Here is a 57,166-nt window from a genome sequence, read left to right as displayed (position 1 = left end):
AGCACAACAGACTCTGACTCTGTTTGTCTTGGTTCGAATCCAGGTTCCCCAGCCAGATCCAATCGCCTGACTGACAGCTTCGACAGCCGCAAGCCCCGCCTCGGCGACCATAGGTCGGCGTGCTAGACCGCACGCGTGAACCGCGCCTCGATGCCCTCAAGCAGGCGATGCGGGCCTGTCGGCGCGACGAGCGCGCGTTGCTTCGGGCCTCTCACGCGTATCTTTCGGGATGCCTTGGCTTCGCCGGGCTCTTCAGACCGAGTCCGACCGGAAGGCCCGACCATGACGCGTCGCGTGAGCAGACTGAGCGATTTGCGCCGGCCACGATGTCATCGCAGATGCTTGTCCGGCCGCGGAGACCGCAAGCTCCGATATTGATCCTGCAATCGTTGTTGGGGAGCCGAAGTAGTCGGTCTCACCTCATTCGGCTCCGCGGGATCGCCTCGTTGAAAAGGACGCGCTGGCCTCGCCTCGATTCTTCAACCGCCGGTTCGTCCGTGGACGGATCGTTCGTTGCCAGCCACGCCATGCAAGAGTGGCCCGTGTCTGACGGGATGAGTTGCGATGCGATTTGTATCCGGGTTCATACCGCGGTGGCGTGATCACCGATCTTCATCGCTGCCGAAAAGCGGAAGATCGTTCCCGACTACACCGGTCTTCCGATGCCCGCCGATCCGGACATCAGCTTCGCCCCATTCTCTGCGCGACAGGCTCACGGGCAATTCTGAAAGTAGTTGTTGAGCATTGATCGATTAGTCGGAAAGGCGCTGGCTGGCGGCATCGTGCGCAGCGCCCGTTGGACGCCTCGATCGGAAGTCATTCTTGCTACCGTTTCCTCCGAACGGCTGAACGGATGCGTTCTGGCTTGTTGTCATCAAGCGACGCCTGATGTTGAATGTCCGTTCAACAGAAACCTGGCAGGTGCGTTTGTGAATCGGACCGAAGCGACAGTGAGAACAGATCATCAGCTCGGCGATATCGAGAGTGGTTCATTCGACGTCATCGTCATTGGGGCGGGCGCGGCAGGCTTGTCGGCCGCCTTGTTCGCCGCGATCGCCGGGCTGAAGCCCCTGCTGGTCGAGCATACCGACCGGGTCGGCGGCACGAGCGCCTATTCGGCCGGCAGCGCCTGGATCCCCAATACGCATCACGCGGCTCTGGTCGGTGCAGACGACAGCATCGACAAGGCGGCTTTGTATCTACGGCACTCCGTCGGCAACGAGTCTCCCGAATCGATGCGGCTGGCTTTCCTGGCCAATGGACCGAAGGCGGTCGCCGATCTGGAGCAGCATTCCCACGTGCGCTTTCGCGCCCGAAAGCTGCATCCCGACTACAACAGCGACCTGCCCGGCGCCACACTGAAGGGCCGCGTCCTCGAGGCGATGCCGTTCGACGGCCGCGAACTCGGCGATCTGTTCGATCTTGTTCGCGAGCCCATTCCTGAATTCACGGTGCTCGGAGGCATGATGGTCAATCAGGAGGACGTGCTGAACTTCCTTTCAGCCGGGCGCTCCTGGCGGGCTTTCCGGCATTCTGCCGGCCTGCTCGCCCGTCATGCGCTCGACCGACTGTCGCATCGTCGCGGCACTCGGCTGATGATGGGCAATGCGCTCACGGCGCGGCTGCTGCTGTCGCTGCGGGAGCGCGGCGTGCCGATGCTGTTGAATGCCTCGGTCAAGGCGATCGACTTGCGCGACGGCAGTCCTTCGCAGCTGACCATCGAACAAGACGGCGTTACGCGAACGCTCGTTTGTCGCGGCGGCCTCGTCAGCGCCACCGGCGGCTTCAATCGGCACCCACGCCTTCGCGCGGAACTGCTGCGGCAGCCCGTCGCACAGTACTGTCCCGGGGCGCAGGGCCACACCGGTCAGTTGCACGAATTGCTTTCGGGAATCGGCGCCCGTTACGGCGCGGACGGCCGCGACAGTGCGTTCTGGGCGCCGGTGTCTGTGCGCCGGCGCCGCAATGGCGAGACCGCGGTGTTCCCTCACTTCATCTTCGACCGCGGCCGGCCGGGGACGATCACCGTCAACCAGAGCGGTCGCCGCTTCGTCAACGAGGCGTTGTCTTATCATCCCTTCACCCAGGGGATGCTCGACGCCAACGCGATCTCACCATCCATTCCCGCCTATCTGATCGCCGACGAGACCGCGCTTCGCAAGTATGGTCTCGGCATGGCGCGGCCCGGCCGCTGGGGACGCGGGCCTTTCATCAGGGATGGCTATTTGACGCGTGCCGAATCTCTCGCCGAGCTTGCCGCCAAATTGGGCATTGCGCCCGCCGAACTCACCGCGACGGTTCAGCGCTTCAACGAATTTGCCCGCACCGGAATCGATCAGGACTTCGGCCGCGGCTCGACCGATTATCAACGTATCACCGCAGGTGATATGAGCCATGGACCGAACCCATGCCTCGGCGCAGTGGACACCGCGCCGTTCTATGCAGTGCGCCTGTTCCCTGGTGATATCGGCGCCGCGACGGGCTTTGTGACCGACGAAAGCGCCTGCGTCCTGCGTCACGATGGCAGCCGCATCGAACGGCTCTACGCCTGCGGCAACGACATGCATTCGGTGATGGGCGGAAACTATCCCGGCCCCGGCATCACCTTGGGACCGGCGATCGTGTTCGCCTACATCGCGGTGCAGGACATCGCGCGCAGGATGAACAACGGCACTGCGTCCGCGGCAGCGTGACAGCGCGGCGCAGCACGGCTCGCCGCTGGCACGATTGTTGCTGAGGGATTTCCTCATATGTTGACTAACTAGACAGTCAAGCCATAGGATGGAGACAAGGTGAACCGATGACAATCTCGAAGTCCGTGAAGTCACCAAGCAAAGCGATGGGGGAGCAAGCCGTGCCAGCCAAGATGGGATCAATCGCGCCGGGCCTGTCGCGCCGCGCCCTGCTGGGAGGCGCCCTCGCGGCTCCGTTCGTGCTGCGTAGTGGGCGGGCCTTGGCCGAAGAGCCTCTGTCGGTTCGGGTCGATTTCGCGCCATGGGGCGTTCACTCGGCGCTGCATTTGTCGAAAGCAAAAGGCTGGTTCAAGGACGACGGCCTGAATATCGACCTCCAGGACGGAACCGGCACGCTCAACACCATCAATCTGGTCGCCGCCGGCAATGTCGATGTCGGGCTGGTTCAGCTCGGGATGCTGGCGATCGCGCGGTCGCAGGGACTGCCGGTGACGTCGTTTGCCGGCTTCCTGCGCAAGGGCGATCTCGCCACGATGGTGGACGCCAAGACCGGGCCCAAGACACCGAAGGAACTCGCCGGCAAGAAGATCGTCTGCTTCGCCAACAGCCCCTGGGCGCCGTTCGTCGACGTGTACTTGAAGCGCATCGGGCTCGCGCGCGGCGAAGGGCCGGACAAGGTCAATGTGGTGATGGTGTCGCCGGCCGCGATGGTTTCCACCTATGCATCGGGCGCCGCGGATGGCTTCATGTCGCTCAAGGAGTTCGGCGAACCCTATGTCGAGCAGGCGCGGCCGGCCCGCTCCCTGCTGGCCGCCGATGTCGGCATCGCGTTCCCGAGCTACGGCCTGATCGCCACGGATGCCACGCTCGCAAAGCGCAAGGATCTGCTCGCCAAATTGGTCGCCAATCAGCGTCGCTCGTGGGAGTACATCTTCGCGGAGCCGTCCCACATCGACGAAGGCGCACGCGCCATCATGGCCAATCGCCCGGACAAGCAGCTGAATTTCGACATCCTCAAAGGCCAGACCGCGCTCTGCAAGGAATTCGTCGACACCGAGAACACCAAAGGCAAACCGCTCGGCTGGCAGTCTCCGGACGATTGGAAGGCCACCATCGCGATGATGGCGGAGGCTGGCCAGGCCAAGGCCGACGCCGACATCTCGGGCTTCTTCACCAACGATCTGGTCGGCGCATGACGGCACTGTCCGCCGGCGCCCGCTCGATCGAGCCGCAGGCCGCATCCCTCGGCTCCGCCTCGATCTCGATCAGCGGCGTCGACAAGAGCTACGGTGCCGAAAGTCCGATCGCAGCGCTGAAAGACATCAATCTCGACATCGCGCCCGGCGAGTTCATCAGCATCGTCGGTCCGTCGGGCTGCGGCAAGAGCACGCTGTTGAAATGCATCGCCGGCCTGCAGCCGATCAGCGCTGGTTCGATCAAGATCCGCAACCAGCCGGTCAATGCTCCGCCGGAGAACATGGCGATCGTGTTTCAGCGCGACGTCCTGTTCGATTGGCGCACCGTGCTCGATAACGTGCTGATGCTGGTGGAGTTCAAGGGACTTCGCCGCAAGGACTATCAGGAGCGCGCGCACAAGCTGCTCCGCGAATACGGTCTCGATGGCTACGCCAACCGTTTTCCCTGGGAGTTGTCGGGCGGCATGCGCCAGCGCGTCGCCATCTGCCGCGCGCTGATCGTCGATCCGGATCTGCTGCTGATGGACGAACCGTTCGGCGCGCTCGACGCCATGACACGCGACGACCTGAACGCGGAACTCGAACGGCTTTGGCACGAGACGCGGAAGACGGTCGTCTTCATCACCCACGGGATCGACGAAGCCGTGTATCTCGGCGACCGCGTCGTGGTGATGGCGCGCAATCCCGGCCGCATCGCCGAGATCGTCGACATCGATATCCCCCGGCCCCGCCCGCTCAGCATTCGTCAAACCGAGGACTTCGGCAAATATGTCCAGCACATCCGTCATCTCTTCGCGTCGATGGGGCTCGTCAAAGCTGAGTAACGCGGTGAGCTATTGGCGGAAAACCGAGCACGCGCGCACCATCATCGTAGTGCTGGCGGCGCTGACTGCGATCTGGGAGCTGTCGGTGCACCTGTTCGGCATCCGCGCCTTCCTGCTGCCCGCGCCGTCGATCGTGATCGCCGATATCTTCGCCAACCCGGCGTTCTTCGGGCGGCAGTCGCTCTACACGCTCTATGTCACCACCGCCGGCTTCATGATCGCGCTGGTCGGCGGCGTGCTGGCTGCGATCGCCATCGTGTCGTCGAGCTTCATTGATCGCACCTTTTACACTCTGCTGGTGGCGACCAACTCGATCCCGAAAGTCGCGCTGGCGCCGCTGTTTGTGATCTGGCTGGGCACCGGTGGAGCGCCGAAGATCGCGATTGCGGCGATCATCGCCATCTTCCCGATCGTGATCAACACCACCGTCGGCCTTCGGGCGATCGACAACGACATGATCGACCTGGCGCGATCGGCTCGGGCCTCGCGGCTCGACATCATGATGAAGGTCCGCTTCCCCAACGCGTTGCCGAGCCTGTTCGCGGGCGCCAAGATCGGCGTGTCCTTCGCCTTGATCGGCGCTATCGTCGGCGAATTCGTCGCCGGCGAGCAGGGCCTCGGCTACGTCATCCTCACCAGCCAGGCGACCTTCAATAGCACGCGGGCCTTCGCGGCGATTGTGGTGCTGGGCATTCTCGGCACCATCATGTTCTTCGCCATCGAATGGATCGAGCGTTGGATGCTGCCCTGGCACGTTTCGCAGCGCGCCAAGAAGGGACACTGATCCCGCAGCACACCGGGCCGCCGGAGCGCGCGTTGCTTCCATGTCAGCGCGCTTCGCCGCGCGCGACGATCTTCCTCCAATCTCGACAAGCTTTCTGGAACCTGCATGAAGCCTGCGGCCTTCGATTATCACGCCCCGACCACGATCGCCGACGCGCTCGCGCTGCTGGAGCGTCACGGCAGCGACGCGCGACTCCTCGCCGGAGGGCAGACGCTGCTGCCGATGATGAACTTCCGCCTGGTCGCGCCTGACGTCCTGATCGACCTCGGCCGGATACCCGAGCTTGCCTTCATCGAATCGGACGGCCGCCACGTGCGCATCGGCGCGATGACGCGGCAGCGTACGCTGGAATTTTCGTCTGTGATTGCGCGCGATCTGCCGCTGCTGCACGCCGCCATCAAGATGGTCGGCCATCTGCCCACCCGCTCCCGCGGAACGATCGGCGGCTCGCTTGCCAATGCCGATTCATCCGCCGAGATCCCGATGGTGCTGCAGGTGCTCGAAGCCGAGATGCGTGTGGCGGGGCCGCAGGGCGAACGAACTATCCCGGCGGCGGAGTTCGTTGTTGACGCGATGACCACCAGCCTGGCGGAAGACGAAATCCTCATCGACATCCGCGCGCCGGCGATGCCGCCGGATGCGCGGTTCGCCGTAGAGGAATTTTCGCGCCGCCGCGGCGATTTTGCTATCGCCGCCGTGGCTGCGATGGTGACCATGCAGGATGGCGTCTGCCACAGCGCACGACTGGCGACCGCCGGTGTGTCGCCCGCGTCGAGCCGCCTGCACGCCGCCGAGCAATCGCTTGAAGGACAAGCACTCGACGCGACCGTGATCGAGAGGGCTGCGCAGGCTGCCAGTGAGGCAGTCGAGCCGAGCGCCGACCGCAACGGCAGCGAGTCCTATCGCCGGCATCTCACCAAGGTGTTGACCCGGCGCGTGCTGCAACGCGTCGCGTCCGAACACGCCTGATCCAGGGCGGAAAGAGTTACGATGTCCAAATCAGTCGAAGTCCGCCTCAAGGTCAACGGCAAGGATCACGTGGGCCAGTGCGAGTCGCGCACGCTCATGGCCGACTTCCTGCGCGACCACCTGAACCTGACCGGCACCCATGTCGGATGCGAACACGGCGTGTGCGGCGTTTGCACGATCCTGGTCGACGGCGAAGCCGTTCGATCCTGCATCATGTTGGCTGCGCAGGCCCATGGCGCGGATGTGGTGACGATCGAAGGGCTGGCGCAGGCGGGCGTGTATCACCCGGTGCAGAAGGCGTTCCACGATCACCATGCCCTGCAGTGCGGCTTCTGCACGCCCGGCATGCTCGCCACTGCGATCGATTTTCTCAGCACCAACGCGTCGCCGACCGAGCCGGAAGTGCGCGAGGCGCTGTCGGCGGTGCTGTGCCGCTGCACCGGCTATCAGAACATCGTCACCGCAGTGATGGAAGCGGCCGCCGTGATGCGCGGCGAAATTGAAACGGGAGCGCGTGCGGATGGCTGAGACGAACGGGTTCATCGGCAAGTCGGTGCCGCGCCGTGAAGACAAGCGGCTGTTGACCGGCAAGGGACAGTTCATCGCCGATCTCAAGCTTCCGTCGATGCTGCATGCGGCGTTCGTCCGCAGCCAGGTGGCGCACGGCCGCATCAAGTCGGTCGATCTGTCGCGCGCCCAGAAGTCTCCGGGCGTGGTCTACGCGATCTCCGGGCCGGACCTCGCGAAGCTGCTGCCGCCAGTGCCCGACACGCAATTGTCTTTGCCGAAGAAGTGGACGACGCGGGTCCAGCACACGTTTCTCAACCCGCAGCAGCCGCTGCTTGCGTACGACAAGGTTCGGCACGTCGGCGAAGCCGTCGCCGTCATCCTTGCGGAGAGCCGATATCTCGCCGAAGACGCTGCCGAGCTGGTGACGATGGAGATCGAGCCGCTGCCGGCCGTCGTCGATCCGGAGGCGGGCCTGACTGCGGACAGCGCCGTCCTGCACGAGCAGTACGACACTAATCTGATCGGCGACTTCGCGATCGCCAAGGGCGACGTCACGACGGCGCTCGCGAAGGCTCCGCGCCGCATGACTCGCCGCTTCTATCATCATCGCTATGCCGCGATCCCGATGGAAGGCCGCGGCGTTGCCGCGACCTACGACGAGCGCACCGATTCGATCAGCATCTGGTCGGCCTGCCAGGTCATCCATTGGCTCCGCCGCGAAGCCTCGACCGTGCTCGACATGCCCGAAGCCCGCATCCGCTGCGTTGCGCTCGACGTCGGCGGCGGCTTCGGCGTCAAGGGCCACGTCTATCCGGAGGAACTGCTGATCCCCTATTTGGCACGCGAAGTCGGCCGCCCGGTGAAATGGATCGAGGATCGGCACGAGCACTTCATGAGTGCCTGCCATTCCCGCGACCAGGTCCACGATGTCGAGTTCGGCTTCGACGATGACGGCCGCCTCTTGGCGTTCCAGGACACATTCGTGGTCGATTGCGGCGCATGGAATCCGATCGGCTCCGGCATCGCTTACAACACCGCGGTGCATCTGCCCGGCCCCTACAAGTTCGATCACTTCGCGGTCCGCTCCAAGATCGCCGTCACCAACAAGGTGCCGAACGCACCCTATCGCGGCGCCGGCCGTCCCGAAGCGACCTTCGCGATGGAGCGGGCGATGGATCTGATCGCCGCCGAACTCGGCCTCGATCCAGCCGAGGTTCGCATGCGCAACATGATCCCGGCGTCCGAGATGCCATATCACCTCGGCCTGCCCTATCGGGACGGCGAGCCGATCGTCTACGACAGCGGCGACTATCCGGAATCCCTGCGACAGGCGCTGGCCGCGATCGGCGGCGTCGAAGCCTTCCGTGCGCGGCAGCGCGATGCGCTGGCGCAAGGTCGTTATCTCGGCCTCGGGCTCGGCTGCTACGTCGAGGGCACCGGCGTCGGCCCATTCGAGAGTGCCACCGTGCGGATCGACCCGTCAGGAAAGCTCTATCTCGCCGGCGGCGCCTGCCCACAGGGCCAGGGGATGGAGACGATCTTCTCACAGGTCGTCGCCGATGCCTGGCAGGTCAAACCCGAGGACGTCGTCGTCGCATTGGCCGACACCAGCGTGATATCGATCGGCTTCGGCACCATCGCGAGCCGCAGCACGGTGAATTTGTCGGGTGCCATCCACAAAGCCAGCGAAACGCTGCAGAAGAAGGTGTTCGCGATCGCCGCCGACATGCTCGAATGCTCGCCGAGCGATCTCGAGCTGCGCAATGGCGCCGTAGGCCTTCTCGGCGTGCCCGGCAAGGAAATTCCGCTGGCGCGTATCGCCAAGGCGGCGATGCCCGGCTGGGACAACAGGCGTCCCGACGGCGTTTCGGCCGGCCTGGAGGAGACTGCTTACTTCGAGCCGCCGACCGTCACCTGGGCCTATGCGACCCATGCCGCGATCGTCGAGGTCGACGCCGAGCTCGGGCGCGTCGAGATCGAGAAATACGTCATCGTCCACGATTGCGGCGTGGTGGTAAATCCAATGCTGGTCGATGGCCAGATCCAGGGCGGCGCCGTGCAGGGCCTCGGCGGCGCGCTTCTCGAGGAACTGAGCTACGACTCCGAAGGCCAGTTGCTGGTCGGTTCGTTCATGGACTATCTGGTGCCGGGCGCCAGCGACGTGCCGAATTTCGAGCTGAAGCACATGCACTACCCGTCACCGCTGAATCCGTACGGCGTCAAGGGAGTGGGCGAAGGCAGCGCCATCGCGCCGCCGGTGGTGATCGCCAACGCGGTGTCGGATGCGCTGTCTCACCTCAAGGCCGAGTTCAACGCGACGCCGATCAGGCCGGAGCAGATCGTCACTGCCTTCGGATAAGTACACCGCAATCAGTCCGCCGGATCTCGCAATCCGGCGCCAATTGGCTGGATCGAAAGACGCGTGAGCATAACGTCGCAGGTGCTCTCGAAACGCCAAGCCTGGTCAAGGCGCGCCTTGACCGATGGCGCGGCGCGTCGACGCGTCAGTCGAGCTTCGACGCGTCTGTCTTCTTGGCGTCCGCAATCACCGCCTGACGATCGTAACTGTTGGCGTCCTTGACGAACTGGTTGGTGATAACCCGGTCGACCGGCACCGCCGCCGGCAGCACCTTCTGTTCGACGAAGAAATCGACCAGGCGCTTCCAGTCGGCGTCGATCAGCCGGCCATGCTGATCCTCGGTCTTGGGCGAATTCCAGATGCCGAGGCGGGCCTGATTGACGGCGACGCCCTCCTCCAGCGCCGCTGCGGCGTCCGGATTCTTCGACTTCGCCTCCGGATACGCCTTCCAGGTGATCAGCACCGCCGCCTTGGGATTGGCCATCGAAAAATCATATCCCTTGGCAACCGCGCGGGCGACGCCGGTCAGCATCTTGGGCTTCTTGGCGATCGTATCGCTGGTGGCGAGCAGGCCGACATCCGGCAGCGAGCGAATGCCCTCCGGTGCCGGCACCTCGCGCAGGTCGAGCCCCGAGAACCTGAACTTGGCGAGCGCGGCGTCCCAATACACCACTGCGTCGACGAACTTCTGACGAACCGAGGTGACCGCCTGCGCGCCGACGCCGATCGGCAGGAAGGTGACGTCCGCCTGTGGATCGAGCCCCGCCTGCTGCACGAAGGCCTTGCCGAAGGTGGTGCCGGCGCTGCCGAGCGACTGCACGCCGAGCTTCTTGCCCTTGAGATCGGTGAGCGCCTTGATCGGACTGTCGGGCAGCACCGCGACGTGCCAGATGTTCTCGTAATAGAGGCTGTAGAAGTAGCGCACATCGAGCTTGCCGCTCTGTATGCCCACCAGCGCTTCGCCGGGCGAGGCCGCGCCGACGTCGCCATTGCCGGCGGAGACCTGGATCGCGGATTCGTTGGAACCGCCGACCGCGATCAGCGTGACGTCCAGCCCCTCCTCGGCGAAGTAGCCCTTCTCCTTGGCGACCACGAAGGGCGAGAACGCCTCGTCGATATTCCTCACCGGGATCAGGACCCGGACCTTGTCGAGAGCCGCGGCGGTGCCGGCGCCCCCCATGCAGACGGCGATGCCCGCGGCGGCGGCGATCAGGACGCGTGAGAAATTCAGGCCAGGCATGATGACTCTCCGATGCGGGATGACGGCACGATCAGGGGATCACCGGCGCGTCGCTGCGCCTGATCCAGAAGATGTAGCGGCGCGCGGCGTAGCGGGTGATCGCGTGCATCGCGAGGCCGATCGCCGACAGCACGATCAGCACCGCGAACACGCCAGCCACATCGAGGCTGAAATTCAACGTCACCACCAGATAGCCGAGGCCGACCTGCGCGCCGACGAACTCGCCGACGATCGCGCCGATGACGGCGAGCACAGCGGCGATTTCCAGCCCTGCGAAGATCAGCACCAGCGCCGACGGAATCCGCAGCCGCACCAGCGTCTGCCATTTCGTCGCGCCGAACGCCTTCATCATGTCGAGCTGGTCCTTGTCGGTGGAATGGAAGCCCGCAATCACGCTGACCAGCACCGGGAAGAAGCAGACCAGCGCGGTGATCACCACTTTGGACGTCAGCCCGTAGCCGAACCAGATGATGAACAGCGGCGCGATTGCGACCTTCGGCAGGGTCTGGAGCGCAACCAGATATGGATAGATCAACCGCTCCAGCACCGGGATCAGCGAGATCAGGGCGCCCACGACCAGGCCGGCAAGCACGCCGAGCATGAAGCCGCTCAATATCTCGAACAGCGTCGCCCAAAGGTGCGGCCAGATCATTCCCCCGAACACCAGCGACTGCAGCCGTACGGCAATCGCGCTCGGCGGCGGCAGAACTAATTGCGAGATGCCGAACAGTCGGCAGCAGCCCTCCCAAACCGAAACGACAATCACGGCGACAAGCAGCGACTGAAGCAGATGTGAGGTTTTGCGGCTGAGCTTCATAGCGAGGTCTGCGCCATCGATTGCGCGCCGAATATCCCGCGGATGCGGTCGCACAGTTCGCCGAACCGCGGGGTCGCCATGGTGTGCAGGCTGCGCGGACGGCCGAGATCGATGTCGATCACCTCCGAGATCCGCCCCGGCCGCGGCGACATCACCACCACTCGGTCGCCGAGCAGCACCGCTTCCGGGATGCTGTGGGTGATGAACACGACCGTCTTGCGCTCCTCCGCCCACACCCGCATCAGCTCCATGTTCATCGACTCCCGAGTCATCGCGTCCAGCGCGCCGAACGGCTCGTCCATCAGCAGGATGCGCGGATTACGCATCAGGGCGCGGCAGATCGCCACCCGCTGCTGCATGCCGCCCGACAATTCGAACGGGTACTTCCGGGCGAAATCCTGCAGCCCCATGAAAGCCAGCAGGCGCTCGGCTTGCGCCAGCGCCTCGGGCGATTTGTCGTGCTTGAGCTGCGCGGGCAGCATGACGTTCGACAGCACCGTGTTCCACGGTAGCAGCGTCGCCTGCTGAAACACCACGCCGACGTCCGGACGCGGCCCTGCGATCTCGGTGCCGTCGCAGCGCACGACGCCGGCCGAGGCGCGCTCGAGGCCGGCGAGGATCCGCAGCAACGTCGTCTTGCCGCAACCGCTCGGGCCGACGACCGAAACAAATTCGTTTTCGCGAATGTTCAGGTCGACGTTCGTGAGCGCGTTGACGATTTCGCCGGAGTGCGTCGCGAACCTCTTCTCAAGGCCGCCGATCTCGATGATCAGGCGCTGCTCTGGCAGCGCCGTAATTCCGCTTCGCACAGATTGGACAGCGGCCATCGTAGGTTCCTGCGACGTGCTGGAGCCGACCGAACCGAAACCGGCTCACTCTCGTGCTGCAGCTTCGTTGTTGACTATCCAGTTAACTGGCATTCTCATAGCTTGTCTAGTCAAAAGTCCTACATCGAAAGCACGTAGCATTCTTGCATTGAATCTGAGCAGCGGCTGCTAGTTCGCACGCCGTGCAGTCGCAGGGCGTCGCGAGCACGCCGTGGCGGCGCGCGCGTTGCAGAAGCTGTCTGTGCGCGAAAAGGACTAAGCGTCCGCGTCGAATGTTGCGCGCTGACGTGTCGCAGCGGCCTTCGGCGCAGCGGTGGCCGGCCTCTCGGTCGTGCAATACATCAACACGATGTCGCCGACGTGCTCGACCCAGGTTTTGCGCGAGGCCGCCGAGTCGAGGTCCTTGCCGAGCGCGATTTCGAGCGTGTAGCGGTTAGACAGATAGTGATAGCACAGCGACGACAGTGTCATGTAGACGACAGCCGAATCCAGTCCCGGCCTGAACACGCCTTCGGCCCGGCCGCGTTCGAGAATGAAGCTGATGGTCTCGACCAGCGGGTTGTAAAGGTCGCGGATCCGCTTGGATTTGCGCAGGAAGCGGCCGCGCTGCTTGTTCTCCTCGTTCATCAGCCGGATCGCGTTCGGATTGCTCTCCAAGGCCGAGAACGTGTGTTCGACGAGTTGCTTCATCGCCATGATCGGATCGTGGGCGCGCACCGACAGCTCGCGCTGCTGGTCGCGCACCTCCTCGTACATCCGCTCCAGCGCAGCGACGAACAGCCCCTCCTTCGACTTGAAGTAGTAGTAGAGCATGTTCTTGCTGACCTTGGACCGCTCAGCGATCCGGTCGACGCGCGCACCGTCGAAGCCGGTGCGGGCGAATTCCTCCATGGCAAGCTTGAGTATCTTCTCGCGAACGCGAGCCGGATCACTGCTTCTCCGCGCCAAGCCGTTATCCTCCATGGCCGGGCGACGGCCCAAATCGGCCGCTTCGCCCATGCGCGACTATGCTGCGCCTCGAGGAAAAATCAATCGGACTTAGGGCTTTACCCGGTTCAAGTCGTTGGCGTCCTGCACCATTTGCCAGATCCGCGGCGGCGACAGCGGCAGCTCCATCGGCTGCACGCCGAGATGCGACAGAGCATCCGCGACCGCATTGGCCATGATTCCGCCGACCGGGATCAGGCCGCCCTCGCCGGCGCCCTTGGCGCCGAGCGGATTGTTCGGGCACGGCTTCAGCTCCAGCGTGATCGAGCGAATGTTCGGAAAATCCGAGGCCGTCGGCATCAGATAGTCTGCGAACGAGCCGGTGAGCAACTGGCCTTCGTCGTCATAGACCAGATGCTCGAGAAACGCTCCGCCAAGGCCCTGCACGATCGAGCCGATCGCCTGCCCGTGCAGCGTCAACGGGTTGATCATCCGCCCGACGTCCTCCACGGACATGTAGTCGAGCACCTTGACGTGCCCGGTGCCGGGATCGACCGCGACGTGCGCGGCCTGGGTGCCATAAGCCCAGGTGTATTTCTTGTTGAGGAACTCGGCTTCGACTTCGAGCGGAACCTCTACCAGATCGGCGAACGACAAATGCTTGCCATCATGGCGCACGGTCTCGCCGTCGATCGCTACCTGTTCCGGCGCGCAGTCGAACCGGGCAGCGGCGGTCTGCCGGATCAGCAGCTTGAGCTTTTCGGCGGCGAGCAAAATCGCCGACCCGCCCATCACGGTCGAGCGCGAATGGTAGGCGCCGTAGCCATCCTTGACGTCGGTGGTCGAACCGTGGCGGATCGTGATCTTGTCGTAGGCGATCTCGGTCGCATCCGCAGCGATCTGCGCCATGATGGTCTCGAGGCCTTGGCCGACCGAGGACGAGCCCAGATAGGCGGTCAGCGTACCACCGGGCTCCAGCACCAGCCGCACCTCTTCCTTGGGCCCCGCGGCGCCGCCCTCGATGAAGCTGCCGACAGCGAGGCCGTGATAGTAGCCATCGATCAACTGACCGCTGAGCTGCTGCTTGTCGGCCCAGCCGAATTCGTCGAGGCAGCGATCGAACACCGCATGATAGTCGCCGCTGTCGAGTTCGGTGGAGCTGTCGAAGGGGGTGATCGACGCCAACGGGTAAGGCATCTGGGCGTCGGCCACGAGGTTGCGCCGGCGCAGCTCGACGCGATCGATCTTCAGATCGCGCGCCGCCAGATCGATCATGCGCTCGCGGATGAAATCGGTCTCGAAGCGCCCCGGCCCGCGATAGGTCCCGGACGGGGTCTTGTTGGTGGTCAGCATCGAGCTTTTCAGGTCGATGTGCTCGATCGCGTAGGGCCCTGACATGTACTGCGCGACATTGCGCGGACCGACCGAGCCGTTGGTGCGGACATAGGCGCCGATATCGGCCCAGATCTGCCCACGCAGGCCGATGAACCGTCCGTCCTTCGACATCGCGAACTCGACGTCGCATTCGATGTCGCGCGCGTGGTTGGCGCTCATCATATGTTCGCGGCGATCTTCGGTCCACTTGACCGGCCGGCCGACGATCTTGGCGGCCGCGGGGATCAGGTAGTCTTCCGGATAGAATTCGCCTCGTGATCCGAAGCCGCCGCCGACGTCGACCTCGATCAGATCCACCGCGTCAAGCGGCAGCCCGAGCGCTCCGGCGAGCACACGGCGGTTGTACCAAGCCGTCTTCGCCGCACCCCAAACCGTGAGCTTGCCCGCACCCGCGTCCCAGTCGGCGACGAAGCCGCGCGGCTCCATGAACATCGCCGCGTGACGCTGGATCTTGAAGCGGTCGCGGCGCACGTAGTCGGCCGTCTTGAACGCGTCGTCGGCGTCGCCGCGAAACGCCTTCCAGGTGATCGCGACGTTCGACTTGTGCTGTTCGAACAGCACCGCCTCCATCGCCTCGGCCTGCTGCCGGTTCGCGATCGCCGGCAACGGATCGATGTCCACAGCAATGCGCTCCAGCGCGTCTTCCGCGATCGCCGCGCTGTCGGCGATCACCACGGCCACCGGCTCGCCGACGTAGCGGACTTTGTCGGACGCGATCATCGGCTGATGAAACGGCTCGAGCTCCGGCAGCGGCTGCAGGCGCAACGGAATCACCGGCAACTCTGCGCCGAAGTCCGCGGCGGTCAGCACGCGATGCACGCCGTCGAGCGCCAATGCCTCGGACACGTCGATCGACCTGATCCGGCCGTGCGCCACCGAACTGCGCAGCACGACCGCGTAAAGCTGGTTCGGCCGGTTGACATCAGCCACGTAGGTGCCGCGCCCACGCACCATGCGCAGATCCTCGACACGCTCCATCGGCCGACCAATGTAGGAGTTCGCGACCTTCATCATGTTCATCGCCGCGTCTCCGCATAGGCGGCGCGCGCCTCCATCACCGCCTCGACGATCTGCACATAGCCGGTGCAGCGGCAGAGATTGCCGGACAGCACCTCGCGGACCCGCTCCTCGCTGGCATCCGGCTCGCTGCTCAGCAGCGCGTGAGCTGTGGTGATGAAGCCGGGCGTGCAGAAACCGCACTGCAGCGCGTGGTGCTTGCGGAAGGCCTTCTGCAAGGGCGTCAGTTCGTCGCCGGACAGCCCCTCGACGGTGGTGACGGTCTCCCCGTCCGCCTGCGCGGCGAGCATCAGGCAGGCGCGCACGGCTTCGCCGTTCACCAGAATGGTGCAGGCCCCGCAGACGCCGTGCTCGCAGGCGAGATGCGTGCCGGTCTGGCCGAAATCGTTGCGGATGCAGTCGGCGAGCGTGGTGCGCGGCTCCACCTCTGCGCTGACCCGCTCGCCGTTGAGCTCGAATTGGACCTGCATGCGGGACTCCCTAAGCGGCGGATTTGCCGAGCGCGCGCGTGAGCAGCGTAGCTGCCAGCGATGCACGATAGGCGCCGGGCGCGTGGATGTCGGTGGGCGGATCGATTGATTGGCTCAGTGCCGTCGACGCGGCAGCGATCAGCGCATCGTCGAGCACGCCGCCGTTCAGCACGCGCTCGACCGCGGACAGCCGCAGCGGCCGGTCAGCGACTCCGATCACGCCGACATGCGCGTCGACGATGCGCCCCTGGGCGTCGATGTCGTAATGCAACGCCACCCCAGCCATTGCAAAGTCGCCCTTGCGGCGCGCGAATTCCAGGAAACCCCAGCGTCGCCCGGCCGGCCACGGCGGAAGCCGCACCTCGGTGATAATCTCGTCGGGTGCAAGAGAGGTTTCCAGCGCACCCAGAAAGAACTCGCCGGCTGCGACCACGCGCGTTCCCGTGCCGCCAACGATCGTCAGTTCGGCGTCGCAGGTAACGGCGATGCCCGGCATTTCGGCCGATGGATCGGCGTGCGCCAGCGAGCCGCCCACAGTGCCGCGATTGCGGATCTGATAATGCGCGACGTGCTTGATCCCTTCACACAGCAACGGATGCGCAGTCGTCAGCCGCTGATCCGCCTCGATATCGCGCCACCGCACCCGGGCGCCGAGGCGAACCCCGTCGTCGCCGATCTCGATCCGATCGAGACCTTTTAGGCGTTTCAGATCGACCAGCAGCTCTGGAGCAGCGAGGCGAAAGGCCAACATCGGCATCAGGCTTTGGCCGCCCGCCAGCACCTTGGCATTGCCTTTGCGTGAACCGAGCAGCGCGACGGCTTCCGCGATCGTGTTGGGAGAGGCATAGTCGAATGCCGGTGGCTTCATGAGATCTCCGACCGGGATGAGCGACCGAACCCGGGTCCTACGCGTCTCGGGTTACTCGAGACGGGTAGTGTGTCGGATGTTGACTACCCGGTCAACACTTGAATACCTTGCGATGATCGAAGGCCGATGCCGTCAATCGACTTCGGTCCCCTCTTGTCAACGAAGACGCGAAGGCCCCCGATGCAGCATGAAACGCCAGTGATCGCCATCGAGGAGCACTATTGGGATCCGGAGATGGTGAGCCATTTCCCAACCGGCGAGAACGCGTCCCCACTCGCCAATCTGCTGACCGAACTCGGCGACGTGCGGCTGCGGGCGATGGACGAGGCCGGGATCGATCTTCAAGTGTTGTCGCACGGCGCGCCCGCCGCGCAAAAATTGTCTCCGGAGGTCGCGCCCGAGCTGACGCGACGCGTCAACGATCGGCTGGCGGAGGCCTGCGCGCGGTTTCCGAACCGGTTCGCCGCCTTCGCCGCCCTGCCGACGCCGACGCCGGAGGCGGCAGCGCTCGAACTCGAGCGCTGCGTCCGCGATCTCGGCTTCAAGGGCGCGATGATCCACGGCCTCACCAACGGCCTGTTCATTGACGATAAACGGTTCTGGCCGATCTTCGAGGTCGCCGAAAAGCTGGACGTTCCGATCTATTTGCATCCGTCGGTGCCGCATGCCGAAGTCACGCGGCACTATTACGACGACTACGCGCGTGAACTTCCAACGGTGATCCGGCCCGCCTGGGGGTTCACCGTCGAGACGGCGACCATGGCGATCCGTCTGATCCTCAGCCGCGCGCTGGAAAGCTATCCCCGGCTGCAGATCATCCTCGGTCATCTCGGTGAGACCCTGCCCTTTCTGCTGTGGCGGATCAACCAGGCGCTGGCGCGCCCCGGCCAGACGCCGCTCGACTTCCGCAAGCAGTTCTGTGAGCATTTCCACGTCACCACGAGCGGCTTCTTCTCGACGCCGGCGCTGATCTGCACGATGCTGGAACTCGGCATCGACCGCATCATGTTCGCGGTGGACTATCCCTATGTGCTCAATCGTGACGGCACGGATTGGATCGAGCAGCTGCAGATCGCCCCCGCCGACAAACGCAAGCTGATCGGCGGCAATGCGAGCCGCCTGCTCAAGCTGTGACAGCGGATTGACCATGCCGAACCTGACGCCACCCGAGATCCCCGCCGAGCTGCGCGCGCTCATGGCAGAGATCGGCCCCAAATGGGCGACGGATACCAAGGGCCATATCAAGCTGATGATCGACGAGTTCAGCAAGCTGCTGAAGCACGCGCCGAAGCACGGCGTCGACGTCGAGACCAACATCGCCTATGGGCCGCACGAGCGCCAGGCCTTCGACGTCTACCGCCCGCAGTCAGGGCCACAGACCGGACGACCGGGCCTGATCTTCGTGCACGGCGGGGCATTTACGGAAGGACGGCGGGACCGCACCAGCGAGATCTACGCCAACGTTCTGTATTACTTCGCGCGGCACGGCATCGTCGGCATCAATGCCGGCTATCGGCTGGCGCCCGAAGCACGCTATCCGGAGGCGACGCGCGACATCGCCAAAGTGCTGACCTGGATGCGCGCCAATGCCAAGGAGCTCGGCGTCGATGCCGACCGTATCTTCCTGATGGGCCATTCGGCAGGCGGCGCCCATGTCGGCAGCTATGCGTTCGACCGGCGCCACCAAGCCGATAACGGGCACGGCCTCGCGGGCGTGCTGATCATCAGCGGCCGCGTCCGCGCCGATGGCCATGCGCACAATCCGAACGCGCTGCGCGTCGCCGAATATTACGGCCACGATGCCACGGTCCACGAGGACGTATCGCCGGTCAGTCACGTCGATACCGACAGTCCGCCGACCTTCATCGCCTGCGCGGAATTCGAAAATCCACTGATCGACGTATATTGCTTCGAGCTCGCCTACAAACTCGCCGCGGCCAAGCGGAAGGCCCCGCCGTTCATGTGGCTGAAGGACCACAATCACACCTCGATCATCGGCCAGTTCAACACTGCCGACGACGCGCTCGGCCGAGCCTGCCTGGAGTTCATCCGCACCGCGGGCTGAACCGTCGGTGCGCCATCAGCGCGGACTACACACCACGCATGCCGGTGAATTTGAGCTGGGTGTATTCCTCCAGCGCATAAGGCAGGCCCTCGCGGCCGACGCCCGAGCGGCCCATGCCACCGAACGGATAGTTGTCGAGGCGAAAGCGACTGGCTTCGTTGATCCACAGCGATCCGACGCGCACTTCGTCCGAGACCCGCAACGCCGTCGCGAGGCTGGTCGTGAAGCACGACCCCTGCAGACCGAACTCGCAATCATTGGCGATGCGGATTGCGTCGTCGACATCGGCGGCGCGTAGCACCACAACCACCGGTCCGAACACCTCCTCGCGGATCAGCCGGGCCGCCGCGGGCGGCTCGACCACGATGGTCGGCGGGATGACGCAATCGCGGCGTTCGCCGCAACTGATGACACGGGCGCCGAGCGCGCGCGCATCGTCGATCATCGCCGCAATCCGGTCGGCGGATCTGCGCGACACCACGGGACCGAGGTCGGTCTCCGCCCCGGCAGGATCGCCGATCTTGAGTCGCTTGGTCGCCTCGACGAAAAGATCGAGGAAGCGGTCGAACACCGGTGCTTCGACGATGATCCGCTGCGTCGAGATGCATTGCTGGCCACTCGCCTCGAACGACGACGGCACGATGCGCTTCACCGCATCCTCGATGTCGGCATCGGCCGCGACGATGTTGGGCGAATTGCCGCCGAGTTCGCCGAGAAAGCGCTTGGCGCCGGCCGCACGCGCCAGCGCGTCGCCGGCCGCGGTTCCGCCGGTGAGCGTCACGAGATCCACGTCGCGATGCGCCGCCAGCGCCAGCGCTTCGGCGCGATCGCCCGTCACGACGCGGACCAGCCCCTCCGGCACGCCACCGGCAATGAACGCCTGCGCGATCATTTCGGCGATCCGCGTTCCCTCCAGCGAAGGCTTGATGAGCACCGCGTTGCCGGTGGCCAGCGCCGGCGCGAGTTTCTGCACCAGCAGGTTGGACGGCGCGTTGAAAGGCGTCACCGCAGCGACGACGCCGTACGGCACACGCCGCGCGAAGCCGATCGAGCCGGCGCCGGCCGGTACCATGTCGAGCGGAAGCAGCTGGCCACCCAGCGTATGCAGATGCTGCGCACAGGCGGTGATAAACGCAACACTGCGCTTAACCTCCATCTCAGCAGCTTTGCGCGGCTTGCCGATGTGCGCGATCATCGCCTCGACGATCTCGCCCCGGGCCCGCTCCAAAGCGGCGGCTGCGCCCTGAATCCACTCCGCCCGACGATGTCCCGGGGTCTTCAGGTACTGATAAAACGACGCTTTCGCTTCACGCGCGATCGCATCGACACGGGTTTCGCCGGTGGAGGTGACCTCGAACGCGACCTCGGCCGTCCAGGGATTGTGAACAACGAATTGACCGTCCGTGTCAGCTTGCATATGGCCCCGTTCGCCGAATGAAGTGTTGAAAGCCTGCGCCGCCGGCGTCGCCGGCGTCGCCTGGCCAGCGGCTTGGGAATATCCCTCGACTTGACATCATGTTGACCATTCAGTCAACATTCGTCGATCGACGAAAGTCGCAACATATTCATTGGATCGAGGTCGGCAGTGAAGATCGCCGTGATCGGCTACGGAGCCATCGGAAGGTTCTTGATCGAGCAGCTCGACGCCGTTCCGGACATCGAGATTACCGCGATCTATTCGGTGCCGGCGCCGGCCGATCGCAACGACCGCATCGTCGACGATCTCGATGCGCTGCTGGCAACCCGCCCTGAACTTGTGGTCGAATGCGCCGGCCATGGCGCTTTGTCTGAGAGTGGCGAGACGACTCTCCGCGCAGGCGCCGATCTGCTGGTGGTTTCGGTCGGTGCCCTCGCCGATCCTGCGCTCGAGCAACGATTGCGAACAGCCGCACGAGCCGGAGGTCGTCTGCTGATCGCAGCCGGGGCGCTGGGCGGCCTCGACGCGCTGAGCACGGCCCGCGAAGCAGGTCTGGAGTCGGTGTCTTATGTCGGCAGAAAATCCCCGGCGGCGTGGAGCCACACGCCCGCGGAGAACATGGTGGACCTGAAATCGATCACCTCGGCTACAACGTTTCTCGAATGCGACGCGCGCACCGCGGCGCTGCAGTTCCCGCAGAACGCCAACGTGGTCGCAGCACTCGCCCTCGCCGGTCTCGGCTTCGAGCGCACGCAGGTGAGCCTCGTTGTCGATCCCGCTGCGAACGGCAACACGCACTCCTTTGTCGCCCGCGGTGCATTCGGCGAGATCACGACGACGACGCGTTCGACTACGCTGCCGGCCAATCCAAAGACGTCGATGCTGGCGCCCTACAGCCTCGTCCACAGCATCAAGAAGCGCGCCGGCCTGATCGTGGTGTGAGCCGCTGCGCAGGTTTCACCGACGCATCTTGAATGAACCCGAGAGCGTGCAACGACGCGAAATTAATTGACTAGATAGTCAACACGAACTACCCATATTCAACTGCACTGCTGGTGGAACGGTTCTGGAGGAATTTGACATGGCCACGGCGAGACACGCACGCCCGAAGGAGCTCGAAGGCGTTTCGATCGACGAAATCATCGAGCGTTATGTGGCGCGCTACGCCGACCGCAGGGCCGATTGGGCTGCCTTCGAGGACGCCAAGATCGAGGGTTACAAGCGCGCCCAGCACCGTTTCATCGGTGCCGGCGGCTCCGGCAAGTACAACGACGCGACGGTGATTCCGGCAGGCAATTTCACGCTGTCGATCATGTTCGTTCCGCCCGGTCAGGGCAACGCGCCGCACACGCACGAGGCCGAGGAAGTCTTCTTCGTGCTGCAGGGTCACCTCGACGTGTTCGTCGAGGACGAGACCGGGCGCCGCATCACCCGCCGCCTCGGACCGTGGGAATGCATCTCCTGCCCGGCCGGCGTGATCCACGGCTATCAGAACGACAGCCTCGAGCCGGTGTACTTCCAGGTGATGATCGGCCGCGGCAAGCCCGAGACGATGGGTTATGCGGACGACGAGTTGTACAAGCGCCGCGATCAGCACCTGAAGGGCTGAGGCGCCCGGCGCTGGACGCCGCGGGATGGATCGTTCAGCCGGGTCGGTTCGCAACCGACCCGGCTTTCTTTATACGCAAGCCGCCGTCATCCAGTCGATGCCTCTTCAGGTGCTCTGCGGCGGCACGAACGCGGCGCCTTCCGGCACGTAGTCGTTGGTGTAGAGCGAGCCCGGCTCCAGTGGCGTAGTGACGCCTCCGCTGGCTTTCAACACGGCCACCGTCGAGGCCCAGTCCTCTGGAGGCATCCAGCCGAGCGGCTTGTTTGCGGAAGTCGGCGTCACCCAGGTGCTCCATGACAGTTGCGCTTCACGCAGCGTGATCGCCGGATCGGTCGCGTCGAGATATTTCTTCACGACCTGCGTCAGTTCGTTCGGGTTGGCGCGGCCCTGCAGGAAGCCCTTGACCGTGGCACGCGCCATGCCGCGCACGACGTCCGGCTCGGAGAGCATGTCCTCGTGCACGATGAGTCCGTTGCTCATGCAATTGACTCCGGCGTCGGAGTACCAAAATGGCCGCACGGTCTTCTTGCCGCGAATTTCGATCGACGGGATGTAGCCCTGGGCGAACCCGGCGATCGCCGCGACCTGTCCGTTGATCAGCGCAGGACCGGCGCCGGAGCCGTCGACATTGACCACGCGCACCGAAGCCGGATCGATACCGGAATTCCGCAGGAACGCCGGAAACTGCTGAAACTGCGCCGAGCCCGTGGTGATGCCGACCGTCTTGCCGGTGAGGTCCTTCGGCTGTCTGATATCGGATTCGTCGAGCACCAGCACCGCACATGGATTGCGCCGGTAGATGCCGGCGACCATTTTCAGCTTGGCGCCCTTCGACACCGTGTTGCCGACGACGTAACCGTCGGCAAAGCCGAACTGCGCGGCCTTGGAGGCGACGATCTGGGCCGTGTTGCCGGAGCCCTTGCCCTGATTGATCGTGACGTCGAAGCCTTCGTCGGCGAAGAAGCCTTTCTCCTTCGCCATCAGGAAGCCGGCATTCGGTCCGCCGTAGATCCAGTCGGTCTGCAGCGAGATGGCTCGCAACGACTTCAGCGATTGCGCCCGCACGATCGCCGGCAAAGACAAAACGGCCGCGGCCGCGGCTCCGGTCTTGAGCAAATCGCGCCGCGTGATCTTCCCTGCGAACATAGTGCGCTCCCGCGTTTGATTAGTTGATCGATTATTGTCCGGCGATCCTCAAAGTCAAATCTATTTGACTAACTGGTCTGTTCAACCTGGCGGCACTGTCGGGCACTTTGCGCATCATGCTGCGCACCGGCGAGGCATCGGCATCGACGGGTTTGACGCGGTCAGCAGACGCGCGTCATCCTGCCCGCGATACGTCATACTCGGGCCGTCGCGCATTGCGGCGGCGCTCCGTTACGCCGGATGCGCCGCAGCCTGGATCAATCGCCAGATCCGATCCGGCGACAGCGGCAGCGACTTGGGCTGAACGCTGAAATCGCGCAGCGCCGCCGCGACCGCATTCGCCAAGATGCCGCCGACCGGAATGGTGCCGCCCTCGCCAGCGCCCTTGGCGCCGAGCGGATGGTTCGGCGACGGGCATAGCTCTATCGATGAGGAGCGGATGTTGGGGAAGTCGGTCGCGAGCGGAACCAGATAGTCTGCCAGCGAGCCGGACAGCATCTGGCCGTCATCGTCGTAGACGAAGTGTTCGAGCAACGCGCCGCCGATCCCCTGCACGATCGAGCCGATCGCCTGGCCGTGCAGCGTCAGCGGATTGATGATGCGCCCGGCATCCTCGATCGCGACGTAGTCGACGATCTCGACATGCCCGGTTTCGGCATCGACCGCGACGTGCGCGACGTGGCTGCCATAAGTGTAGGTGTGCTTGCTGTTGTGGAACGTCGCCTCGAAGGCGATGCCCTTGCCGGCGAGCTCCTTCAGTCCGACCGAACCGCCGTGCTCCGCCGTAACGCGTCCGGCCCCATAACTCACTGCTTGTTCGGCGCATTGCAGCAGGCCGGCGCCGGCCGCCAGCATCTGCGCCTTGATCTGCCCGGCTGCCAACAGCACGGCGTTGCCGCCCATCACGGTGGAGCGCGAGTGATACGAACCCCAGCCCTCCTTCACGTAAGTTGTCGAGCCGTGGAACACCCGGATCGCGTCGAGCGGTAGCTCCATCGCATCGGCCGCGATCTGCATCAGGATGGTCTCGACGCCCTGACCGACGGCGGATGAGCGACATAGAGCGAGATCGTGCCGTCGGCTTCCAGCACCATGCGCGCGCTCTCGCGCGGGCCCGCGGCACCGCCCTCCACAAAACAGCCGACCGCGAGGCCGTGATATCGGCCGTCGATCAGCCGGCCCTGCAGATGCTGCTTGTCGGCCCAGCCCGCCTTGGCGAGGCAGAGATCCAGCACCTTTTCGTATGCTCCACTATCGAGCTCGGTGACGACCGGGTTTGGGCTGATCGCCGGAAATGCCAACGGCAATTCTTCCGGCTTCAGCAGATTGCGGCGGCGGAATTCGACACGGTCGATGCCGAGGTCGTCGGCGGCAAGGTCGAACATCCGCTCGCGAAAGAAGTCCGATTCGAACCGTCCAGGGCCTCGATACGTGCCGGCCGGCGACTTGTTGGAGGCCATCACCGACACGTCGGCGCGATAACGCGGCACGCGATAAGCGCCCGGCAGGAACTGCCCGACATTGCGCGGCGCGATCGTCGTCGAGGTGCGGAAATACGCCCCGATATTCATCTGCATCCGGGCGCGGATCGCGAGGATGCGACCGTCGAGCTCGCACGCGATCTCGACATCGGCGCCGACGTCGCGCGAATGCGTCACGGCCAGCAGATGCTCGCGGCGGTCCTCGATCCACTTCACCGGCCGGCCCAAACGGCGCGCGGCGAACGGGATGAGAAAGTCCTCGGGAAAGAATTCGCCGCGGACGCCGAAACTGCCGCCGGCATTGCCCTCGATCATCACCACCTGCTCTTCGGGCAGGCCGAGCATTTCGGCGAGAATCTTGCGGTTCGCGAACGGCACCTTGGTGGCGCCCCACGACGTCATCCGGCCGGCCGCGGCGTCCCACTCCGAGACCACGCCGCGGGTCTCCATGGTGATGCCGGTGTGGCGGTGCACGTAGAGCCGCTCGCGCCTGGTGTAGGGCGCGGTCTCGAACGTGTCGCCGATCTCGTCACGCGCGACCTCGTAGTCGAACACCTGGTTGGAGCCGTGCGCCTCGAACAGCACGGCTTGGTGCACTGCTTCATCTTCGAGCTTGGTGACGGCCGGCAGCGCGTCGATGTCCGTCTCGATCAGTTCGAGCGCGTCTTCGGCCAGCGCCGGACTGTCGGCGATCACGATCGCGATCGGTTCGCCGACAAAGCGGACTTTGCCGTCTGCGATCACCGGCTGACGAAACGGCTCCATCGCCTCGTTCGGGAACAGCCGCACCGGAATTCGCGGCACCACGCCGATGTCCTCGGCGGTGTAGACTGCGTGGACGCCGGGCATCGCGCGCGCGGCGGCGGCGTCGATCCGGCGGATCACGCCGTGTGCGACCGAACTTCGCAGGATCGCGGCGTGCAGCATGCCGTGGCGATGAATGTCGTCGACGAAGCTGCCGAGACCGCGCAGCAGCTTCGGATCCTCGACGCGCTGGATCGGCTGGCCGACGAGCGGCGCGCGCACGTTCACGACCGGCCTCCCTGACTACGCTGATACGCGGGGCGCGCGTCCATCACCGCCTTGATGATCGACAGATAGCCGGTGCAGCGACAGACATTGCCGGACAGCACCTCCCGGATGCGCTCTTCGTCGGCATCCGGCTCGCGCGTCAGCAGCGCGTGCGCCGTCATCAGAAAGCCCGGCGTGCAGAAGCCGCATTGCAGGCCGTGATGCTTCTGGAACGATGCCTGCAACGGCCCGAGTTTCTCGCCCTCCGCGAGGCCTTCGATCGTCATCACCGACTTGCCGGCGACCTGAACGCCGAGCGTCAGACACGACCGCACCGCTTCGCCGTCGATAATGATCGTACACGCCCCGCAGACGCCGTGCTCGCAGCCGATATGGGTCCCGGTCTTGCCGAGCTCGTGGCGGATGCAATCGCCGAGCGTCAGTCGCGGCTCGATCTCGGCCGCGACCGGCGCGCCGTTCAGTTCGAATTCAACCCGCGTTTTCAACGAAGCTCTCCTTACGCGCGCCGGCGTCGCGGAGCGCGCGCGCAGTCAGCGTCCCGATCAGGGATTTGCGATAGTCGGCCGATGCGTGGATGTCGGCGGAAGGCTCGACTGACTCCGACGCCAGCGTGCGCGCACGCGCAATCAGATCGTCGTCGAGGATGCGCCCAGCAAGCGCTTGTTCAACCCCGGTGAGCCGCAGCGGCGTGTCGCCCGCGCCGATCGCTCCGACGTGTGGATCGACGATCCGGCCGGCTGCGTCGACATCGAAGAACACCGCCACGCCGGCCATGGCGAAGTCGCCCTTGCGCCGCGCGAATTCGTGAAACGCCCAGCGCCGACCCGGGCGCCACGGCGGAAACCGAACCTCCGTGATGATCTCGTCCGGCGCCAGCGCGGTCTGAAGCGCGGCAACGAAGAAATCCGCGGCCTTGATGGCCCGCGGCCCGTCCTTGCCGACCGCGACGATCTCGCAGTCGCACACCCGGGCCAAGCCTGGCATTTCCGCCGACGGGTCGGCATGGGCGAGACTGCCACCGACGGTGCCGCGGTTGCGGATCTGGTAGTGCGCGACGTGATCGATCATCGCTTGGAACAGCGGATGCGCGGTCGACAGCCGCTGGTCCTGCTCGATCTGGCACCAGCGCACGCGCGCGCCGACGCGCAGGCCGTCCGCGGTCACCTCGATCGCGTCGATGCCGGGCAGCTTCTGGATGTCGACCAGCAACGGCGGGTACGCCATGCGGAACGCCAACAGCGGCAGCAGGCTCTGCCCGCCGGACAGCACCTTGGCGCCGTCGTTGGCGGCAAGCAGTTGCACCGCCTCGTCCAGCGTGGTCGGACAGGCGTAGTCGAACGGCGGCATCTTCATGGCGTGGCTCCGGGCTGCGACGGGATGTGCGGCAGCAGCAGATGGGACTCGTGGCCAGGGCCCGTGAAGATCGTGGTGCGGCCGTCGAATTCGGCGCGCGGCCGGTCGTGCTCGTGATTGTGCAGGATGCGCCCCGACACGCCGGCCGCCTCGTAATCGCGGCCCTGCAGCGTCAACGCCAGCCGATAGCCCGCCGGGCAGACGATGCTGGTCGGCCAGATCTCGACGTCGAGCAGATAAGGCTGGCCCGGCTCGAGCTTCTGGATCTCGTCGTGGCTGTGATATGGCCGCACCGTCGTCGACATCGCAGCATCGAGTTTGCGATGCGACGCGCGCAGCCAGCCGCGCGCCACCGGCTCGATGTCGCTGGCGCCGGCGAACACCACTTCGCTGCCATCCGGTGCGAACAACCGCAGCGTCGCGAAGATGTCGGCGTCTGTGGTCGACGATGCGATCCACAGCCTGGCGGTCACCGGACCGGTGAACTCGGTCGCCTCCGCGAACGGCGCTGTCAGGAAACTGAGACCGTCGCCCATCGCAATGAAGGTGGCGGATGCCGCCGCGATGGGCGCATCGGTCGACAAGCTCTGAGCGGCCGCGTCGAGATAGTGCCGCTGCCAATCGGTGCGGGCGAGCGGCCATTCCGTCTCGTCGCGCGCGACCGCGCCGTCCGGACTGCGGATCTCGAGCCGGATCGGCGGCTCGCGGTCCCACCCGTTCGCCTCGCCCTTGAGGAAATGCGCGAAAAACCGCTTCTGGCGCGCAATGTAGGCCGGCAGATAAAAGCTCTCGAAATGCGTACCGATGTGCATGTGGAGCCATTTGTCCTTGGCGCCGGCGCGGCAGAAGCCTTCGATGTTGCCGCGCAAATGCAGCCCGCAGCCGCCCCAATTGCCAGCTGAGAACAGCGGCACCTCGATGCGGCCAAGCTCAGGCGAGCGCTGCCGGTACCACGCATCGTCGAGCGGGTGTTGTAACAGATCGCCGACGTGGTCGGCCCGATTGGCGTGCAGCAGATCGTCGCTCAGCGCCGGCCCCGTGGTCGTTTGGCCGGTCTCGCGATCGCGATGATGCGTCTGCGCGTTGCCGTGCTGATTGGGCAGCACCTGCCGCGGCAGCCACGCCGTCGGAAACGAGTTACTCAAGATGCCGCCGTGGTGGCTCCAGTCGCGATACAGATCGCTGCCGCCCTCCCATGGGCAGATCGCGGCGAGATGCGGCGGCCGCAGTGCGGCGACCTGCCACTGTTTGATCGACAGATAGGAAATGCCGATCAGCCCGACCTTGCCGCTCGACCACGGCTGCGCCGCGGCCCATTCGATCGCGTCGTAGTAATCCTGCGTCTCGCGCGGTGAGAACGGATCGAGATAGCCCGGTGACTGCCCGCTGCCGCGACCGTCGACCGCGATCACCACGTAGCCGTCCGGCACCCAGCGCTCGGGGTCGATCTTCTCCCATCGCAGATAGCGTCCGCTCGACCCCTCGTCGATGATCGCAGGATTGAGCGTCTGCAACTTCTTCCAGGGCAGCTCATAGCCATCGGCGAAATGGATATCCTTGCCGTAGATGCCAAGCGACATCAGCACCGGATGCGGCCCGCCCTCCGCGGGACGAAAAACATTGGCACGCAGGCCGTGTCCATCGCTCACCGGGATGATGACGTTGGTCTCGACGATCATGCCATGCTCTGGAGCTGCGATCCGAAGGCCGGCGCCGCGGTCGACGTCGTAGCGGCCCAGACCGGCGCCAGTTCGCGGTTGATATCGCGCGCGATGGTCCAGCCGCGGAACACGAAGGCCGAATAAAGGTCGACGCAGGTCGCGCCCGCGCTCCGCATCGCCAGCACGTCGGCGGCGGAACTGATGCCGCCATTGCCCTTGATCGACAGGCGGCCGCGCGCGAACTCCGCGGCGCGCTCGACATTCATCAGTGCCGCGTCGAAGATTTCGCGGCCATGCAGGGTGCCGGCACCTGTTCCAAGTCCCGGCTCTGGGATGCGTCGGCCACCGCCGACCTTGATGCCGCCGACGCCGGCCTCGATACACAATTCGATCAGTTCGGCGAACCGGTCGGGCAGTCTCTTGGTGTCGTTCGGCACGCGTACCACGATCGATCCTGCGCGGCCCTCGATGCGCGCGAGCACGCCGCGCAGCATGCCGATCTCGTCGAACACCTCGCCTTCGCGCAGCACGTTCGGGCACATCAGGCTGAGTTCGACCAGGTCGACATAAGGAGCGACTTCGTTCACGCCCGCTGCGATCGCGTCCGCCGAGAAGCCCCCGACATTCGCAATGACCGGTACAGCGCGCGCGCCAAGACGGCGCAGCTGCTCGACCGCGTAGGCCCTGCCCTTGCTCGGCACCCCCATCGAGTCGACGATCGACTCGGTGCCGCGACGGCGCATCAATCGCGGAAATGGATTTCCGATACGCGGCTCCGGCATGATCGAGCCGACACAGACGAATCCGAAGCCGAGGCAGGACAGCGCCGGGACCAGGTCGGCATCCTTGTCGAAGCCAGCCGCCAGGCCAACCGGATTGGGCAGATCGACGCCCGCAAAGCGCGTGACAAGCCGTGGATCGTCGACGCGCAGATCGGCAGCCGCTGCGAGCAGCCGCCAGGGGGCGGCGCGACGCAGCGCGGTGTGCGCAAACGCGTGGCTCCGATCGGCCGACATCCGGAACAGGCCGTGAGCAAAAAGGTCGCGATACAGGTCCATCAGGCGGACTTCGCCGCCGCGGCGACCGTCGATCGCCAGGCCGAGATCACCTCGTCGGCGTCGACCACCGGTCCGTAGTCGCGATGGAAGCGCTTCAGCGCGCCGCGATGATCCTCATCAGTGGCAGCCCCGCAGCAATCGCCGACCAGCGTCACGTAGTAATCGCGAAAATACGCGTCGCGACCGGCGGACTCGACGCAAGTGTCGGTGGCGATGCCGGTGAGCAGCAGGCTGCGGATGCCGCGCTCGCGCAACAGCTCCGGCAGTTCCGGCCCGACCATGGCGCTGTAGCGATGTTTGATCACCACGGGCTCGCCGGGCTCCGGCGCGACGCGGTAGAATTCGGCGCCCCACGAGCCGCTGCGGCAGCGGGGCAACTCGCTGCCGATCCGCGCGTTGCGCTCGCGCATCGCGTCCGACAGATGCTCGGGATCGTAAATCGCCTGGACGAAGATCACCAGCACCCCCGCGTCGCGAGCGGCCCCGATCAGCCGCATCAGATTGGGAACGCGCTCCTGCTGGACCACTTTCAGGTCGGCGCCGATCTGATCGAAGAAACCGCCGGGTGCGGCGAAATCGTTCTGCACGTCGATCACCAGCAGCGCGCAATGCTGCGGATCGACTTTGTCGGCGACGGTGCGAAGCAGCGCGGTGGTGGACGCCAAGCAGGACTCCCGATTGCGAAGACCATCGGCCAGCACGATAGCCGGTGCTCACCCGCTGCAAAACATTCAGGATACTGACCAGTTAGTCAAGACGTTTTCCGAAGCGGCAGGCCATGTTGTTACTTGTTGGCGGCCGAATTGGGGGCTCCAAAGCGCAGGTAGCCGAGGATCAGATCCTCGATATGCGCGGTGCGCGCCTTCATGTCCTCTTCGGTCGACAGCTTGCGGTCGAGCAGATAAGCGAGCGTGTAACGGTTGGACAGGAAGTGATAGGCCAGCGCCGAGATCGAAATGTAGAGCTCGACCGGATCCACGTCGCGACGGAAATCGCCGGAGCGCTCGCCCTGCTTCAACAGTTCGCTGATATTCGCCAGCAATCCCGAATAGCCGGCCTTGGTCACCTTCGATTTCCGCAGATGACGCCCCTTGTGGAAGTTCTCGGAGTTCAAGAGGCCGATGAACTCGGGCGAATCGTGCCAGTATTTGAAGGTGGATTGGACCAGCTTGCGAACGCCGTCCACCGGCGAGGCGACCTCCAGCGGCCATGCGGTCTGGTAGGCATGCATGCCCTCATAGGCCGACTCGAGCACCGCGATGAACAGCCCCTCCTTGCTACCGAAGTAATGGTAGATCAGGTTCTTGCTGACCTTCGCGAGGCGCATGATGTCGTCGACCCGAGCTCCGTCGTAGCCCTTCGCGGAAAATTCCTTGGTGGCGATGTTCAGAATGCGCTGCCGTGTGGCGATCTGGCCGTTGCCGGCGCTGTTAACCGCCTTCGCGCGCCCGCCGGCCACCTTGCGCGGGGCCTTTGCCTTGGCGGTTGCCGGCGCGGACTTGCGGGGCTTGGTCGTCCGGGCGGACGTGGAGATATCGGCCATGCAATGACTTTCAGATGCGGAGCAATGACCGGGTAGCATTAGCGCCGGACGCGGCTTGGAACCAGAGCCGATCTGCCGGCGCTGACTGGAACAGGTCGACGAACCGACAAGCGATTCCGATCGCTCGCGCCCGGCCGCCGACTTGTCACCTGCCCTCGCCGTCGCCTGCACGCGGACCGGTCACACCGTCGGCGGCGAGATCTTCTCCTGATGCGGCATGCACAGCCGCTCGACGACCTCGACGATCCAGAAGAAGAACACGCCGAGCACCGTTAACGCCACCAGACCTGCGAACAGCAGCGGCGTGTTCATACTGCCATTGGCGACCATCAACTGATAGCCGAGCCCGCCGTCGCCGCCGACGAATTCGCCGACCACCGCGCCGACGACCGCCAGCGTGATGGAGATCTTCAGCCCCGCGAAGATCGACGGCAAAGCGTTCGGCAGCCGGATCAGCCTGAAAGTATCGAACGACGACAGCCCCATCGACTGCGCCAGATAGATCTTCTCGCGTTCGATCGCGGCGAGCCCCATCACCGTGTTGATCACGATCGGAAAAAACGCGATCAGGAAGGCGATCAACACCTTCGGAACCAGCCCGAAGCCGAACCAGATCACGAACAGCGGCGCCACCGCCACCTTCGGCATCGCCTGCGACGAGATCAGCAGCGGGTAGATCGACTTTGAGAACACCGGCCATCGGAAGATGGCGAAGGCGAGCGGAATGCCGACGATGATGCTGACGGCGTAGCCTGCGAGAATCTCGACGGAGGTGATCCAGCTCTCACGCAGCAGCAGATCCCAGTTCTCGATGGTGGCCTGCAGCACGACGCTCGGCGGCGGAAACAAATAGACCGGCACGCGAAACCCTCGGGTCGCGACCTCCCAGATCACCAGCAGCAGGATGCCGGTCAGGACCGGGTAGATCAGCTCGGCGCGGCGGTCGCGCTTACGCTTCGCCCGGGTCTGTTCCTGAACCCGCTGCTCGATCTGCTCGATGGAGAGCGCAGCGCCCGTCGCGATGTCGGCCATGTCCCCTACTCCTTGATCACGCCGCGCGCGAGAAACACCTCGAGGATCTCGTGGCTGTAGCGTGCGAACTCCGGGGACTCCCGCATCGCCAGCGTTCGCGGCCGCGGCAGGTCGATGTCGATGATGCGATCGATCTTTCCCGGCCGCGGCGTCATTACCACGACCCGGTCGGACAGGAAGACGGCCTCGGCGATACTGTGAGTGATGAACAGCACCGCGGTCGAACGCTCGGCGCGGATCCGCTGCAGGTCGAGCACCAGCTGGTCCCGCGTCAGCGAGTCCAGCGCGCCGAACGGCTCGTCCATCAGCAGATGCGGCGGATCGTGGATCAGCGCCCGGCAAATCGAGACGCGCTGTTTCATGCCGCCCGACAGCGAGCCTGGATACTTGTTCTCGAAGCCGCCGAGCCCCACGGCGGCGAGCAGTTCGCGCGCGCGCTTCTCGGCGACCTTCATGTCCATCTTGCGGGCCACCGCCTGCAGCATCACGTTTTGCAGCGCCGTGCGCCATTCCAAAAGCACGTGGTTCTGGAACACGATGCCGAGATCGGTGCGCGGCGCTTCGATCAACCTGTCCTCGACCAACACCCGCCCTTCCGACCGCGACGCCAGGCCGGCCGCGATCATCAGCAACGTGCTCTTGCCGCAGCCGCTCGGCCCGACGATCGACACGAACTCGCCGCGGCGCTGCTGCAACGAGACGCGGTCGAGCGCGCGGACCGGGCCGTCGACGCTCGCATAGACCTTGCTGAGATTGTCGACCTCTAGATAGGGCGTGGTCGTCGGCGGCGCGACAGCGATGTTCACGAGACCCGTCTCCGTCAGGCGATTTGCGGCTCAATCAACTCGGATTCCGCCGGTACCAACTTGCTGATGTCGATCGGCGCGGCGATCACTTCACCCGATGTTCTCCGTTCACGTTGCTGACGGATTGGCCGCATCAGCGACACCGAGCGGCCGAGCATTGCGTCGCGTTCGACGAACCGGCATCGGCTCTCCCTCCAACTATTACCGCAAGCCTCTCCTGATCACGAACGAATGTCAATACTAACTAACTAGTCCGTGCACAGATGCCGATCATGGCTTGCGCAATTGTACAGCACGCTGCCGAGCCATGATGCAGGAGAACGACAGTTCGGATCACCAGATGAATATTTCGCACAACGGGCGCCGCGCGAGCCGGGGTCCAACGAGCCATCGCGGCCCGCGATCACACGCCCGCTCGGGGGCCACCTCGACGCGTTGACTGTCCCGCCGTTAGGAACGGAGCGTAGGTCGCTCCGGGGTCCACGTACTTCAGCGCTGCAAGCAACGCGTCGTCGACAGTGGAGGCGGAGACTTGATTGCAACAGCGGGGAGCTATCCGGGATCTATCCCGACAGATCGCGCAGCAGCGACTTGCGCGGCGGTCTCGTCCGACGCTTCTCTCACCTGCACGAACACATCATACCGCACCGTCTTCCCGGCGATCTGATACGACGCCTTCCGCACGCCCTGCAGCGGCTCCGCCCGCAATGGCCACTTCAGCACCACGCGACCGCAGCGTGCCGCCAGCGCCGCCTGCATCAACTCGGTGACGTCCGGATCGGTGCCGACGATGTCGCGCAGCAGCCGCATCTCCTGTTTCACCAGAGCGGTCTTGGTGCGTTCGGGGTGCATCGGGTCGACGGTGACGACGTCGGCTTGCAGGGTGGGAAGCAGTTCGCGGGCGTCGCCGTGCAGCAGGGTCATGCGGGCGGTGATGGCGGCGAGGTCGGGGCTTTCCGCCCGCGCGGCCGTGAGGGCTTCGGCGAGCAGCGCGTGGACCTGCGGCGAGCGCTCGATCAGCGTGACCGTGGCGCCCATCGCGGCGAGCAGGAAGGCGTCGCGGCCAAGGCCGGCGGTGGCGTCGATGACCGTCAGCGAACGGCCCGGCGCCATGCCGGTGGCCTTGAGCAGGGCATGGCTGCGCGCGGCGCCGGTGCGCAGCTTGTAGCCGGTCGCGCCGCCGACGAAATCGACGGCGAGCGCGGGCCGGGCAGCCTTGGCCATCGCCCTATTGCAGGCTCAGCGCCACGAAGCGCAGCTCGCCCTCGGCGTTGGAGACCAGCAGCAGCACCGACTTCTTGCCGTCCTTCTTGAGCTGGTCGACGCGCTTCTTGATGTCGGCGGCATTCGTCACCGCTTCCTGCGCGACCTCGACGATGACGTCGCCCGCACCCAGCCGCTTCTCGGCGGCGTCGGAGCCGTTGTCGACGCCGACCACGACCACGCCCTTGACGCTGTCCTTGATCTTGTATCGGCCGCGCAGGTCCTTCGACAGCGCGGCGAGATCGAGGCCGAGCGCCTTCTGGGTCGCCGGCTTGTCGGCTTCGGGCTGCGACTTGGCCGAGACCGGCTGCGGCTTGGCGCCGTCGTCGAGGCGGCCGAGCGTGACCTGCTTGGTCTCTTCCTTGCCCTTGCGGATGATCACCACGTCGACGGTCTTGCCGACCGCGGTGTCGGCGACGACGCGCGATAGATCCTTCGGCTCCTTGACGTCCTTGCCGTCGAACTTGACGACGACGTCGCCCGGCTCGATGCCGGCCGGCTTGGCCGGGCCTTTGTCGTCGATGCCGGCAACCAGCGCGCCGCGCGCCGGCTTGATGTTGAGGCTCTCGGCGATTTCGTCGGTGACCTGCTGGATGCGGACGCCGAGCCAGCCGCGGCGCAGCTCGCCGAACTGACGCAGCTGATCGACCACACCGACCACCGTCTTCGACGGCACCGCGAAGCCGATGCCGATCGAGCCGCCTGACGGCGAGATGATCAGCGTGTTGACCCCGATCACTTCGCCATTGAGGTTGAACAGCGGTCCACCGGAATTGCCGCGATTGATCGCGGCGTCGGTCTGGATGTAGCTGTCGTAGGGCCCGGAATTGATGTCGCGGTTGCGCGCCGAGACGATGCCGGCGGTCACCGTGCCACCGAGCGAGAACGGGTTGCCGATCGCCACCACCCACTCGCCGAGCCGCAGCTTGTCGCTGTCGCCGAATTGAACCGCGGTCAGCGTCTTGCCGGCCGGCGGCGTGAACTTCAGCACCGCCAGATCGGTCTTCTTGTCGACGCCGACCAGCTCCGCCTTGATCTTGGTGCCGTCGTTGAGGATCACGTTGATCTCGTCGGAATCGGCGATGACGTGATTGTTGGTGACCGCGACGCCGGACGGATCGATGATGAAGCCGGAGCCGAGCGAATTGGTCTTGCGCGGGCCACCGCCCTCCTTGCCGCCGCGGCGGTTCTTGAAGAAGTCGTCGAAGAACTCCTCGAACGGCGAGCCCGGCGGCAGGTTCGGCTTGGCGCTGTTGCTCTCGCCGGAGCCCTTGGCCTCGACGGTCTGCGTCGTCGAGATGTTGACCACCGCATCGATCACCTTCTCGGCGACGTCGGCGATGCCTTCGGGGCCGCGGGCCTGCGCCGGCGCCGTCATCAATGCGGCGGCCGCGCCGAGGCAGAGGGCGGTAACCAGAGGCCGGATACGAAGGCCGAAAGCAGAGGTCGCTGCGGGCTTGGTCGCTGCGGACATGGTCGCTGCGGACATGGGCGAGACGTCTCCTGAACGAGGCGCGGCGCCTGTCGGCGCGGCTGGCTGAAAACACTGCGCCCAGCCCAGGGGCCGGCGCAAGCGTCGAAATCGGTCGAGGCTACCCCATCCGCCGGAGAGATTAAGGCGAAAAGCGGACGGCTCGGCTCACGATGCCGTGGACCTCCGTCCAGGCGAACCCGAAAGCGAACCCGAACCCTCGAGGCCCCGATCGCGGTCGAACTGCGTCAGTGCCGCACCACCCAGATCAGCACCAGCCCCAGCACGGCGGACACCAGGCCGACGATACGCAGCACATTGTCGGGGGTCGCCAGCGCGCTCTTCATGGCGCGGCGCATCCAGCTCGGGCTCGCCGCGAAGATCAGGCCTTCCAGCACGAACAGTACACCCACCCCGATCAGGAGGTCGGCGAACGCGAAAGACCTCATACGACTGGCTCCTCCCGGCCGGCGGGCCGGGCCCGCCTGCGCTGCAATTGAAGAAGCGCGGACCCTGCGGCCCGCGCCCCTGTCTTGCGGCTGTTCTAATCGACTGCCGGAGGGAACGCAAAACGCAATCCCGCCCGCCAGCTATTCGACGGTGCGCTACCGCGCCGGAGCCGGAGCCGCCGGCTCGTTCGCCGCAGGCGGCTGAGCCGGAGCTGCCGTGGGAGCCGCGCCCGGAGCCGCTGCTGGCCGCGTCGGCGCAGCTGCCGCCGACGCGGTGCCGTTGCGACCGCCCGGGGTGCCGAAGAACCGGAAGAAGTCGGAGTCCGGCCGCAGCAGATAGCGGGTGTCCGAGCTCTTCAGCGCGTTGTCGTAGGCCGTCATCGAGCGATAGAACGCGAAGAACTCCGGATCCCTGGAATAGGCCGAGGCGAACAGCCGGTTGCGCTCGGCGTCGCCGGAACCCCGGATCTCTTCAGCCTGAGAGTTGGCTTCGGCAACGATGACCGTCGCCTCGCGGTCCGCCTTGGAGCGGATCTCCTGCGCCTTCTGGCCGCCCTGGGCGCGGAACTCGGCGGCTTCGCGCTGACGCTCGGTCTGCATCCGCTGATACACGGCCTGGCTGTTCTGGTCGGGCAGATCGGCGCGGCGGATACGGACGTCGACCACCGAGATGCCGTAGTTCTCGGCCTCGCGGTCGAGTTGCGCGCGAATGCGCTGCATCAGGCCTTCACGCTCGTCACGCACCACCTGAATGAAGGTGACCTCGCCGAGCACGCGGCGCAGCGCGGCGTTGAGCAGCGTGGTGAGCTGGATATTGGCGGCCGGGATCGAGCCGACGCTCTGATAGAAGCGCAGCGCGTTCTTGATCCGGTAGCGCGCGAAGGCGTCCACCACCAGCCGCTTCTGGTCCGACGCGATGACTTCTTGCGACGGGTTCTCGAGGTCGAGAATGCGCTTGTCGATGCTGATCACCGAGTCGATGAACGGCGCCTTGAAGTGCAGGCCCGGTTCGGTGACCACGCGCACCGGCTCGCCGAGGCGAACCAGCAGCACCTGCTCGGTCTGGCGCACGGTGAACAGCGACGACCAGCCGACGATGACGACGACCAGGAGGACGATCAGGCCGACGATGCCCGCGATACCCGCTCTCATCGGGTGCCTCCCTGAGTCTGCTGGTTCTGCGGCGCGGCGGGGGCCTGCGGCTGCCGGCGCGGGCTGAGTTCGCTCAGCGGCAGATACGGCACCACGCCTTGACCTCCACCCGGCCCTGACCCTGGGTCGTAGACCAGCTTCTCGGCCGGGCCGAGCACGCGCTCCATGGTTTCGAGATAGATCCGCTCGCGCGTCACGTCGGGAGCCTTCCTGTATTCTTCGTAGACGTCGAGGAAGCGTGCGCTCTGGCCCTTGGCCTCGGCGACCGCCTGGCCCTTGTAGCCTTCGGCGTTCTGGATGATCTGTGCGGCGCGTCCGCGCGCGTCGGGGATGACGCGGTTGGCGTAGGTCTGCGCTTCATTCTGCAGGCGCTCGAGGTCGGCACGCGCCGCCTGAACGTCGCGGAAGGCGTCGATCACCTGCTGCGGCGGGTCGACCTTCTGCATCTGCACCTGCTGCACCAGCACGCCGGCGCCGTAGCTGTCGAGCGTCTTCTGCATCAGCTCCTGCACGCCGGTCTCGATCGTGGTCCGGGCGCCGGTCAGGATCGGCTGGATGTTGGAGCGGCCGATCACTTCGCGCATCGCGCTCTCGGCCACCGCCTTCACGGTGCCTTCCGGATTCTGGATGTTGAACAGGAAGTCGCCGACGCCGTCGGGCTTGATGCGCCACAGCACGGTGAAGTCGACGTCGACGATGTTTTCGTCGCCGGTCAGCATCAGGCTTTCCTCGGGCACGTCGCGCACGGTCGTGCCGCGCCGCGCCGGATCGCTGAGCAGCGTCATGCCGATGCTGATCGTCGACACGCGCAGCGCCTTCGGCAGCAGCACGGTCTCGATCGGATACGGCAGGTGATAGTTCAAGCCCGGCTGCACGGTGCGGACGTGTTTGCCGAAGCGCAGTACCACGCCGAGTTCTTCGGACTGCACCCGGAAGAAGCCGGACAGGCCCCAGATCGTCAGCGCGCCGAGCACCGCGATGGCGATGCCGAGCCCGCTGAAATAGCCGCCGGGCAGCATCTGCTGCAGCCGGTCCTGGCCGCGGCGCAGCAGGTCTTCCAGATCAGGCGGCCGCGGACCCGATGATTGTGGCCCCGAGCCCCACGGCCCCTTCGGACCAGAACCCCACGGGCCTCCACCTTGATTCTTCCACGGCATCAACAATCTCCTCGGCGGCCCGGCGATCATGCGGACCACTATCTGTCACGGCTTTATAGGGGACGGCCCGGGCAGGCACAACGCGCGTCGTTTCCCGTCACGAACTATGTCTTGACACAGCTTTGTCAACGCGAAGACAGCCGCCGCCAAGGTTAACGTGCAGCGCAGCGTCGATAGGTCACATACGAGAAATCGGCCGTGTCCTGCGGGCCGGCAGCGTGCCGCTCGCGCGCGATTTCTTCCCACTGCGCCGGGTCGATCGCCGGGAAAATGGTATCGCCCTCGGGGCTGGCGTGCACCTCGGTCAATTCGATACGCGAGGCCGTCGGCAGCCAGTGGGCGTAGATCTCGGCGCCGCCGATCACCACGATTTCGGAGGCAAAACGCCGCAGCGCATCGCCGGTCGCGACCTGCTCGGCGGCTTCAACCGACGGCGCCACCACCACACCGCGCGCTTGAAACGCCGCGTCGCGCGTCACCACGATGTTAGTACGCCCCGGCAACGGCCGGCCGATCGACTGATAGGTCTTGCGGCCCATGATCACCGGCTTGTTCAGCGTGATCGCCTTGAACCGCTGCAGATCGGATTTCAGCCGCCACGGGATGGCGTTGCCCTGCCCGATGATATTGTTTTCAGCGACGGCGACGACCAGCACAATCGGCAAACGCACCGTTGCCGAACTACTCACACCGCCACCTCGGCCTTGATGTGCGGATGCGGATCGTAACCGTGGAGCGTGAAGTCCTCGAAACGGAAGCCGAAGATGTCCTTGACGTCGGGGTTGATCGACATCACCGGCAACGGGCGCGGCGAGCGGGTCAGTTGCAGCCGCGCCTGCTCCAGGTGGTTGGAATACAGATGCGCGTCGCCGAGCGTGTGGATGAACTCGCCCGGCTTCAGCCCCGTCACCTGCGCCACCATCATGGTCAGCAGCGCATAGGACGCGATGTTGAACGGCACGCCGAGAAACACGTCCGCCGAGCGCTGATACAGCTGGCACGACAGCCTGCCGTTGGCGACGTAGAACTGGAAAAGGCAGTGGCACGGCGGCAGCGCCATCTTCTCGACGTCGGCCGGATTCCACGCCGTCACGATCAGCCGGCGCGAGTCCGGCGTGCGTTTGATCATCTCGATCACATTTGCAATCTGGTCGATCGAGCCGCCGTCGGCGGTCGGCCAGGAGCGCCATTGTGCGCCGTAGACCGGGCCGAGATCGCCGTTGGCGTCCGCCCACTCGTCCCAGATCGTCACGCCGTGGTCGTGCAGATATTTGATGTTGGTATCGCCCTGCAGAAACCACAGCAGCTCGTGCACGATCGCCTTCAGCGGCAAGCGCTTGGTGGTCAGCATCGGAAAGCCGGCCGCCAGATTGAAGCGCATCTGATGGCCGAATACCGATAGCGTCCCGGTGCCGGTACGGTCGGTCTTCTCCGCGCCGTCGGCGAGGATGCGTTCGAGCAGGTCGTGGTACTGGATCATCGGCGCTGGGTGCTCACGGATGCTCCGCCCGCGCGGCCTTCGGCTACGGCTTGCGGACGGGCTGCGGATCATGGACTCGCGGTCGAAACCAGCCCCAAGCAGCCGACCGACCATATCCGCGGCACCTGCGTTTTGCCAACCGGTTTGTCAGGGCGCCGGCCGCTTCAATGCCTGACGCCATTTCGGCAATTCGGAACTCACCAGCGCCGCCAGCACCGCCGGCGTGCGCTGGTCGCGCGGCGGAACCACGCCGCCGAGCCCCACCATCGGCTCGCGGACCTCCGGGCGGTCCAGCGCCTGGACCACCGCGGCGTTCAGAATGGCGATGACTTCCGGCGGCGTGTCCTTCGGCGCGAAGACCGCGTTCCAGGCCTCGACCTGGAACTGCGGCAGACCGGCCTCGGCGGCGGTCGGCACCGACGGCACCGACGGATCGCGATCCGCGCCGGCGACCGCGTAAGCCTTGATCACTTCGGTGCGCAGCGGCAGCACCGCATTGACGATCTGGTCGCACATGTAATCGACCTGCCCGGCGACCAGCGCATCCATGGCCGGGCCGGTGCCGCTGAACGGCACGCCTGTGGGGTTAATGTCGAGCAGATGATTGAGCAGCATGCAGGACGCATAAGAGACCGAGCCGACGCCGGCATGCGCGACGTTGATGCGATCCTGATGGCTGCGGACATAGGCGACGAATTCGGCAAGGTTCGCGGCGGGGAATTGACGCCGGGCCAGCAGCAGCACCGGCATCCGGGCCACCAGCGCGACCGGGACGAAATCGACATCCGGCCGATAGCCGAGACCTGGATACAGCGCCACCGCCGCCGCGTGAGTGCCCATGTGCCCCAGGATCAGGGTGTAGCCATCCGGCGCCGCCTGCGCGGCCCGCAGCGTGCCGATGGTGCCGCCAGCGCCGACGATGTTCTCGACCACGACCGGCTGGCCGAGCGACTTCGCCATCTCGGGTGAAATCAGCCGTGCGACGACGTCGGTCGGTCCGCCCTTGGCGAACGGCACGATCAATCTGAGGGGACGCGACGGGTAGCTCGAAGCTCGCTCAGCGGCGGCGGGCTCGGCCAGCAGCAAGGGAAACGCCATGATGGCGGCCATCACAGTCGCCATACGCCTCAGCGCTGTCGCCTGCGCGAACCAAAGCATCTTCTGTCTCCGCCAGAATGAGCTCGTGATCTCGAAATGATTGATTGAAAATTCGCCGGACGGGTGACACCCGTCCGAGGCCGGCCGACCACCACGCTTCCACGGAGGCGTGGCCGTCAGCCGGAACACGCCGAACAACGAGTAACATGTTTGGCCTGCCCGCCGACAGCCTCCTTTCGGCGCGATCGGCGGACCTGGCGCTATTTCGCTGCCGACTCCGTCAGCACCGGGGTCCATTTGGCAATCTCGGACTCGACCAGCTTGCCAAGCGCCTCGGGCGAGCGGTCCGCCTTCTCGGGAATCACGCTGCCGAGATCGAGCAGCCGCTTGCGGACGTTGTCGTCGTCGAGTGCCTTTACGGCCGCGGCGTTCAGCGCCGCCACGATCGGCTCCGGCGTCCCCTTCGGGGCGAAGATCGCGTTCCAGGCCTGAGCCTGGAAATTCGGCAGACCGGCCTCGGTCGTCGTCGGGACGTCCGGTAGCGACGGATTTCGCGTCGGTGTGGCGATCGCATAGGCCTTGATGGTACCGCCCTTGATCTGCGGCACCGCGTTGACGATCTGGTCGCACATGAAATCGACCTGCTTGCCGACCAGCGCGTTCATCGCCGGGCCGGTGCCGTTGAACGGTACGCCGGTCGGCTTAATGCCCAGCACGGAGTCGAGCAGCTGGCACGATACGTGAGAGACCGAACCGACGCCGGCGTGGGCCTGGTTCAGCTTGTCGCCATTGGCCTTGGTGTAGGTGATGAACTCGGCCAGATCCTTCGGCGGGAAATCGGTCCGCGCCAGGATCAGGATCGGCGTGCCGGCGAGCAGCGACACCGGCGCAAAGTCCTTGCGCGGATCATAAGCGAGCTTCGGATACAGCGGCACGGCGGCCGCATGGGTGCCCATGTGGCCGGTGATGATGGTGTAGCCATCCGGATTGGCGCGGGCCGCGCGGGTGGTCGCGGTGGTACCGCCGGCGCCGACCACGTTCTCGATCACGATCGCCTGGCCCAGCGTCGTCGACATGTGCTGCGCCACGATACGGGCGATCACGTCGGTCGGGCCACCGGCCGCGAACGGCACGATCATGGTGATAGTTCGTGTCGGGTAGTCGGCCGCCAGCGCCGGCGTCGCCAGCAAGGCGCCGGCCGCCAGCGTAAAGCGGCCGAGCCGCAGCAATCGAGCAAACAACTTCATGGTGGAACGTCTCCTAGCCCCTGCAGGATTCTTACTTGCGCGCCACAACATCCGAACAGCTAACACTCGACCAGAGTGGCGTAACGCCGCAGCTTGCTTTCTACCCCTCCGACTCGACGAAGACCTCGTCGCGCTTGCGCCGCAGCGACGGCAGCACCGCGAGAATCAGCAGCCCCGCGGCGATCGCCAGCAGCGTCGCGGACAACGGCCGGGTCACGAACACGGTGGCATCGCCGCGCGAGATCAGCAGAGCGCGGCGGAGGTTCTCCTCCATCAGCGGGCCCAGCACCATGCCGAGCAGCAGCGGCGCCGGCTCGAAATCGTGTTTGACCAGCCAATAGCCGATCAGGCCGAACACGCCGGCCAGCACGACGTCCATCGGCGCATTGTTCACCGAGTAGATGCCGATCGAGCAGAACACCACGATCGCCGGAAACAACAGCCGGTAAGGCACGCGCAGCAATCGCACCCAGATGCCGACCATCGGCAGGTTGATGACCAGCAGCATCAGATTGCCGATCCACATCGAGGCGATCATGCCCCACACCAGGTCGGGCTGCTTCTGCATCACCTGCGGTCCCGGCACGATGCCGTGGATGGTCATGGCGCCGACCATCAGCGCCATCACGGCGTTCGGCGGAATGCCGAGCGTCAGCAGCGGGATGAAAGACGTCTGTGCCGCGGCATTGTTGGCGCTTTCCGGCGCCGCCACGCCTTCGATCGCGCCGCGGCCGAACCGCTTCGGATCGCGCGAGATCTTCTTTTCCAGCGTGTAGGCGGCGAACGATGCGATCACGGCGCCGCCGCCGGGCAGAATGCCGAGGATCGAGCCGAGAACGGTGCCCCGCGCGATCGCTGGCGCGGAAGCGATCAGATCCTTCCTGGTCGGCATCAGGCCGGTGATCTTGTTCTGCACTAGCTGCCGGTCCGACTCCGCGCCGGTATCGAGATTCCGGATGATCTCGGCGAAGCCGAACACGCCCATCGCCACCGTGGCGAAGCCGAGGCCGTCGGCCAGTTCGGGAATGCCGAAGGTCATCCGCGACGCGCCGGTCTCGATGTCGGAGCCGACCATCGACAGCAGCAGACCGAACACGATCATGGCGATCGCCTTCAGCACCGAGCCTTTGGCCAGCACCACCGCGAAGATCAGGCCGAGCACCATCAGCGAGAAGTACTCGGCCGGACCAAACGCCAGCGCCAGCTTGGTCAGCGGCGCGCCGAGCACGGCGATCAGAACGGTGGCGGCGCAACCGGCGAAGAACGAACCGATTGCAGCGATCGCCAGCGCCGGGCCGGCTCGCCCCTGCTTCGCCATCTGGAAGCCGTCCAGCGCCGTGACCACGGACCCGGCTTCGCCGGGAATGTTGACCAGGATCGAGGTGGTGGAACCGCCGTACTGCGCGCCGTAATAGATGCCGGCGAGCATGATCAGCGCGCCGACCGGCGGCAAGCCGAAGGTGATCGGCAACAACATCGCCACGGTGGCGATGGTGCCGATGCCGGGCAGCACGCCCACCAGCGTGCCGACCAGCGCGCCGACCAGGCAGAGTCCGAGATTGGTCGGCGAAGCTGCGACCTGAAAGCCGAGCGCGAGGTTCGAGAACAGATCAAGCATCGCGCATTCACCGGATCAGGAAGCTGGGATACAGCGGCATCGGCAGGCCGAGCGCGTATGGAAACAGCAGGCTGCAACCGGCCGTCAGCACGGCGCCGACGATGATCGTTTGCTTCCAGCGTGTCTCCGGCGTTCCGAGCGCGGAGATCATGAAGCTCGCGAAAGCAGAGACGATCAGACCGAGCGGACGGATTGTCGCAGCGAAAGACAGGATGGCGAGGACGACGAACAACGGGCCGCGCCAATGGAACTTGGCCATCGGCTCGCCGTCGACCAGTACCGCGCTGATCGTGAGCAATGCGCCGAGCACGAGTAGCAGGATGGCGAAGATGCGCGGCGCAGTGCCCGCACCGAACGAGAACCCCTGCATGCCTTGAAGATCGCTGGAAGCGAACAACGCAAAGGCTGCCACCGCGACCAGCGCGAGTCCGCCGACGAAGTCTTGCGGCCCCCGGATCCATTTCGGGAATACGGATTTCTCCGAGAGCCCGCTCGGCGCTTCGCTCATCACACCCTCCCCGTTGTCGTCTTCGCGCCCGTTTGTTGTGAGCGGCCTTGCTAACCTGCCTACCTATTTTCAGCCGATAACGCCAGTGAAACCCAAGACGCCGCCGCCGATCAACAGCCACAGCGGATTGACCCGTGTGGCTCCGGCCACGACCGCCACGGCGATGGTGACCAGCGCCGCGCCGATCGAGCGATTGGAAGTGACCGCGAGCACGAGGCCGCTCGCCCCCATCAGCCCGATCGACAGCGGCACCAGCGCCGCCTGAATGATCCTTGGCCAGGGCGAATGGCTGGAGCGGCCGAGCACGCGGCTCACGACGTACGCGGCTGCCGCGGTCGGGCCGCACATCGACAACGTCGCCACCATTGCACCAAGCACGCCGGCGACCTGATAGCCGATCAACGTCACGATCAGCACGTTGGGGCCGGGCGACAGCTGCGCGATCGCGTAGGCATCGGCGAATTGCTGATCGGTGAGCCAATGGTGGACGTCGACGACGATACGGTGGATCTCCGGGACCGCCGCATTGGCACCGCCGATCGCGAACAGCGACATCACCCCGAACGTCGCAGCAAGCGAACCGAGCGAGGCATCGCCACCGCTCATCGCGCCCGCCTCGCCAGGACGTAGTTGGCGCCGATGCTGAGCGGAACCATGACGCCGAGCACGACCGGCAGCGGCAGCCGGAGCACGCCGATCGCCACGAACACGGCCGCCAGCAGCGCCAGAGCCAACGGATCGCGCTTGCGCAGGAGCGGCATCAGCATCTTGAAGGTGACCGCGAACAGCAGCCCGATGGCCACGCAGGCGACGCCGGCGAGTGCGCGGCGCAGCGCGTCGATCTCACCATATTGCGCATACAGCGCCGCGAGCGCGGTGACGATCAGCACTGGTGGAGCGAGCAGACCGGTGAAGGCGGCGAGCGCGCCGGGAATGCCGCGAATCCGCGAGCCGAACACCACAGAGAGATTGACGATGTTCGGCCCCGGCAGGAAATGACACAGCGCGAACGTCTCGTTGAACTCGTCCGCGGTCATCCAACGGTGCTTCTCGACGATACCGCGCCGGGCCCAGACCAGCACGCCGCCGAAGCCGGCGAGCGACATCAGCGCAAAAGCGACGAATAATTCGCCGAGCTCGGGTTTTGGAACCGGAGCGGCGTTTGGACCTGCGGAAGGATCGGCGACCATCGCCCAGCTGTAGAACGCAGGCCTTCGACCGGCCACCGCTTTTGCGCGCCCCGCTACAGTTCTGCACACGGACGAGATTCCTCGCCAACGCCCTTCCGCCACCGGCCTTCGCCGCCTATATTGGGAACGTCGGGGCAACCCGACTATGGAAATAAATGGCCGTCGCAATAAACCATTCGGACCCGGGGGCAGTACCCGGCGCCTCCACCAAAGCCCGCCGCTCCCGACCGGCGCGGGCTTTGGCGGGGGCGAAACAGGATCGACGAGGGCGTAAAGGACTCGCTTTTTCCCGGTATTGTTCCGCCGTTATCGGGCTACTGCAATAGTTGCCAACGACAACTATGCTCCGGTTGCTCAGGCTGCGTAACGCAGTTTGAAAAACCAAGTCTAAAGTCCTAACGGGTTAAGCTCCGTTAGGCGGGGTTCGGAGGCACCTGGCAACAGAAGCCTCCACTCAATCTTCGCTCTGCCTGCCCTTCCTGGAAGCCGCGGCCCGCCCAATATTCAGCCGCGATGCCTGCTGACCCGAGGCTTGGACCGGGATACGCTGCGGCAGGCTGCGAGTCGGACCTGCACGCATCGATTTGCGTTGAAGGCGTCAGGCGAACCTAGACGACAAGGCACAGGACAACTCAATGGCGACCGATCACATCCGATACGACGTGCTGGCGCGGGATGCTTTGCGCAGCGTGCTGCGGACGGTCTTGACCGACGTCGCCCAGCATGGTCTGCCCGGCGAGCATCATTTCTTCATCACCTTCCTGTCCAGGGCGGACGGCGTGAAGCTGTCGCCGCGGCTGCTCGCGCAGTATCCGGAAGAGATGACTGTGATCCTGCAGCACCAGTTCTGGGATCTGGTGGTCACGGAGGATCGCTTCGAGGTGGGGCTGTCGTTCGGCGGCATTCCCGAGCGGCTGGTGGTGCCGTTCTCGGCGATCAAGAGCTTCTTCGATCCGTCGGTGCAGTTCGGCCTGCAATTCGAGGCCGACGACGGCAGCGCCGAGGTGACGGCTGACGCCCCTGAGGATGCGCCGCCGCCGCCCGCTGCTCTGCCTGTGGCGGCCGAGCCTGCGGCCGACGCGCCAGCTGAGGAGCCGGTGAAGTCGGAAGGCGCCGAAGTGGTTCGGCTGGACCGTTTCCGGAAGAAATAACCGCCGCGTGAATTGCGCAATCGCACCGTGGACTACAACGTCCGCGGCACCTTTGCATGGTTTCAAACGTCACCGAGAGGACGAAATGGCGCGCAAATCAACGGTCCGCACCCCCGACGACAAAACGGCGGCTGCAACCCGCACCGAGACCGACAGCTTCGGTCCGATCGAGGTGGCGGCCGATCGTTACTGGGGTGCGCAGACCGAGCGATCGCGGCAGAATTTCAAGATCGGCCGCGACCGGATGCCGATCGGCCTCGTGCACGCGCTCGGCATCGTCAAGCTGGCAGCCGCCGAGACCAACCGCGAGCTCGGCCTGCTCGATCAGCGCCGCGCCGGCGCGATCGTCCGTGCCGCCCGTGAAGTGATCAGCGGCGAGCTCGACGATCACTTCCCGCTGGTGGTCTGGCAGACCGGCTCCGGCACCCAGAGCAACATGAACCTCAACGAAGTGATCGCCAATCGCGCCAACGAACTGCTCGGCGGCGAGCGCGGCGCCAAGCAGCCCGTGCATCCGAATGACCACGTCAACATGAGCCAGTCGTCGAACGACTCGTTCCCGACCGCGATGCACATTGCGGCTGCGCAGGCGATCACGTCGGATCTGATCCCCGGCCTGACCGCGCTGCACGAGGCGCTGCGCCGCAAGGAGAAGGCGTTCGCCAAAATCGTCAAGATCGGCCGCACGCACACCCAGGACGCCACGCCGCTGACGCTTGGCCAGGAATTCTCCGGTTACGCCGCGCAGGTGGCGAGCAGTCTGGCGCGGCTCAAGATCGCGGTGAAGGAGCTCTACCCGCTGGCGCAGGGCGGCACCGCCGTCGGCACCGGCCTCAACGCCCACCCGAAATTCGCCAGGGCGTTCGCCCAGCGCGCCGCAGCCCTGACCAAGCTGCCGTTCGTGACCGCGCCGAACAAATTCGAGGCGCTGGCCGGCAATGACGCTTATGTCTCGGTTCACGGCGCAATCAACGCCGCCGCCACCGCGCTGTTCAAGATCGCCAACGACATCCGCCTGCTCGGCTCCGGGCCGCGCTCCGGACTTGGCGAGCTGATCCTGCCGGAGAACGAGCCCGGCTCGTCGATCATGCCCGGCAAGGTCAACCCGACCCAGTGCGAAGCGATGACCATGGTTTGCTGCCAGGTCTTCGGCAATCATACCACGCTGACAGTTGCCGGTAGCCAGGGCCACTTCGAGCTCAACGTGTACAAGCCGGTGATGGCGCAGGCGATGCTGCAATCGATCGGACTACTCGCAGATGCAGCACGGTCGTTCACCACCCATTGCGTCGACGGTATACGCGCCGACGAGACGCGAATCGGCGAATTGATGCAGCGTTCGTTGATGCTGGTGACTGCACTGGCGCCGAAAATCGGCTATGATAACGCCGCGAAGATTGCGAAAGCCGCGCATCAGCGTGGCACGACGTTGAAAGAAGAAGCGCTCCGGCTCGGGTTGGTGACCGAAGCCGAATTCGATCGCCTCGTCCGCCCGGACAAAATGACACATCCGGGCTAAGCCGAGTTAGCAATAAGCGCAAACTCGAATACGCCATCACGGAAATTGATGTAAATCATATCCCTCGCGTGCGCAGATTGATCAACTTGTTCCCGCAGTGTTGCGGTTGGTCGTGTGAGCCGTTTTGGCGAAGCAGATTTGGCAGCACCTGCAGCGGTAAGGACTGTGTTCTTGATGGTGATCGAGCCGCCTATGGCTTCGTGCATTCGTGCCCGGCCCGTAAGCGCCGCCCGTTGCCGATTTAGTCGATAATGGGTGCCCGTTATGGCGGACTTGGTCAATTTTAAACGTTTCAAGAAACGAGCCGAGCGGGAAGCAGCCGCTCAGCTCGCCGACGTCAATCGTGCGCGGTTTGGGCGGACCAAATCGCAGCGCGCTCTCGACGATCATCGGGTCAGCCGCGCCAATGAACTGCTCGATCAACACAAAATCGGGGGCGAGGACGCGTCATGAAATCGCCGGTGGTCAAACGGTCGATCGTGGTCGCGGGCCACAAGACCAGTGTCAGCCTCGAAGAGGCTTTTTGGAACGGCATGAAGGAAATCTCCAGCGTGCGGGACATGACTTTGTCCGAGCTCGTCGGAGAGATCGACAGCAACCGTCAGCAGGGCAATCTGTCCTCGGCGATTCGCCTGTTCGTGCTGGATTACTTCCGCAGCCGCGCGCTGCAGCAGCCGCAGCAGCCGCAGCAGCCTCAGCAGCCAGCAGCGGCGGAAGCGAAGGCCGATAGCAGTCTGGTCGCGCACTGATCCGCTCCGGCGATCGGTGCGCTAACGAAAGCGGCTCTGCTTCTCTTGGAAGCAGAGTTCGCTGAACTGGATGCTCGCCACAGGCACGATCTCACGGCGACGAGGTGCGTAGCGTGTGTCGAACTACGAGGCTAGGTGCCACGGGCACTGAGTCGCCCTATCTCGCGTGCCGCCCGGCTTTGCGGGTGCAGCTTCAGTCTAATTAGTTCGCTTTGAACTGAGCCCGCAAGGTGGTCGCCACAAGTACAACCTCATGGTGAGGAGGCGCGGAGCGCCGTCTCGAACCATCGGCCACCCGCGCCGCGTGGCCACATCCTTCGAGACGCCCAGCTTCGCCGCGTGCTCAGACTCTGATTCAGACTGACGACGAATCCTCGGCCACTTTTTTTTGCAGTCGGTTAGTTTGCTCACGATCTCCGTCATGGCCGGGCTTGCCTCGGCATCCACGCCTTTGCTGCATTTCCCGCAGCAAGGCGTGGATGCCCGGCACAACGCCGGAAGCGACGCGTGTCATTCCAGACGGCCTATGGTTCGAGACGCACTCCGCGCCTGCTCACTATGAGGGTGTAGTTGGGGGGCCGTCCCGATTCGCCAACTCTGTTTTTCTCTAGAACTGAACCGCCCTAATACGCCGTCCGCGAATCGTTTGGAGGCGTCAGCACCAATGGCGGGCGCGGCCGCGACGACGCGCGCGCGTCGCCTGGAGCCGGCTTGATTTCCAGGGGCGGCGGCAGCGGCTGCACCCTGTCGTGCGACCCTGGCAGATCGCGGGGATGCGGTGCAGGCTCGTTCGGAACAGCTGCCGGCGCCGGCCGGGGCGGCGGTGAGGCTGTACGCGGCTTCGGCGGTGGTGCGCGTCGCGGATCGATATCGGGCAGCGGCACAAGTGGTGGCGCCGCTGCTTCCGCCGGGGGCGCTGCCTGTCCGCCGCCTTCCGACGCAGCGGCAGGCGCACCCGTCGGCGTGGTGCCGTCGGGTTTGCGGCGGTCCTGGGCCGTGCCATTCGGCCCCGCCTTGTCTTGTCCAGCTTTGTCTTGAGCGCCACCCTGCACAGCGTCGTCTCGGGCGTCGTTCGCCGGGGCTGGACCTGGCGGCGGCGGCGCAGGCGCCTGCGGGCCCGGTCGCGCTGCCGGTAATACCGGCGGGCGCGCCTGCTGCTCCAGCGTCTGCAGCTTCCTGGTTTCACGCTCGATCCGCTTGACCGTCAGCCAGGACGACAGTGCCGACAGATCGACATTGCGCGTCAGCCGCTCCGGCGGCCCGGCTGCGAAAATCCGGATCTCGGGCGGCAGCCCCGGACCGGTGCCGGTCATCGTCAGCGTCGCGCGGATGTCCGCCTGCCCGGCCGGAATGTCGTAGCCTCCGGAGATCACCGCGCGAGCCCCCTTGGTCTGAAGACTGGTCGGCGCGACCCGAAGCCGGCCATCGGCGAGACTGATCGGCATCTCGACGGCGTCCGCCATGAACGGTCCGGCGGCGAGCGCGGGCTCGATCATCTTGGCCAGACTGGTATCGTCCACCGGCTGCGCCGACTCGCCGGCGCGCATTGCCACGTCGAACGCCTTGGGGTCGAGCGCCGGAATCTGCGCCCGCTCCAGCTTGAGCGTGCCGCCGCCGGCGAGCGCCCCGCTGAGCGCCGACGGGCTGCGGCCGATGCTGTCCAGCGTCATCTGCAGCGACGCTTTCGCCGCCGGCATCACCTGATTGCCGAAGCGCAGCGCCGATGCTGTGGCGCCGGTCACCCCGATATTGGCGTCGAGCGACACGCCGGCATCGCCTGGCCGAGCGTGCATCAGCACTTTGGCGTCGCCGCCCCCGAGCTTGCCGTTGGCGTCGAGTGTCAGCATCCGGCCATCGTGGCGCAGCGTGCCGCCGAACGGCTGCAGTTCGGAGCCGCCCGGCAGGATGGCGCGCAAGCTCTGGAAGCTGATCTTGCCGCGCCAGCCGCGCAGCAGTCCAGGCCCGAGCGGCTCGGCCGGATCGCGGCCGGCGACGCCGAGCGCCAGCTGCAGCGCCGGGCCGAGCGCGAGCGTATCGAGCCCGGCTTCGCCATCGACCTCGGCCTGCTCACCAAGCGTCAGCGCCAGCCGTCCGCGGAGGCGTGCCCCGCCAAGGCCGGCGTCGATCTCGTTGAACGTCAACTGCCGACCGGCAACCGCGAGCCGCGACGTCGCGCTGATCCGCGTCGCGCCGGCGTCCGCTCCCTTCAGCTCGAGCAGCGGCGTCAGATCGAGCCGCCGGGCGTTCAGTGATAGGACGGCCTTCGGCTCCGCCGCCCACGGCTCGGCGGTCCCATCGGCCTCGACGTCGAACGCGCCGCCGGCCAGCCGTGCCTTCATCTTGAGCGCGCCTTGCCAGGTGCCGGTCGCGGTCGCGTCGAGCGTCGCTGCGCCCTCGCCGGCCGCGAAGCTGCGATCGAGGCCGAGCAGAGCCAGCAACGCGCCGCCGCGCGCCGCAGTCAGTTTGCTTTCGGCGCCAAAATCGATCTGGCCGAGCGCGGCGGCGTCGAGCTCGCCGACATCGGCAATCTTGGGAGTGGCGGTCAGCAAGGCGCGGCCACGGAGCTGCGGCGAGTCGATCTGCACGACGCCCGCAGCCTTGACCTGCCCGGCCTTGGCCCTGTCGTGATCCAGCGAGAGCTGAAGCGACACTTGGCTGGCGCCCGGCGTATCGCCGATCGCCTTCAGCCGCGTCGCCACCGCCGGCGCGATCGGCTCCAGCGCCTGGACGATCGGCCCCAGCGCCGGCGCGCTCGCCTTCAGATTGAGCCGCCCGGTGGCACTGGGGCGATCGAGCGTCCCGTCACCTTCCAGCGCAACGCCACTGGCACTCCCGGCGCGGAGCTGATCCAGCGTCAGCGTCCCCGGCCCATAGCCGACCTTCACAACCAGAGGACGCCAGCTCTGCCCGCTGGCCCGCGACCGCGCCTCGCGGACATCGAGGGCCAATTTGGCTTGCGCCGGCCAGCTTTCGCGCGGTCCAGCGAGCGAACTCACCAGTCCCGACGCGCTGTCGAGATCGACCCGATCGCCGGCCAGCGTCGCGTCGAACCGGCCGCCCGGCTCCGCGGCGCTCGACCGATAGGCGATGCGTCCTTGCAGCGTGCCGCCGTCGGCTTCGATCTTCAGCGGATCGATCGCCAGACTGCCGGGCGCCGCGGCAACGTTGCCCTGTATGCGCAGCGGCCTCGGCGTGCTGCCGGGGGTCGGCGCCCGCCCTTGCAGCCATGCACTGAGCAGATCCGGATCGGCGGAGTCGAGCGTGACCGTGCCTTGGAACTGGTCGGCCGCTGTGGCAGCTGCCCCGCCGCTCACAGCCAAGCGCGATCCGCCGGGGGCGCGCAGATCGAGCCGCTCCACCCGCCAGGCGTCGCCGTCAGCGCGCAGCTCGGCGGTGATGTCGGTCAGAGGGCGGGCGCCGAGCATGATCTGCTCGGCGTCGAAGGCGATCTTCATCGGCAGTGGCGGAGCTGGCAGATCGCCGGCCAGCGCGCGCAGCCGCGGCAGCCAAGCATCGCCCTCCGCTCCCAGCAGCCGGTCACCGTCGAGCTGGCGGCCGGTCAGCTTCGCGGTCAGTAGCGGCGCCGCGCCGAGCCGGACATTGCCGGAGCCGGCGAGCTTCACGGCGCGCTCCTCGGGCCCCCATGAGGTTTCGAGCTGATCCAGCACCAGTAGCGCCGGATCGGCCTTCAGCTTGGCCGAGATCCGCCACGGCGTCCGCGGCGGATCGACCGCAGCCGTCGCCGTCAGCACTGCGCTGCCGTCGAACCGCGGCGAGCGCTCCTCGAAGGTCAACACGCCGTCGAGATCGGTCGACAGCCCGGCACCTGCCTGTTCGACGCCGATCCGCAGCCGCGTGCCGGTCCCGTCGGTCGAGCGACCAGCCGACAGACGGAATGGATAGCGGTTGCCGTTGTAGGTAAAATTGCCGTCGCCGCGCAGCGCGCTGGCCTGTGCGCGCAGGTCGCCGGCGAAAGCGATATCGCTGAGTTCAATCGTCGAGCGGCTGGCGGCATCGTGCAATGCGATCCGGCCGGTGACATTGAGCCGGTCGATCGTCAGCGCCGCCAGATTGGAGAGCCCGGCGGCCGGCCAGTCGAACCGCCCGTTGGCGTCGAGGCCGAGATCGAGCGAGACGCCGTTGACCGACAGCTCGTCCGCCCGCCACTCGCCGCGCATCAGCGATCCGAGGCTGAACTCGACATCGAGCTTGGCGGCGCGGATGCGGCCGGGATCATTGGCGCCCCCGACAGTCACATCGCGCAGCCGCAGCGTCGGGGTCGGTAACAACCGGGCGTCGAGTGGGCCCGCCACCCGCACCGGCGCGCCGGCAAGCCGGGTCGCCTCGGCCTCGAACTGATCCCGGAACTGATTCCAGTCGATCACGAACGGCCCCACCAGGGCGGCAAGCAGCGCCAGGATCAGCGCAAGGGCCAGACCGAGCAAGGTGGTTTGCAACGCGGTGTCCCCTCGGGCGAGCGGATGCCCCGGCCAGCATCACGCCAACGATCAATAACTCCGTTGTTTCAACGCGTAACGACTAACTATGGCGAACTCACAGCAAATTCTGTGCGACTTGCCGTGAGCCCAAAACGACAGGACTTCAAACCCCTTGCGGCAGGATCTTGCCGGGATTGAAGATGTTCTGCGGGTCAAGCGCCTGTTTGATCGCCCGCATCGCCTGCAGCGCCTCGAGCCCGAGTTCGCCTCGCAGATACTTCTGCTTGCCCTGGCCGACGCCGTGCTCGCCGGTGCAGGTGCCGTCCATCGCCTGCGCCCGCTCGACCAGCCGGTGCATGAACTCGTCGGCCCGCGCCATCTCGTCGGTGTCGTTGACGTCGCACAGCAACGAGCAATGGAAGTTGCCGTCGCCGACATGGCCGACGATCGGCGCCAGCAGACCGAGCCGCTGCATGTCCTGCTCCGTCTCGCCAACGCAATCCGCCAGTCGCGAGATCGGCACGCACACGTCTGTCGCGACGACGCCGACGCCATCACCCTGACGCAGCGCCCGCACCGACCAATAGGCGTCGTGCCGGGCCTGCCAAAGCTTGTTGCGGTCCTCGGGCCGCGTCGTCCAGGTGAAGTCGCCGCCGCCGCAATCCTTGGCGATCGCGCCGAAGTTCTTCGACTGCTCGCCGACCTCGACCTCGCTGCCGTGAAATTCGAGCAGCAGCAGCGGGGTCTCCGGCAGCGTCAGCTTGGAATAAGCATTGACCGCCTTGACCTGGGCTTCGCTCATCAGCTCGATCCGGGCCAGCGGAATGCCGGTCTGAATCGCCAGGATCACCGCCTGGCAGGCGTCGCTCACCGACGGAAACGAGCAAGCCGCAGCCGCGATGGTCTCCGGGATGCCGCGCAGCTTGATGGTCAGTTCCGAGATGATGCCGAGCGTGCCTTCACTGCCGACAAACAGATGCGTCAGGTCGTAGCCGGCCGACGACTTCTTGGCCCGGGTGCCGGTGGTGATGATCTCGCCGTCGCCGCGCACCACCTTCAGCGCCAAAACATTGTCGCGCATGGTGCCGTAGCGGACCGCGTTGGTGCCGGAGGCGCGGGTCGCCGCCATGCCGCCGATCGAGGCGTCGGCACCGGGATCGATCGGAAAGAACAGACCCTGGTCGCGCAGGTTCTCATTCAGCGCCTTGCGGGTGACGCCGGGCTGGATCACGCAGTCGAGATCCTCGGCATGCACGGCGAGAATCTTGTTCATGTCCCGCAGGTCGATGCAGATGCCACCGGCCGGGGCGTTGACGTGGCCTTCCAGCGAGGTCCCGGTGCCGAACGCGATCACGGGCACGCGGTGCTGCGCACAGATCCGCACCACGTCCTGAATGTCCGCGGTCTCCTGCGCCATCACCACTGCGTCCGGCGGTTGGTTCGGCAGCCAGGTCGTGGTGTGACCATGCTGTTCGCGCACCGCCAGCGAGGTGACGAGGCGGTTGCCGAACCGGGCTGCGAGCGCTTCAATGGCGCTGGCGACCGCCTTCGGTTCTGCGCGCTGCGGAATGTTGGTGATGGTCAGACCCACGATAAAAATCCTCCGGCTCGCGGGCGACCGTGGCAAAGGTTACCGGAGGGGTCAAGGGAGGCAGGATTGACTTTGGAAGTAGATCGCAACGCCGAAGCAGGCAGCATCGCGGCTCCGTTCGTCACCACGGTGATGCAGATCGAGCCGGGCTGGATCGACTACAACGGCCATCTCAACATGGCCTATTACAACGTGCTGTTCGATCGTGCGATCGATCAGATGTGGCTCGAGCTCGGCATTGGCCCGGACTATCTGAAAACTCGCGGCGGCTCGACCTTCACGGCCGAATGCCATGTCCGCTACCTGCGGGAGGTGCATCTCGGCGATCCGGTGCGGGTGCACGTGTACTTGATCGCAGCGGACGAAAAACGCATCCACACGTTTGAAGAACTGCGTCACGCCGACGAGGGCTGGCTGTCGGCCACCTCGGAGAACATGACGATGCATGTCGACATGGCCGTTCGCAAGGTGGCGCCGTTTCCGCCCGATATCAAGGCGCGCGTGGATCAGGTGGCGGCCGCGCATCGCACGCTTGAAAAGCCCGAGGGCATCGGACGCAGCGTCGCGATGCCCTCGAAGCGAAGTTAGTGCTGCCTGCTAGACGCGGGAGCGGCCGCGCACCAGGTGAACCACCGCCGAGATCAGGAACAGCGCGATCGCGATGAAGAAGATGATCTTGGCGATTTCGATCGAAGCACCGGCGATACCGCCAAAGCCGAGCAGACCGGCGATCAGCGCGACGACGAGGAAAGTGACGACCCAACCCAGCATGACATGCTCTCCGTTCGCTTCGGGACGGCCCAGCGGCGATATCCCTTGACATTTGGCTTGGCTACGTGCAGCCGCACCGACTGAACCAACAATCCGGGGCGGGAACGAAAGTTCCGACGCGGTCGGTGTTGCCCTGCAGCTTCATTTGTTGCCGCAGCCGGAACGAAAGCGGGGTCGCGGCGCGGCCATGCAGCCGCATGCCTGTCGCCGGTAGCCGCCAGCGCCTATATGGCTGGACAATCCTGCTATGAAGGCTCCCCTTTCCGCACCCGCGGTGCCATCGTGGGGCAAAGACGAGTCGCATGACTGAACCGAACAAGCGCGCCAACCTCGACCTCTCCGGCTATCAGCCCGCCGCCGGCGGCATCGCCGCGCGCGCGCGCGCCGCTGCGGCACCGGCCTATCTGTCGGGCCTCAATCCGGAGCAGCGCGACGCCGTCGAGACGCTCGATGGACCCGTTCTGGTGCTGGCCGGTGCCGGCACCGGCAAGACGCGCGTGCTGACCACGCGCATCGCCCACATCCTCTCCACCGGCCGCGCCCGCCCCGCCGAGATCCTGTCGGTGACCTTCACCAACAAGGCCGCGCGCGAGATGAAGCTGCGGCTCGGCCAGATGCTCGGCCAGGCGGTCGAAGGCATGCCGTGGCTCGGCACCTTCCACTCCATCGGCGGCCGCATCCTGCGCTATCACGCCGAGCTGGTGCAGCTGACCTCGAACTTCACGGTGCTCGACACCGACGATCAGATCCGGCTGCTGAAGCAACTGCTCGCCGCCGACAATATCGACGACAAGCGCTGGCCGGCGCGGATGCTGGCCGGGCTGATCGACGGCTGGAAAAACCGCGGCCTGACGCCGTCGCAAGTCCCGCCCGGCGAAGCCGCCAGCTTCGGCAACGGCCGCGGCGGCAAGCTCTACGCGCAATATCAGGAGCGGCTGAAAACCCTCAACGCCGCCGATTTCGGCGATCTGCTGCTGGAAGGCATCCGGCTGTTCCGCGAGCACCCCGACGTGCTGCGGCAGTATCAGAACCGCTTCAAGTTCATCCTGGTCGACGAGTACCAGGACACCAACGTCGCGCAGTATCTGTGGCTGCGCCTGCTGTCGCAGGCGCCAGGCCAGACCTCTCCCCGCGTGGGGGGGGTGGTTTGGTAGGGCCGCGGGGCGGGGGGGGGGGGGCCGCCCCCCATCAACGGCGGAACCCCCCGGCTGATT

General features: G+C 65.6%; 52 protein-coding genes, 1 tRNA gene, 1 other RNA gene and 1 pseudogene (1 of these 55 cut by a window edge). 19 read left to right on the top strand and 36 right to left on the bottom strand.

The window, feature by feature from the left end:
- From D4Q52_RS21105 to D4Q52_RS21070, 8 genes are all read left to right on the top strand, one after another.
- Positions 1-55: transfer RNA gene (locus D4Q52_RS21105), tRNA-Gln, on the top strand (it extends 19 nt beyond the left edge of the window).
- Between the two features lie 682 nt (positions 56-737).
- On the top strand, positions 738-2,693 hold the full coding sequence (locus D4Q52_RS21100) for an FAD-dependent oxidoreductase (RefSeq protein WP_234831276.1): 1,956 nt from the start codon (positions 738-740) through the stop codon (positions 2,691-2,693).
- 161 nt (positions 2,694-2,854) lie between these two features.
- Entirely contained in the window at positions 2,855-3,889 is a 1,035-nt protein-coding gene (locus D4Q52_RS21095) for an ABC transporter substrate-binding protein (protein ID WP_234831275.1), read from the top strand.
- On the top strand, positions 3,886-4,713 hold the full coding sequence (locus D4Q52_RS21090; RefSeq protein ID WP_119858543.1) for an ABC transporter ATP-binding protein: 828 nt from the start codon (positions 3,886-3,888) through the stop codon (positions 4,711-4,713). Before D4Q52_RS21095 ends, D4Q52_RS21090 begins: the two co-directional genes overlap by 4 nt.
- A gap of 4 nt (positions 4,714-4,717) precedes the next feature.
- Complete coding sequence (locus tag D4Q52_RS21085) at positions 4,718-5,497, top strand: ABC transporter permease (protein ID WP_119858542.1); 780 nt, start codon at positions 4,718-4,720, stop codon at positions 5,495-5,497.
- A 105-nt stretch (positions 5,498-5,602) separates the two neighbouring features.
- Complete coding sequence (locus D4Q52_RS21080; RefSeq protein ID WP_119858541.1) at positions 5,603-6,466, top strand: FAD binding domain-containing protein; 864 nt, start codon at positions 5,603-5,605, stop codon at positions 6,464-6,466.
- Positions 6,467-6,487: 21 nt separating this feature from the next.
- A complete protein-coding gene (locus D4Q52_RS21075) occupies positions 6,488-6,994 on the top strand; it encodes a (2Fe-2S)-binding protein (protein ID WP_119858540.1) in 507 nt (168 codons plus the stop codon).
- Positions 6,987-9,335: a xanthine dehydrogenase family protein molybdopterin-binding subunit gene (locus tag D4Q52_RS21070; protein ID WP_119858539.1), complete on the top strand. Its 2,349-nt coding sequence runs from the start codon at positions 6,987-6,989 to the stop codon at positions 9,333-9,335. The genes D4Q52_RS21075 and D4Q52_RS21070 overlap by 8 nt, the downstream gene beginning before the upstream one ends.
- A gap of 145 nt (positions 9,336-9,480) precedes the next feature.
- Here the strand turns inward: D4Q52_RS21070 and D4Q52_RS21065 are convergent, their stop codons facing one another.
- From D4Q52_RS21065 to D4Q52_RS21035, 7 genes are all read right to left on the bottom strand, one after another.
- Positions 9,481-10,575 carry an ABC transporter substrate-binding protein gene (locus D4Q52_RS21065; protein ID WP_119858538.1) on the bottom strand — a complete coding sequence of 365 codons (1,095 nt, stop codon included), beginning with the start codon at positions 10,573-10,575 and terminating at the stop codon, positions 9,481-9,483.
- 31 nt (positions 10,576-10,606) lie between these two features.
- Positions 10,607-11,392, bottom strand: a complete 786-nt coding sequence (locus tag D4Q52_RS21060) for an ABC transporter permease (protein ID WP_119858537.1) — start codon at positions 11,390-11,392, stop codon at positions 10,607-10,609.
- Positions 11,389-12,219: an ABC transporter ATP-binding protein gene (locus D4Q52_RS21055; protein WP_119858536.1), complete on the bottom strand. Its 831-nt coding sequence runs from the start codon at positions 12,217-12,219 to the stop codon at positions 11,389-11,391. Before D4Q52_RS21055 ends, D4Q52_RS21060 begins: the two co-directional genes overlap by 4 nt.
- Positions 12,220-12,474: 255 nt before the next feature.
- Entirely contained in the window at positions 12,475-13,182 is a 708-nt protein-coding gene (locus D4Q52_RS21050) for a TetR/AcrR family transcriptional regulator (protein ID WP_283805679.1), read from the bottom strand.
- Positions 13,183-13,257: 75 nt separating this feature from the next.
- Entirely contained in the window at positions 13,258-15,561 is a 2,304-nt protein-coding gene (locus D4Q52_RS21045; protein WP_119858535.1) for a xanthine dehydrogenase family protein molybdopterin-binding subunit, read from the bottom strand.
- Positions 15,558-16,028 (bottom strand): (2Fe-2S)-binding protein, encoded by a 471-nt coding sequence (locus D4Q52_RS21040; protein WP_119858534.1) that lies wholly within the window; start codon positions 16,026-16,028, stop codon positions 15,558-15,560. Before D4Q52_RS21040 ends, D4Q52_RS21045 begins: the two co-directional genes overlap by 4 nt.
- Positions 16,029-16,038: 10 nt before the next feature.
- Positions 16,039-16,896: an FAD binding domain-containing protein gene (locus tag D4Q52_RS21035; RefSeq protein WP_119858533.1), complete on the bottom strand. Its 858-nt coding sequence runs from the start codon at positions 16,894-16,896 to the stop codon at positions 16,039-16,041.
- A gap of 180 nt (positions 16,897-17,076) precedes the next feature.
- Between D4Q52_RS21035 and D4Q52_RS21030 the strand changes: the two genes are divergently transcribed.
- Positions 17,077-18,030 carry an amidohydrolase family protein gene (locus tag D4Q52_RS21030; protein ID WP_182915396.1) on the top strand — a complete coding sequence of 318 codons (954 nt, stop codon included), beginning with the start codon at positions 17,077-17,079 and terminating at the stop codon, positions 18,028-18,030.
- A gap of 13 nt (positions 18,031-18,043) precedes the next feature.
- Complete coding sequence (locus tag D4Q52_RS21025; RefSeq protein WP_182915395.1) at positions 18,044-18,961, top strand: alpha/beta hydrolase; 918 nt, start codon at positions 18,044-18,046, stop codon at positions 18,959-18,961.
- Positions 18,962-18,986: 25 nt separating this feature from the next.
- Here D4Q52_RS21025 and D4Q52_RS21020 read toward each other — a convergent pair whose 3' ends face one another.
- Positions 18,987-20,378 carry an aldehyde dehydrogenase family protein gene (locus D4Q52_RS21020; protein WP_119858530.1) on the bottom strand — a complete coding sequence of 464 codons (1,392 nt, stop codon included), beginning with the start codon at positions 20,376-20,378 and terminating at the stop codon, positions 18,987-18,989.
- A gap of 168 nt (positions 20,379-20,546) precedes the next feature.
- Between D4Q52_RS21020 and D4Q52_RS21015 the strand changes: the two genes are divergently transcribed.
- Both D4Q52_RS21015 and D4Q52_RS21010 read left to right on the top strand, forming a co-directional pair.
- Positions 20,547-21,320, top strand: coding sequence for an aspartate dehydrogenase (locus D4Q52_RS21015; RefSeq protein WP_182915394.1), 774 nt, complete (start codon positions 20,547-20,549; stop codon positions 21,318-21,320).
- 139 nt (positions 21,321-21,459) lie between these two features.
- A complete protein-coding gene (locus D4Q52_RS21010; protein ID WP_119858528.1) occupies positions 21,460-21,987 on the top strand; it encodes a cupin domain-containing protein in 528 nt (175 codons plus the stop codon).
- 105 nt (positions 21,988-22,092) lie between these two features.
- On the opposite strand, the gene D4Q52_RS21005 is transcribed toward D4Q52_RS21010, so the two are convergent.
- From D4Q52_RS21005 to D4Q52_RS20895, 25 genes are all read right to left on the bottom strand, one after another.
- A complete protein-coding gene (locus tag D4Q52_RS21005) occupies positions 22,093-23,133 on the bottom strand; it encodes an ABC transporter substrate-binding protein (protein WP_119858527.1) in 1,041 nt (346 codons plus the stop codon).
- A gap of 231 nt (positions 23,134-23,364) precedes the next feature.
- The gene (locus tag D4Q52_RS26935) at positions 23,365-24,150 is read right to left on the bottom strand and encodes a xanthine dehydrogenase family protein molybdopterin-binding subunit (RefSeq protein ID WP_283805678.1); all 786 of its coding nucleotides are present in this window, start codon (positions 24,148-24,150) and stop codon (positions 23,365-23,367) included.
- On the bottom strand, positions 24,150-25,646 hold the full coding sequence (locus tag D4Q52_RS26930; RefSeq protein ID WP_283805677.1) for a xanthine dehydrogenase family protein molybdopterin-binding subunit: 1,497 nt from the start codon (positions 25,644-25,646) through the stop codon (positions 24,150-24,152). Before D4Q52_RS26930 ends, D4Q52_RS26935 begins: the two co-directional genes overlap by 1 nt.
- Positions 25,643-26,131, bottom strand: coding sequence for a (2Fe-2S)-binding protein (locus tag D4Q52_RS20995; RefSeq protein ID WP_119858526.1), 489 nt, complete (start codon positions 26,129-26,131; stop codon positions 25,643-25,645). The genes D4Q52_RS26930 and D4Q52_RS20995 overlap by 4 nt, the downstream gene beginning before the upstream one ends.
- Positions 26,115-26,999 (bottom strand): FAD binding domain-containing protein, encoded by an 885-nt coding sequence (locus D4Q52_RS20990; protein WP_119858525.1) that lies wholly within the window; start codon positions 26,997-26,999, stop codon positions 26,115-26,117. Before D4Q52_RS20990 ends, D4Q52_RS20995 begins: the two co-directional genes overlap by 17 nt.
- Positions 26,996-28,678, bottom strand: a complete 1,683-nt coding sequence (locus D4Q52_RS20985) for a CocE/NonD family hydrolase (RefSeq protein ID WP_119858524.1) — start codon at positions 28,676-28,678, stop codon at positions 26,996-26,998. The genes D4Q52_RS20990 and D4Q52_RS20985 overlap by 4 nt, the downstream gene beginning before the upstream one ends.
- The gene (locus D4Q52_RS20980; protein WP_119858523.1) at positions 28,675-29,718 is read right to left on the bottom strand and encodes a hypothetical protein; all 1,044 of its coding nucleotides are present in this window, start codon (positions 29,716-29,718) and stop codon (positions 28,675-28,677) included. The genes D4Q52_RS20985 and D4Q52_RS20980 overlap by 4 nt, the downstream gene beginning before the upstream one ends.
- Entirely contained in the window at positions 29,718-30,383 is a 666-nt protein-coding gene (locus tag D4Q52_RS20975) for a cysteine hydrolase family protein (RefSeq protein ID WP_182915393.1), read from the bottom strand. The genes D4Q52_RS20980 and D4Q52_RS20975 overlap by 1 nt, the downstream gene beginning before the upstream one ends.
- A gap of 119 nt (positions 30,384-30,502) precedes the next feature.
- Positions 30,503-31,432: a TetR/AcrR family transcriptional regulator gene (locus D4Q52_RS20970; RefSeq protein ID WP_182915392.1), complete on the bottom strand. Its 930-nt coding sequence runs from the start codon at positions 31,430-31,432 to the stop codon at positions 30,503-30,505.
- Between the two features lie 9 nt (positions 31,433-31,441).
- Positions 31,442-32,293, bottom strand: a complete 852-nt coding sequence (locus D4Q52_RS20965; protein ID WP_119858520.1) for an ABC transporter permease — start codon at positions 32,291-32,293, stop codon at positions 31,442-31,444.
- Positions 32,294-32,298: 5 nt separating this feature from the next.
- Complete coding sequence (locus D4Q52_RS20960; RefSeq protein ID WP_119858519.1) at positions 32,299-33,099, bottom strand: ABC transporter ATP-binding protein; 801 nt, start codon at positions 33,097-33,099, stop codon at positions 32,299-32,301.
- Between the two features lie 14 nt (positions 33,100-33,113).
- Entirely contained in the window at positions 33,114-33,257 is a 144-nt protein-coding gene (locus D4Q52_RS26565; protein ID WP_182915391.1) for a hypothetical protein, read from the bottom strand.
- Positions 33,258-33,651: 394 nt separating this feature from the next.
- Positions 33,652-34,323 (bottom strand): class I SAM-dependent methyltransferase, encoded by a 672-nt coding sequence (locus D4Q52_RS20955; RefSeq protein WP_119858518.1) that lies wholly within the window; start codon positions 34,321-34,323, stop codon positions 33,652-33,654.
- A gap of 4 nt (positions 34,324-34,327) precedes the next feature.
- The gene (locus D4Q52_RS20950) at positions 34,328-35,851 is read right to left on the bottom strand and encodes a Do family serine endopeptidase (protein WP_425328503.1); all 1,524 of its coding nucleotides are present in this window, start codon (positions 35,849-35,851) and stop codon (positions 34,328-34,330) included.
- Positions 35,852-36,081: 230 nt separating this feature from the next.
- Positions 36,082-36,282: a DUF2065 domain-containing protein gene (locus tag D4Q52_RS20945; protein WP_119858517.1), complete on the bottom strand. Its 201-nt coding sequence runs from the start codon at positions 36,280-36,282 to the stop codon at positions 36,082-36,084.
- A gap of 156 nt (positions 36,283-36,438) precedes the next feature.
- The gene (hflC, locus tag D4Q52_RS20940) at positions 36,439-37,434 is read right to left on the bottom strand and encodes a protease modulator HflC (protein WP_119858516.1); all 996 of its coding nucleotides are present in this window, start codon (positions 37,432-37,434) and stop codon (positions 36,439-36,441) included.
- Positions 37,431-38,591: an FtsH protease activity modulator HflK gene (gene hflK, locus D4Q52_RS20935; protein ID WP_119858515.1), complete on the bottom strand. Its 1,161-nt coding sequence runs from the start codon at positions 38,589-38,591 to the stop codon at positions 37,431-37,433. The genes hflC and hflK overlap by 4 nt, the downstream gene beginning before the upstream one ends.
- Before the next feature lie 152 nt (positions 38,592-38,743).
- Entirely contained in the window at positions 38,744-39,280 is a 537-nt protein-coding gene (locus tag D4Q52_RS20930) for a dihydrofolate reductase (RefSeq protein ID WP_119858514.1), read from the bottom strand.
- Positions 39,277-40,071: a thymidylate synthase gene (locus D4Q52_RS20925; RefSeq protein ID WP_119858513.1), complete on the bottom strand. Its 795-nt coding sequence runs from the start codon at positions 40,069-40,071 to the stop codon at positions 39,277-39,279. Before D4Q52_RS20925 ends, D4Q52_RS20930 begins: the two co-directional genes overlap by 4 nt.
- Before the next feature lie 147 nt (positions 40,072-40,218).
- Positions 40,219-41,229, bottom strand: a complete 1,011-nt coding sequence (locus D4Q52_RS20920) for a tripartite tricarboxylate transporter substrate-binding protein (RefSeq protein ID WP_119858512.1) — start codon at positions 41,227-41,229, stop codon at positions 40,219-40,221.
- A gap of 200 nt (positions 41,230-41,429) precedes the next feature.
- Positions 41,430-42,416: a tripartite tricarboxylate transporter substrate-binding protein gene (locus tag D4Q52_RS20915; RefSeq protein ID WP_119858511.1), complete on the bottom strand. Its 987-nt coding sequence runs from the start codon at positions 42,414-42,416 to the stop codon at positions 41,430-41,432.
- 100 nt (positions 42,417-42,516) lie between these two features.
- Positions 42,517-44,034, bottom strand: a complete 1,518-nt coding sequence (locus D4Q52_RS20910) for a tripartite tricarboxylate transporter permease (RefSeq protein ID WP_119858510.1) — start codon at positions 44,032-44,034, stop codon at positions 42,517-42,519.
- Between the two features lie 7 nt (positions 44,035-44,041).
- Positions 44,042-44,542 (bottom strand): tripartite tricarboxylate transporter TctB family protein, encoded by a 501-nt coding sequence (locus D4Q52_RS20905; RefSeq protein ID WP_119858509.1) that lies wholly within the window; start codon positions 44,540-44,542, stop codon positions 44,042-44,044.
- Between the two features lie 69 nt (positions 44,543-44,611).
- Entirely contained in the window at positions 44,612-45,148 is a 537-nt protein-coding gene (locus D4Q52_RS20900) for a chromate transporter (protein WP_119858508.1), read from the bottom strand.
- A complete protein-coding gene (locus D4Q52_RS20895) occupies positions 45,145-45,732 on the bottom strand; it encodes a chromate transporter (protein WP_119858507.1) in 588 nt (195 codons plus the stop codon). The genes D4Q52_RS20900 and D4Q52_RS20895 overlap by 4 nt, the downstream gene beginning before the upstream one ends.
- Before the next feature lie 89 nt (positions 45,733-45,821).
- Here D4Q52_RS20895 and ssrA point away from each other — a divergent pair.
- The 5 genes from ssrA (at position 45,822) to D4Q52_RS20870 (ending at position 49,151) form a co-directional block, all read left to right on the top strand.
- Positions 45,822-46,187, top strand: a transfer-messenger RNA (tmRNA) gene (ssrA, locus tag D4Q52_RS20890).
- A gap of 180 nt (positions 46,188-46,367) precedes the next feature.
- Positions 46,368-46,883: an SspB family protein gene (locus D4Q52_RS20885; RefSeq protein ID WP_119858506.1), complete on the top strand. Its 516-nt coding sequence runs from the start codon at positions 46,368-46,370 to the stop codon at positions 46,881-46,883.
- Between the two features lie 85 nt (positions 46,884-46,968).
- Positions 46,969-48,402: a class II fumarate hydratase gene (fumC, locus tag D4Q52_RS20880; protein WP_119858505.1), complete on the top strand. Its 1,434-nt coding sequence runs from the start codon at positions 46,969-46,971 to the stop codon at positions 48,400-48,402.
- A 264-nt stretch (positions 48,403-48,666) separates the two neighbouring features.
- Positions 48,667-48,855, top strand: a complete 189-nt coding sequence (locus D4Q52_RS20875) for a DUF4169 family protein (RefSeq protein ID WP_119858504.1) — start codon at positions 48,667-48,669, stop codon at positions 48,853-48,855.
- Positions 48,852-49,151: a ribbon-helix-helix domain-containing protein gene (locus tag D4Q52_RS20870; RefSeq protein WP_119858503.1), complete on the top strand. Its 300-nt coding sequence runs from the start codon at positions 48,852-48,854 to the stop codon at positions 49,149-49,151. The genes D4Q52_RS20875 and D4Q52_RS20870 overlap by 4 nt, the downstream gene beginning before the upstream one ends.
- A gap of 623 nt (positions 49,152-49,774) precedes the next feature.
- Here D4Q52_RS20870 and D4Q52_RS20865 read toward each other — a convergent pair.
- Both D4Q52_RS20865 and D4Q52_RS20860 read right to left on the bottom strand, forming a co-directional pair.
- Positions 49,775-53,608: an AsmA family protein gene (locus tag D4Q52_RS20865; protein ID WP_119858502.1), complete on the bottom strand. Its 3,834-nt coding sequence runs from the start codon at positions 53,606-53,608 to the stop codon at positions 49,775-49,777.
- Positions 53,609-53,753: 145 nt separating this feature from the next.
- Positions 53,754-55,181 (bottom strand): FAD-binding oxidoreductase, encoded by a 1,428-nt coding sequence (locus tag D4Q52_RS20860; RefSeq protein WP_119858501.1) that lies wholly within the window; start codon positions 55,179-55,181, stop codon positions 53,754-53,756.
- A gap of 66 nt (positions 55,182-55,247) precedes the next feature.
- On the opposite strand from D4Q52_RS20860, the gene D4Q52_RS20855 reads away from it, so the two are divergent.
- Complete coding sequence (locus tag D4Q52_RS20855; protein ID WP_119858500.1) at positions 55,248-55,769, top strand: thioesterase family protein; 522 nt, start codon at positions 55,248-55,250, stop codon at positions 55,767-55,769.
- 9 nt (positions 55,770-55,778) lie between these two features.
- Here D4Q52_RS20855 and D4Q52_RS20850 read toward each other — a convergent pair whose 3' ends face one another.
- Positions 55,779-55,952, bottom strand: a complete 174-nt coding sequence (locus D4Q52_RS20850; protein WP_119858499.1) for a DUF1328 domain-containing protein — start codon at positions 55,950-55,952, stop codon at positions 55,779-55,781.
- 302 nt (positions 55,953-56,254) lie between these two features.
- Here D4Q52_RS20850 and D4Q52_RS20845 point away from each other — a divergent pair.
- A pseudogene (locus D4Q52_RS20845) lies at positions 56,255-57,079 on the top strand (ATP-dependent helicase); the annotation flags it as partial.
- Positions 57,080-57,166: the final 87 nt, after the last annotated feature.

This window comes from Rhodopseudomonas palustris (assembly GCF_003591005.1).
GTDB classification, from domain to species: Bacteria; Pseudomonadota; Alphaproteobacteria; order Rhizobiales; family Xanthobacteraceae; genus Rhodopseudomonas; species Rhodopseudomonas palustris_K.
The sequence above is the reverse complement of the archived record's forward strand: the minus strand, read 5'-3'. Positions and strand labels throughout refer to the sequence as shown.

Excerpts from the sequence above, each read along its gene's own strand:
- D4Q52_RS21090 (WP_119858543.1), top strand. The coding sequence starts at position 3,886 with ATGACGGCACTGTCCGCCGGCGCCCGCTCGATCGAGCCGCAGGCCGCA.
- D4Q52_RS21080 (WP_119858541.1), top strand. The coding sequence starts at position 5,603 with ATGAAGCCTGCGGCCTTCGATTATCACGCCCCGACCACGATCGCCGAC.
- D4Q52_RS21075 (WP_119858540.1), top strand. The coding sequence starts at position 6,488 with ATGTCCAAATCAGTCGAAGTCCGCCTCAAGGTCAACGGCAAGGATCAC.
- D4Q52_RS21070 (WP_119858539.1), top strand. The coding sequence starts at position 6,987 with ATGGCTGAGACGAACGGGTTCATCGGCAAGTCGGTGCCGCGCCGTGAA.
- D4Q52_RS21065 (WP_119858538.1), bottom strand. The coding sequence starts at position 10,575 with ATGCCTGGCCTGAATTTCTCACGCGTCCTGATCGCCGCCGCCGCGGGC.
- D4Q52_RS21060 (WP_119858537.1), bottom strand. The coding sequence starts at position 11,392 with ATGAAGCTCAGCCGCAAAACCTCACATCTGCTTCAGTCGCTGCTTGTC.
- D4Q52_RS21055 (WP_119858536.1), bottom strand. The coding sequence starts at position 12,219 with ATGGCCGCTGTCCAATCTGTGCGAAGCGGAATTACGGCGCTGCCAGAG.
- D4Q52_RS21050 (WP_283805679.1), bottom strand. The coding sequence starts at position 13,182 with ATGGAGGATAACGGCTTGGCGCGGAGAAGCAGTGATCCGGCTCGCGTT.
- D4Q52_RS21045 (WP_119858535.1), bottom strand. The coding sequence starts at position 15,561 with ATGAACATGATGAAGGTCGCGAACTCCTACATTGGTCGGCCGATGGAG.
- D4Q52_RS21040 (WP_119858534.1), bottom strand. The coding sequence starts at position 16,028 with ATGCAGGTCCAATTCGAGCTCAACGGCGAGCGGGTCAGCGCAGAGGTG.
- D4Q52_RS21035 (WP_119858533.1), bottom strand. The coding sequence starts at position 16,896 with ATGAAGCCACCGGCATTCGACTATGCCTCTCCCAACACGATCGCGGAA.
- D4Q52_RS21030 (WP_182915396.1), top strand. The coding sequence starts at position 17,077 with ATGCAGCATGAAACGCCAGTGATCGCCATCGAGGAGCACTATTGGGAT.
- D4Q52_RS21025 (WP_182915395.1), top strand. The coding sequence starts at position 18,044 with ATGCCGAACCTGACGCCACCCGAGATCCCCGCCGAGCTGCGCGCGCTC.
- D4Q52_RS21020 (WP_119858530.1), bottom strand. The coding sequence starts at position 20,378 with ATGCAAGCTGACACGGACGGTCAATTCGTTGTTCACAATCCCTGGACG.
- D4Q52_RS21010 (WP_119858528.1), top strand. The coding sequence starts at position 21,460 with ATGGCCACGGCGAGACACGCACGCCCGAAGGAGCTCGAAGGCGTTTCG.
- D4Q52_RS21005 (WP_119858527.1), bottom strand. The coding sequence starts at position 23,133 with ATGTTCGCAGGGAAGATCACGCGGCGCGATTTGCTCAAGACCGGAGCC.
- D4Q52_RS26935 (WP_283805678.1), bottom strand. The coding sequence starts at position 24,150 with ATGCAGATCGCGGCCGATGCGATGGAGCTACCGCTCGACGCGATCCGG.
- D4Q52_RS20990 (WP_119858525.1), bottom strand. The coding sequence starts at position 26,999 with ATGAAGATGCCGCCGTTCGACTACGCCTGTCCGACCACGCTGGACGAG.
- D4Q52_RS20985 (WP_119858524.1), bottom strand. The coding sequence starts at position 28,678 with ATGATCGTCGAGACCAACGTCATCATCCCGGTGAGCGATGGACACGGC.
- D4Q52_RS20980 (WP_119858523.1), bottom strand. The coding sequence starts at position 29,718 with ATGGACCTGTATCGCGACCTTTTTGCTCACGGCCTGTTCCGGATGTCG.
- D4Q52_RS20965 (WP_119858520.1), bottom strand. The coding sequence starts at position 32,293 with ATGGCCGACATCGCGACGGGCGCTGCGCTCTCCATCGAGCAGATCGAG.
- D4Q52_RS26565 (WP_182915391.1), bottom strand. The coding sequence starts at position 33,257 with ATGCTCGGCCGCTCGGTGTCGCTGATGCGGCCAATCCGTCAGCAACGT.
- D4Q52_RS20955 (WP_119858518.1), bottom strand. The coding sequence starts at position 34,323 with ATGGCCAAGGCTGCCCGGCCCGCGCTCGCCGTCGATTTCGTCGGCGGC.
- D4Q52_RS20950 (WP_425328503.1), bottom strand. The coding sequence starts at position 35,851 with ATGTCCGCAGCGACCATGTCCGCAGCGACCAAGCCCGCAGCGACCTCT.
- D4Q52_RS20945 (WP_119858517.1), bottom strand. The coding sequence starts at position 36,282 with ATGAGGTCTTTCGCGTTCGCCGACCTCCTGATCGGGGTGGGTGTACTG.
- hflC (WP_119858516.1), bottom strand. The coding sequence starts at position 37,434 with ATGAGAGCGGGTATCGCGGGCATCGTCGGCCTGATCGTCCTCCTGGTC.
- hflK (WP_119858515.1), bottom strand. The coding sequence starts at position 38,591 with ATGCCGTGGAAGAATCAAGGTGGAGGCCCGTGGGGTTCTGGTCCGAAG.
- D4Q52_RS20925 (WP_119858513.1), bottom strand. The coding sequence starts at position 40,071 with ATGATCCAGTACCACGACCTGCTCGAACGCATCCTCGCCGACGGCGCG.
- D4Q52_RS20920 (WP_119858512.1), bottom strand. The coding sequence starts at position 41,229 with ATGCTTTGGTTCGCGCAGGCGACAGCGCTGAGGCGTATGGCGACTGTG.
- D4Q52_RS20915 (WP_119858511.1), bottom strand. The coding sequence starts at position 42,416 with ATGAAGTTGTTTGCTCGATTGCTGCGGCTCGGCCGCTTTACGCTGGCG.
- D4Q52_RS20910 (WP_119858510.1), bottom strand. The coding sequence starts at position 44,034 with ATGCTTGATCTGTTCTCGAACCTCGCGCTCGGCTTTCAGGTCGCAGCT.
- D4Q52_RS20905 (WP_119858509.1), bottom strand. The coding sequence starts at position 44,542 with ATGAGCGAAGCGCCGAGCGGGCTCTCGGAGAAATCCGTATTCCCGAAA.
- D4Q52_RS20900 (WP_119858508.1), bottom strand. The coding sequence starts at position 45,148 with ATGAGCGGTGGCGATGCCTCGCTCGGTTCGCTTGCTGCGACGTTCGGG.
- D4Q52_RS20895 (WP_119858507.1), bottom strand. The coding sequence starts at position 45,732 with ATGGTCGCCGATCCTTCCGCAGGTCCAAACGCCGCTCCGGTTCCAAAA.
- D4Q52_RS20885 (WP_119858506.1), top strand. The coding sequence starts at position 46,368 with ATGGCGACCGATCACATCCGATACGACGTGCTGGCGCGGGATGCTTTG.
- fumC (WP_119858505.1), top strand. The coding sequence starts at position 46,969 with ATGGCGCGCAAATCAACGGTCCGCACCCCCGACGACAAAACGGCGGCT.
- D4Q52_RS20875 (WP_119858504.1), top strand. The coding sequence starts at position 48,667 with ATGGCGGACTTGGTCAATTTTAAACGTTTCAAGAAACGAGCCGAGCGG.
- D4Q52_RS20870 (WP_119858503.1), top strand. The coding sequence starts at position 48,852 with ATGAAATCGCCGGTGGTCAAACGGTCGATCGTGGTCGCGGGCCACAAG.
- D4Q52_RS20850 (WP_119858499.1), bottom strand. The coding sequence starts at position 55,952 with ATGCTGGGTTGGGTCGTCACTTTCCTCGTCGTCGCGCTGATCGCCGGT.